Here is a 57,671-nt window from a genome sequence, read left to right as displayed (position 1 = left end):
CGGCCAGTGCCAGGAAGACGCTGCCCCACCAGAAGTTCTCCAGCAACCAGCCGCCGAGGATGGGCCCGCCGGCGACGCCGATTCCCGTGGTGGCTCCCCAGATTCCGATGGCTTTGGCTTTGTCCGTTCGTTCGGTGAACACGTTCGACAGGATCGACAGGGTCGTGGTGTAGACGAACGCTGCGCCGAGTCCCATGACGGCCTGCCAGGTGATCAGTTGCGCGGAATTGTCGGCGAACGACGCACCGACTGCGCCGCCCCCGAAGATGGCGAGACCGAGCAGCAGCGCACCCTTGCGTCCGTATCGGTCGCTGAGGCTGCCGAAGGCGAGGACGAAGGTCGCGAAGACGAGGTTGTAGGCATCGACGATCCACTGCAGTTCGCGGTTGTCGGCCCGCAGGTCGAGGGCGAGGGAGGGTAGGGCGACGTTGATCGCCGTCGTCGCGAGGCTGATGGCCAGCGTGGCGGAACACAGGACGATGAGGACCGGGATGCGGGTGGATGTGCGGCGTTGCAGTGTCGAGATCACTACTTGAATATTTCAAGCATATGGTTGTGTTTGTCAAGCGTAAGATGGAACGGTGAAGTCGTACGGGGAGTTCTGCGCGCTCGCTCGCGGGCTGGACGTGATCGGTGACCGGTGGACGATGCTGGTGGTCCGTGAGCTCCTGATCGGTCCCAGCCGGTACGCCGACCTGCATCGTTCGCTACCGGGGATCGCGACCAACCTGCTGGCTCAGCGGCTGCGGAGCCTGGAGGAGGCCGGTGTCGTGCGGTGCGAGGAGCTGGCGGCGCCGGTATCGGCGCGGGTGTACTCGCTGACGGACTGGGGCCGCGGTCTGCAGGCGCCGCTGGTGGAGATCGCGCGGTGGGCGGTGCCGATGATGCACACCGGTGCAGGGAAGGATCACCATCAGGGCCGGTGGATGGTCTTCGCGATCATGGCACTGTTCCCGGAGCCCGAGATGTTGCGCGCGGGAGAGCAATTCCCGATCGTGACGGTACGTGTCGACGTCGACGGTGCGAGTCTACTGGTGACGTCGGACGCTTCCGGGGTCACCGCGACGGTGACGTCCGCCGACACCACCGCCGGGGTCACCGTGACAGGCACGTCCGACGAAGTGTTCGCGGTGCTGTCGCGGCGCGACGGGGACACGTCGACTGCGCGCGTCACCGGTTCGCCGACCGATATTCGTCGGTTCCGGCAGTTGACGGAACTGGCGCTCACGGCACCCGCCCGCTGACGGTGTCATGGCAGGTACGCGGTGCGTCACCACGTCGGAGACGGTCGGTCGGCTGGGGCAGACTCCGTCCCTCCGAAGCGTTGTCACGCTGGTTCTGCTCTCTGCGTCGGTGCGTCATTCGCGACCGCGAAACTCGACCCACCGTCGATCCCCATCCGAGGCTTCCCACATGGGCGTCGACACCGTCGGCCTCGGCGACGAGGTCACGGACCTCGGTCTCGGTCCGACGCCCGGATCGTGCAGGCACAGGCCCAGCAGGTCGTCCTCGGTGTCGTGGTCGTCGGTGGCGGCCGGGTCGAGAACGTCGGTGACGGGGACGATCTGCGCGCCGACGCCGCCACTGTACGAGCGTCGTCGTCCGGGTGGGCACCGATCAGGTCGACGGCGATCGTGAGGTCGACAGGGGACTCGGCCGGGGTGTCGACGCATCGCACCGCGTTGCGCCGTTCGGCGGCGACACCGGCGTGGTTGCGGCCGTTGCGGTCGGGGAGTCCGATGAGCGTGACCTCGAGGTCGGAACGAACCCTGGCGAGAGCGTCGGCGTAGACGCCCGCCCCGACGCCGGGCGTCCGGCAGTGCGGGCGCGCGAAGGTTGCACTCGAGGATCGGGACACGCATCTCGAATCGGTCGGGGAGACGAGCGCCATGAACAGGGTGACCGTGGAGTTGGTGACGTCGGTACGAGTGTCGAGAGCCCCGATGTGTCTTTGTCTGTGCCGCACCGGAAGGCAAACCGGAAGGGTTCGTCGGTGTTCCGCCGGTTGTCCGCGCGGTCATGGGAACGTCGAGGTCGCCTGTGGTCGCGCACCGACCGGTTCGGTCGATGAAACTGCGCCCCGTATTCCGTCGCCGACGGCTGAGAGGTGGGCGGCGAGCAGCCTGTCGATCGTCTGCTGATCGGCTCTGAGGTCGCCCGGTCTCCAGGCAAGTGACAACAGGCCGTTGAATGCAGCCCACAGGGTGGTGGCGAGATCGTCAGGATTCAGATCGCCCCGCACCTCCCCGGACCGGGCGCCCTCCCGAAGTACACCGGCGAGGCGGGCGTTCTGAGCACGTGTGAGCGCTGCGATTCTGTCGATGGCATCGGATTCGTTCGGCGGTTCGACGAGAATCCGAAACTCGTGGGGACGTTCTCGCGCGAATTGCGCGTAGGCGGCGGCGACGAGCAGAAGGCGTTCCTCGACAGTTCCCTCTGCCTCGTACGCAGCGTCCATGTACGAGCGGCTTTCGTCGAGGGCTTCCTCCGCCACCGCCGCGAGCAGGGCCGCCCGGCCACCGACACGGTTGTAGATGGTCTGCACCGCTACGTCTGCCTGCTCGGCCACCACCTCGAGAGTGAGAGCCTCGGCGCCGCGCGCGGCAATGATGCTGCGTGCCGCATCCAAGACCGCCCTGCGGCTGGCGGCTGCACGCCGTTGGGTGCGCGTCGTCGCTGTCGTATCCGGTCCGGCCGTCATCGGACAACCGTATCGCGACCGTTTTGTGTAACACCTTCCATGGTTGGAATGAATTACATATGCTGGCGGTATGACACGCAACGACATCCGGTTCCCGTCCGGGGACGGCCAGTGCGCCGCCTGGTTGTACACACCGACACACGATCGGGAATCGACCGGAGGAGGTCGCCCGGTCATCGTGATGGGACATGGCCTCGGCGGCATCAAGGAAATGGGTCTCGACGCCTTCGCCCGACGATTCGTGGCGGTGGGTTACCTGTGTCTGGTCTTCGACTACCGCCATTTCGGTGACAGCTCGGGAGAACCCCGTCAACTTCTCGACATCGGCACCCAACTGAGTGACTGGGCCGCGGCGATCGCCCACGCGCGGTCCCTCGACGCCGTCGATCCTGACCGTGTCGTGGTGTGGGGTACCTCTTTCGGCGGTGGTCACGCCGTCATCGCAGCAGCTCGAGACTCACGTGTCGCCGCAGCGATCAGTCAGTGCCCGTTCACCGACGGTCTCGCCTCCGCGCGGGCCATCCCTCTGCCGACCGCGGCGCGTGTCACCGGCCGCGCCGTGCGCGACGCCATCGGTGCGAAACTCGGCCGGCCTCCGGTCATGATCGACACCTACGGCCCGCCAGGGTCCACCTCGCTCATGTCCAGTCCGGACAGCGTCGCGGGCATCACCGCGCTCATCCCCCCGGGAGTCGAGTTGCGTCGAGACGTCGCAGCGCGATTCGGACTCGACATCGTGCGCCACTTCCCGGGACGCCGTGCGCGCGCCGTGCGGTGTCCGATCTTCTACGCCATCTGCGAGCGCGACAGCGTCGCACCACCGACCCCGACCCAGCGATACGCCGCACGGTCACCACGCGCAGAGATCAAGATGTACGACGCCGGTCATTTCGACATCTACGTCGGTGCAGATTTCGAGCGCAACATCGCCGACCAGCTCGATTTCCTCGGCCGGCATGTTCCCGTCGACGAGGTCTCGTCGCCTCCGCTGACCTCGGGCACCGAATCGACAGGACAACGATCGTGACGAAATACAACCTCGCCGGGCGCACTGTCGTCATCACGGGATCCACCGGTGGACTCGGGTCCTCGTTGGCAGTGGCACTGCGCTCCCGCGGCGCCAATCTGGCGTTGCTCGACCTCGACGGTGACGCGGCAGACTCCCAAGCACGGCGCCTCGGTCCGGCGGCCGTCGCACGTGGCTGGGCTGTCGACGTGACCGACCTCGACAGCGTCGAGTCGGCGGTCGGCGCGGCGGCCCACCACTTCGGGCGCGTCGACGTCGTGATCGCCAGTGCGGGTATCGCCGCTGTTCAGCCGCTCGAGACGATGCACCCGGACCTGTGGGAGCGCATCATCGACGTCAACCTCAGTGGAGTTTGGCGCACGTTCAAAGCGTCGCTGCCTCATGTCGTCGAGCGGCGCGGGTATCTGCTGGCGGTCTCCTCCATGGCTGCCTTCGTCCACTCACCGCTCAACGGTCCCTATGTGGCGAGCAAGGCGGGTGTCTGGGCGCTCTGCGACGCGACGAGACTCGAAGTGCGCCACCACGGCGTCGGCGTCGGGAGCATGCACCCGACGTTCTTTCAGACACCCATGATGGACGCTGTGCAGTCCGACCCCGTCGCGACAACACTGTGGAGAGGCAATCGTTCGGGGCTGTTCAAGATGGTCCCGCTGAACACCGTCGTGGACGCTGCGGTGGTGGGCATCGAGAAGCGGTCCGACATCATCGTCCCGTCTTACTCCAACGCTGTGGCCGCCCGCGTGCCAGGGCTCATTCGACCCCTCATCGACCGCATCGGCTTTCGCGACAACGTGATCCCCCAAGCAATCGAACTCGCATCGCAGGTGTGACGGCTATGAGCCCCAATCGGAAGCGCGGGCACCGATCACCCAGCATGCGGCATCGAAGCGCACATCGGTTTCGTGGACGAACGGCGCGAAGGCAGCACGGACGGTCTCCATGACACGAGCACGAGTCTGCTCGTCCTCGTCCCGAAGTGCCGAGGCGAGGGCTACTCCGAATCCGTCGATCACGAACTCCGCGAGCACGGCGTCCGGATGCTGCTCGTCGAACCGGCCTACACGAGCACCGGCTTCGAAGCGAGCAGCCTGCCGCCGGACTCGCCGCTTCCGGTCTACGCCGTGCAGCGGGAGATCGCCCGTGAGGTACTGGCCGCGGCTCTGCGCGATGCCGATGATCCGAGTGTCGTGGCGAAGATCGTCGTCAAGGCCGCCACCGATACCCAGCCCACGCTGCGGTACACCGCGGGCTCGATGGCCAAGCGTGTCAGCATCCTTCGTCGATTCGCGCCTGCGCGCATCTTCGACAGGCAGATCCGCAAACTCAACCAATTGACAGCGCATCCTGCGGAACCTCCGGTTGCTTCCCAAACCCTCATGGCGCGCCGCGGAGGCACCGAACCGAGCGCCGGCAAGTCTCGTTCGACGACAACGCCGAAGGGCTGATACGCATGACGTTCGACCACGTCACCTACGGCCTGCCACACGGCACCTTTCATGCGTTGGAAGGCGGCGACCCCGGTGGCATACCGACTCTTTTCGTTCACGGCTTCCCGGATCACCCGTCGACCGCCGAGCCCTTCCTCGCGGAGCTCGGCCGCCGAGGACGTCACGTCATCGCACCGTGGCTTCGTGGGTACGCGCCCTCCCCGCCCTCAGGACCGTTCGATTTCGCTTCAGTCACCGGCGACATCCTCGCGCTGCTCGACCGCTGGTCCCCCGAGCGAGCCGTCGAATTGATCGGCCATGACTGGGGTGCTCTGATCACTTACGATGCGTGCGTCACTGCGCCGGATCGTATCCAGCGTGCGGTCGCGTTGGCAGTTCCGCACCCACTGACGTTCCTGACCCGGCCGAGCCTCGCTCAGCTTCGCCGGAGCTGGTACATGGGGTTCTTCCAACTACCGGGGAGTGGGGCGGTTGCAGCGGCTCGCGACCTCGCTCTCATCGACCGCCTCTGGCATCAGTGGTCGCCCTCCCTCGAGCTCGATCCTGCCCTGCACGCGGAGTTGCACGAGCACCTCCGCGCGAGTATGCCCGCACCCATCAAGTACTACCGGGCGATGGTGCGACCCAGCATGATCGGGGCGACGCGACGCCTCGCCCGCCCGATCACGGTGCCCATGCTGCAGCTCCATGGTGCCGAAGACGGGTGCTTCCTCCCTCCTCGTGTCGACGACCGGCATCGGTTCGCCGCACCACGCACGCGTGAGATCGTTCCCGGTGTCGGTCACTTTCTGCACATCGAAGCCCCGAAGGTCATAGCGGAACGGATCACCGCCCGGGCCTGACTCTATCCGGCGGTGCCTCACCTGACAGCGATGATCATGTGACCGATCATCGAACAACGGTCTCGTCGAGTCGCCCCTGTCCGACGTCGGCCGGCGCGGCGAACTCACCGGCATGCTCGACCGCGCCATCCCGGTGGAACGACTCACCCGATCGGGAACGACGTCGCCGTGCGGCGTCGAGGATCACAGGGAGGCCCGTCATTCCGCCTGACCCGGAGGTGGCGGTTCGGACGGAAGTCGCAGGTCGGTGACAGGTGCGGGGCGCCCGAGGTGGAACCCCTGCAGGAGATGGGCGCCGAGCTCGCGGACTGTACCCAGTTCGGTTTCCGTTTCGATGCCCTCCACCACGACGGTCATGTCGAACTGGCCGGCGAGTGCGATGGCGGCGGCGGCGATCGCGGCGCGGAACGGGTCGGAGTCGATACCGCGGGTGACGAACGCATCGAGTTTGACGATGTCCGGTCGCACGGTGATGACCTGCCGCAACCCCGAACGCCCGGCGCCCACGTCGTCGAGCGCGAGGATCACGCCCGCAGCTCGCAGGCCGTTCAAAGTCTCGAGGGTGTTCTCGACCTCGTCGACGGTGGAATGCTCGGAGACTTCGAGGACGATGGGGCGGTGCCGGGCGGCGTGACGCAGCGGCTCGGCCAAGCTCTCGTCCGCGGCGAGCGCAGCGGGGGAGAGGTTGACGGCGAGGAACAGCTCCGGTGCGAGCGCGTCAGCGTGGTCCAGGGCGTGCAACAGCGCGGCGCCTTCGAGTGCCCCGGCCAAGGCGCATTGCGTTGCCGCGGCGAACCACTGCTCGGGTCCGGGTGTGTCGGCGGGGAACCTGGCGAGGGCCTCGTATCCGACGACGTGCAGATCAGTGGCGTCGACGACAGGTTGGAACACCATCCACGGCCCACCCCGACGAAGTACGTCGACGATGTCCTCGGGTGTGATCGCACCGGGTGTGACGCCGCCGCTCCTCTCCGAGGACATGTTCCGACCGTACAGCGGAATCCCCTTCGACAGTGCGGCCGCGCGGCTACGACCGTTGCTCTGACCGTCGGCGATGGTGGCGTCGACTGACGGGCACGGCGCCTCGCGTGCGGCCGTCGGCGGCCGGTGCCGATGATGGATGACCGCTCCACGCGGTGGCGCGGCGGCAACCCTGGACGCGCCGCGCGGCGGGGTTGCTCAGGTGCGGCACATCGAGAACCTGAAAGCAGTCTTCGTATCAGTGGGGGCCGTTGTCGGCGGCGCCGGCTACTGTGCTGGTGCGTCCACACCGTCGAACTGCGCTCACCCCGGTCCACCGGCCGGGACGAGTTCGCGTCGGCCCTATGGACAAGTTGCAACTCTGCCGGAGCGTTGCGGTGGCGGTCGCTCCTCCCCGAACTGATGAGTGGGGTGCACGTCGGTGGTCAGCTACGCCCCCGGACGGGCATCGCATCGTGCTTGACGAGCCCGCGTGCCCGTGTGCAGCGAAGCGCGGCGGGGTATTCCTTCTTCATGACCGCAGCAGAACAACATTTCGACCTCATCGTCATCGGTGCAGGGTCGGGAAACATGATCGTCGACTCGAAATTCGACGATCGTCGCGTGGCCGTCATCGAGAAGGGTCGTTTCGGCGGCACGTGCCTCAACGTCGGATGCATCCCGTCGAAGATGCTCGCGTACACGGCCGACGTCCTCGACACCATCGGCGGCGCTGCGTCCTTCGACATCGACACCGAGCCCGCTACTGCCCGGTGGACCGACATCCGGTCCCGCATCTTCGACCGACTCGACGCCGACGAGGCCAGCGCGCGCGAATATCGAAAGAAGTCGTCGAACGTGACCGTGTTGGCCGGCACCGCGGTTTTCACCGGGCCGCGAACGCTTCGAGTCACCGACGAGGACGGGTCCCTCCTCGGCACCGTCACCGCCGACAGAATCGTTCTCGCTGCCGGCGGGAGACCCGTCATACCCGACGCCGTGGCGAACGTCCCTCACCACACCTCCGACACCATCATGCGTATCGACGCCCCACCGGCCCGTCTGCTCGTCCTGGGCGGCGGGTACATCGCGGCCGAACTGGCGCACGTGTTCTCGGCCCTGGGAAGCATCATCACCATCATCGACTCCGCCGACCGACTCCTGGACGGACACGACACCGACGTCACACGCACCTTCACCGACCTGTCGGCGACGCGGTGGGACCTACGCCTGGGCAGCACGGTGACCGACGCCCGCACGGACGGCACGGACATCGTTCTGACACTGGACAGCGGGGACGAGGTCACCGGCGACACGCTGCTCATCGCGGCGGGACGCCAACCCAACTCCGACGTACTGGACTGTGCTGCTGCGGGAATCGAGCTCGACGACAAGGGACGGGTGGTGGTGAACGGCGAGCAACGCACCAACATCGACGGGGTCTTCGCGCTGGGAGACATCTGCAACACCGTCCCGCTCAAGCACGTCGCCAACCGAGAGGCGCAGACCGTGGCGCACAACCTCCTCCACGACGAGCCGATGACGACGCAACTCGACCTGGTGCCGTCGGCGGTGTTCGGATCACCGCAGATCGCGAGCATCGGACGCACCGAACAGCAACTCGACGACGACGGAGCGAGCTACGTCTCGGGTATCGCGCGATACTCGGACGTCGCGTACGGGTGGGCGATGGAAGACGAGTCCGGCTTCTGCAAGGTCCTCGCGGATCCGTCGACCGGCCGCATTCTGGGCGCACACATCGTCGGACCGCAAGCATCGACGATGATCCATCTGTTCGTCGTGGCGATGACCTTCGACATCGACGCGCACCGTTTGGCCACCGAGCCCTACTGGACTCATCCGGCGCTGCCGGAACTGGTCGAGAATGCGTTACTCGCACTGGACCTCGACGAACACTGAGTCGCGCCTGTCCGCCTACTCGCGCAGGTCGCGCTCGGGCAGATCCCCGAGCGCGGCGAACGCAGGCAGGTAGTAGTCGACGCTTCCCGCCGCGGTCCACTCCCGAAGGTGGTGTGCGGACCGCCTCCAGATCAGGGCCTCGCAAGATCGAATCCGGCGTGGCCCGCCGGAGCGAGGACAAGAAATGGTGGCGCCTGTCCTGTCGTGGTGTCAGATGGGTGCGTCGGTGTTCCCGGTGGTGGTGGTGGTGGTGGTGGTGGTGCGGGTTCCGACGACGTCGGCGGCGACGGTGACGAGTCGGCGGTTGTCTTCCTGGGAGATGCGGGCGAGGAGCTCGAACGCTGCTGCGGCGTCGACGTCGTAGCGTTCCATGAGTATTCCTTTGGCTTGGCCGATGAGGTCGCGGCTGGCCAGGGCGGTGCGCATCGAGGTGTCCTCCCCGAGCGCGAGCGCGGCGAGGGCGACGTGGGTGGCGATGGCGGCGCCGGTGGCCGCGGCGTCGTCGTCGAAGGTGTCGGCGGTGTCGGCGTAGGCGGTGAGCACACCGACCGATCGTTCCCCGACGAAGAGGGGCAGCGTCATCATCGCCGTGACACCGGCGCGGGCGGCGGTGTCGGTGAGGGCGCCGTGGGCGGGGTCGGTGAGGTCGGTGACGGTGACGTCGCGGACCGTTCGCGGTATCGGGTGCAGTCCGAGCTCGAGCTGGACGCGGGCCAGGTCCGCCGCGACGGTGTCGGTGGCGTGGCGCAGGTCGCCCTCGCTGGTGCCGCGGTGCTCGACCGGGACGACGATGACCGAGGCGTGGTCGACCCCGGGCACGAGGGCGACGGTCTGAGCGGCGGCGGCGGCGGCGACGGCGGAGAACGACCGTGTTCCGCTCTCGTCCACTCCGCGTAGTGCGCGGGCCATGTCGGCGATGCGGGTGATCAGTCGGTCCGGGTGCGGCGCGCCCGTGTCGCCGCCGTGATCGTTGGTGATCAAGGTGGTGGTGTCCTCGTGGGGTACGGGGCCAGACGGCCCGGCATCGGAAGAACCGATCCCGGAGCGTGGGCTCCACCCGCGGAATCGGTCACTCAGCGTACCGGGTCCCGCGCGTGTTCCTCCGGGTCGCCTCATGGGGATCGAGGGTGCTCGGCAGGTTTGGCGGCCGGGTGGTGGTGGCACAGACAGAGCGGTGCCCCGCTGCACCCCGACCGGTGCCCGTCGTTGAAACCGCCAGCGTCAGGCATCGGCCCGGAGGAACATTCTCGCGAGTTCGGCCGTGTCACGCGGACGGCAGAGGAACGGGGTTCGGTGTCCGATCAGGCGGCCGAGGGCGGCGGTGAGCACGACGACCGGTCGATGGTGGCGGAGTGGGTGAGTGTCTGCGCTGGCGTGGTCGGCGCCGCCGGGGGCGCGGTGATCGTGGGCGCGATCGCCGGTGCGGAGCAGGCCCATCGGGTCGTGCACGTCACCGACGCGGTCGCCGACCGCGTCGCCGATCTGTTCTACATCCACGGTTGGCACCTCGAGTCCGGCGACCCGGACGCGCCGGTGTCGATCGTTGCGGTCGGCGATCCCTCACACTGCCGTCGGTGGCCGCTCCTGACGTCCGACCTCGAGGCGATGGGTGTGCATTCGGTGGACGTGGCCCCGATGGCCCCCGGTGGGTCCTCGGTGGGAGTGCTGGTGCTGTATCGAACCGTCGCGCCCTCTCGGCGACACACCGAGACGGCCGGGTTGATCGGCCCGTCGGCCACCCTGATCGGGCATCTCGTGCTCGGACTCGATTCGGTCGGTGTGGGCGGGGCCGGAGGGTCCGACCTGCGCAGCGTGGCGGTCGGGGTGCTGATGGCGCGACACGACATCGACGCGCGGTCGGCGTCGGCGCGGTTGCGCGCCGCCGCGTACGCGCGCGGCACGTCGACTCTGACCGAGGCGTGTCGGATCGTCGACTCGACCACCCCGAACGCCTGACACCACTGCGTCCCGTATCGAATAGTCCCCCGTGTCGATAGGCGAGATCACGGGCCGGGGGAACGCACCGTGGATATGGTCGCCGGGTGTCCAGTGAGGGACACGGTCCACCCGACGGCGGCGCCGACGAGACCGACCGAAATTCATTTCACCACAAAGTAATGCAAGTTGATTCGAGCCCTACAGATCAGCGTGGGCCAGCCGGGGTGGGTCAGGCGTGGCCCGTGAAAGGGGTGCGTCGACACGTCAGGAGACGGTCGGTCGGCTGGGGCCTCCTCCGTCGCTTCAGAGCGTGTTCTACGGAGCACACTTCAGGCGAGGTGCCCACGGCTCTAGGAACGGTGCGTTGACAGGCGCACTCACGCCACCTCATTCGGTAGAGACGACCGTTCAACGCTGGTAGTTTCACGGCGCGCAAGCTTCGGGCGGCCGCGTGAGCTCGAGGTTCGCTTCGGCTGCAGCTCGCCTCGACGAAAGGGGTCAGACGCGGCTGGGAGCTGCGGCGAGTACTCCGCCGAGACCGATGAGTGCGGTACCGGCGACGCGGTCGGTGACGGTGCGGGCGTGCGTGCCGCCCATGATCGACCGCAGTTGGTGTACCCCCAGGACGAACACCGCCCACCACACGACGCCGAGGGCTATGTCGAGCAGACCCAGCCCGATGATCTGGGCAGCGACCGGGCCGCCGGGAGTGACGAACTGGGGCAGGACCGCGACGAAGAAAAGGGCCGCTTTCGGATTGAGGACGTTCGCGGTGAACGCTCGCCGCCATACCTGAACGAGCGTGGACGAGGGGCGTCCGGCGGCATCGGGTCTGTCGCCTGCGTCTCGTCCGACTGTGTCTCGCCGAGAGGCGAGCAGTGCGCGCACACCGAGGTACACCAGATATCCCGCGCCGAGCCACTTCAGGACCGTGAACGCGGTCGCGCTCCGCCACGATCACCGCCGCCACTCCGACGGCGGCTGAGCTCATGTGCACCAGCAGCCCGCATTGAACCCCGATTGCTGCGATCCATCCGGTCCGGCGGGAGGTGACGGCGGCGGGCATGACCACGAACCAGTCCGGGCCCGGAGTGATGTAGGCGAGGAGCGCGACACCGCAGAACGCGAACACTGTCTCGATCGGCACGGGCACCAGCGAACGCGTAAACCGCGGGTCCGTCAAGGGGGCTGTGTCGGACGGGCCATGGCCGGACAGCGGCTCATCGTCAGCGAATGTCGTACGGGGCGTTGCTGAGGCCGCGCCCGCGGCCTTCGGATACCACTCGCAGGGTCAACAGGAAGTTCTCGCTTGTCGCTGCCGAGGCCCACGGCCAGTGGCTACCGAACTTGTACATCGAGCACTTGTTGCGGATCGCCTGCCAGGGGTCCTCGTGCGCGGGGCTGGCGTCGTCCCAGATCGTAAGCATCCCGGCGAGCTCGGTGTCGACGGCCTGGCGGTGCCCGTCACTGAACGATGTCGTCGACCCCAGTCGCTGGTAGAACTCGACGATCGCGTCCCGCTGGCCTTCCGAGTCCACCGCCCTGGCCTCCCACGAGTTGACACGTGTCGGTCGCTGGCGCCGCCGCGACACTGGGACGGAGCCTAGCGAGGACTCCACCGCCTGCCACGAGGTCCATGTGCCGACGCTCGGCGCAATGTGGATGCGGGCCCCGGCGGTAGCCCGGCTGGGTGGACACGACGACCGAGATCAAGTCTCAGCCCGACGCCGCGGTGCACTGCATATTTCTTGTCGGTGATGATGCCCCCGCGCAGATGCGAGCAGATGAGTCGCGTGGACTCTCGCGGCCCCCGTCACGGTGTCGGCGACAGCTGAACGTCGGCCGGCGCCACGGTCCGGCATAACTCGCGGACGACGGCGACGTCGTGATTCGGTCGCAGTGAGTGTTTCGTGAACGACGGTGGGCAGTCTGCCGCCATCGCTGTGTATGCACTGTGTGCGGTGTATATCCCGAACTGTGGGGGGTGGGCGCTGTGCAGTCCGTTCGAGGGGCGGTTGATCGGCGCCGCTATGGAGGATGTGCTGCCATCGTGATCGTGCTTCCTCGACCGCGCTGTGGTCGGTGGGGTTCGGCGTCGTGCTCTGGGCAAGCAGGGTGAGGGCACGTGAGGTGGAGATCAGCCCGACCTTGTGGCGGTGGGAGAACGCGGTGAGTTCTGTGAACGCTTGCTCGGGTGTGTACCCGCACAGCCCGACGAGGATTCCGACGCCGATGTCGATCTGGGTGCGGTCTTCAGTCGTGTGGTCGGACATGGCCGGCGCCCTCTCTGGTGCTGGGTGGTGCTCGCGTGAAGGTGATCGTCCCTCGGTGCGAGCCCCGTTGCCCACCATTGGGATCGGCGCGATCCGTGCCTCGTCGGTGCGCTACGCCGGGTCGTCACGCGGACGCGGCGCGCTCGGGCCCTCGTAGTCGGCGGTCGGCTCCCTTGGGGGACCGAGGGACCGTCTGCTCACCGGAGAGCGTTGCGAGGTAACGACGTACGACTCGATCGGCGAGCTCGCTGCCCTCGGCGTCCGGGGTCACCGTGTCTTCTGTGTGTGTTCGCCACTGTGCGAGTCGGTTCGCCAAGTCCTCTTCGATGTTGGCGAACTGCGGAAGGCCGGCCAAATTGGTCGTCTCGCCGGGGTCGGCGGTCAGGTCGTACAACTCCCGTGCCGGTCGAGGGGCCAGATGATCGCGGCCCAGTGCGCGCCCGGATAAGCTGTCCGCGATGTCGAGAGGAAGTTCGAGCATGCGCCGCGGCGCGAAATTCTCGAGATAGCTCCAGTTCTCGGTGCGTACGGCCCGAATCGGGTCGTAGGAGTCGTGGTAGTTCTTCTGCGTGTACACCTCGTCGCGGACCGGAACGCCGGACTCACCCGCGAGGATCTTGGCGTGCGAGACACCCTCGACGTCTGCGGGGATCGGCAGACCGAGGACGTCGAGCAGGGTGGGCACCAGATCGACGCCACTGAACAGGCCCTCGTGCACGGCGGGTGCGACTGCGCGGCGTCGCGGCGGACGCACGATGAACGCGATTCCGGTTCCGCGGGCGTACAGCGTGGATTTGGCTCCGGGGAAGGCTTCGCCGTGATCGGTGAAGAACACCACCCAGGTGTCGTCGGCGAAGTCGGCGGCGTCGAGTGCGTCCAGTAGGCGGCCCACGGCGGCGTCGGCGACCGTGATCGATCCGTGGAACGCGGCCAGATCCTCACGCACTTCGGCGGTGTCGGGAAGGTAGGACGGAACGACGATGGTGTGGGGATCGGGACGCGGATACCGCTCGACGGGATAGGGCCGGTGCACCTCGAAGAAGCCGGCGTTCAGCAGGAACGGACCGTCCTGGCCGCGAGTGGACTCGAGGTACGCAGTGGCCTGATCGACCACGTGGTCGCAATCGGAATCGCCGACGTCGAATGTGCTGTAGCCCAAGCGTTCCGGGGTGGCCGACTCGTGTTGCATGCCGAACAGGGCGCTGCGGTAACCGTGCTCGCCGAGTATCTGGGGGAGGGTGCGGACTGAGTCCTTGTACTCCCAGCCGTGGTGGGCGAGGCCGACGATGCCGTTGCTGTGCGGGTACCGGCCTGTGAGCAGGCTGCCCCGCGACGGCGAACACAGCGGGGCGGTGGCGTGCGCGCGAGTGAACAGCACACCCTCGGACGCCAGACGATCGAGCGCGGGAGATGTGGCACCGGTGGCGCCGTACAGCTCGAGGTGTCGACCGAGATCGTGCCAGTGGACCAGCAGAACGTTCTCGTCGGTGCCGCCCGGCTGCGTCGTCATACGGCTATCCATCTTGTTGGTACGACTCCCGTTCCAGTGGTGCTCGATCAGCCGACGGTAGTGCCCGCCGGGCTCGGCGTCAGCAATTGGGCTCAGCGTGATGGGAAGTGCCCACGCCGGAGTCGGTCATGGATCCGCAGGGCCAAATTACTCGAAACCCGGTGTGACCACTTGAGGTGTCGGGTGTGGACCCCGACCGGGCCGAGACGCGGTACCGACGGCAGTAGCTCGCGTGGCACAGGTACGACCCGCCGCGGGTCACTGCCTTGGTGTCCCCGTGGGCGTCGTCGAATCTGCCGGCCGTCCATTCCCAGACGTTTCCGGTCATCTCGTGGAGGCCGAAGGCGTTGGGTGCGTAGGACCGGACGGGGGCGGTACCGGCGTACCCGTCGGCGGCGGTGTCGGACCGGGGAAAGTCGCCCTGCCACACGTTCATCCGGTGTGTGCCGCCCGGTTCGAGGTCGGATCCCCAGGGAAACGGCTGCTGCTCGAGGCCACCGCGCGCGGCGTACTCCCATTGGGCCTCGGTGGGTAGTGCGGTGTCGGACCACGCGCAGAACGCCTCGGCGTCGCGGCGGGAGACATGGGTGACGGGATGGGCCGCTCGATCCCGTGTCGCGTCGACGTCGACGTCGGGTCCGGACGGGTGCCGCCAGGTGGCCCCCTCGACCACGTGCCACCATGGTGTCGCGGCCACTGTCGGCCATCGGTGCGCCGCGGGTCCGAGTTCTCCGACGAACACCAGCGAGTCCCCGAACGCTTCGGCATCCGTCCGGAACCCTGTTGCACGCACGAAATTCGGCGAATTGGGCGACCGTCACGGTTGTCACCGTGATGTCGAACGCGGCGACGGTGACCGGGCGGACCGGGCCTTCGAGGTCGGCGGCGTACGACCACGCGTCGTCGGCCCCCATGAGGAAGGTTCCGCCGGGCAGCGACACGCAGTCGAGGTCGGGAAGCACCCTGCTCGGCACAGCTGCCGGTGCGCGGTTGCTCGTCGGCTCGACCGGGCGTCGATCCGGGGTGCAGCACGACGAGGAGGACACCTGGCTCAGGTTACGGGGCCGCGGCCGGGATGATGTCCCGTTCCATGAGCACGCGCAGGACCTGCTCCACGAGATCGTCCAGGTCCGCTCCGGTGGTGTCGACCACCAGGTCCGGGTTCTCCGGAGGTTCGTACGGGGCGTCGATACCGGTCAGTCCCTGCAGTTCGCCCGCGCGTGCACGCGCGTACAGGCGTTTGGGGTCGCGTCGTTCGCACTCGGCGAGTGGGGTGGCGACGTGGATCTCGACGAACGGTAGGTCGGCTGCCGCGTTGAGTACTCGCGCGATCTCGCGATCGGAGGCGAGCGGGGACACCAACGATGCGATCGCGATGGTCCCCGAATCGGCGAACAGGCGCGTCAGGTGCCCCACACGACGCACGTTCTCGGCGCGGTCGCCGGCCGAGAAGCCGAGGTCGTCGGACAGCCCGTGACGGACGTTGTCTCCGTCCAGCAGGTATGCGACGCGACCGGACTCCACCAGCGCCCGTTCCACTGCGACGGCGAGCGTCGACTTGCCCGACGCGGGAAGCCCGGTGAGCCAGACGGTGGCGCCGCGCTGTCCGACGGCCGACCACCGATGTCCCCGTTCGAGCGACGACGGGTGCCACTTGACGTCGTTGCGTATCCGACCGGCCGGCTTGGCTGCTCGCGCGAGGGTGACGGTTCCGGCGCCTACCGTGTCGTTGGTGTTCTCGTCGATGAGAACGAAGGCACCGCCGTCGCGGATGTCGGCATATGGGTCGGCGAGGACGGGGGAGCTGGTCCGCAGGGTGACCGCACCGATGTCGTTTATGGTCAGGGCGATCGGGTTGCGTTCCTCGTCGAGGGTCTCGGGGTCGAGTCGGCCGTGTAGCTCGGAGATCGTCGCGCGCACGGTACGGCTGGTGTGTTTGAGGGCGAGGCGGTCTCCGGCGCGCAGCGGGGTGTCGGCGAACCAGCACACCGTCGCGTCGATCTCGCGCGCCACGACCGGGTGCTGCCCGTCCTCCCGGCCGGAGACCAGGACGTCGCCGCGGGCCACGTCGATGTCGTCCGCGAGTTCGATGGCCACCGACAGTGGCGCCACGGCGACCGTGCGCGCTGCATCGAGGGTGTCCAGCGCGGTGACGGTGCTGCGCGATCCCGACGGCAGGACCAGGATCTGGTCGCCGACCTGCAGGGTGCCGGCGGCGAGACGGCCCGTGTAGCGGCGACGCTCGGTCGGATCGGTCGGACGCGACACCCACTGCACCGGGAGGCGGAGCTTGTCCGGGGTGGGTGCCGGGGCCTCGAGTTCGACGGACTCGAGGAACCCGAGCAGGGTGGGGCCGTCGTACCAAGGTGTGTTGCCCGAGCGGGTGACGACGTTGTCCCCGCTCAACGCCGCGATCGGGACCACCGTCGGTTCGGCGACGCCCAACCGGTCGGTCAGCAGGCGGATCTCGGCGACCACCTCGGCGAAACGATCTTCGCCGAACCCCACCAGATCGATCTTGTCCACGACGGCCACCAGATGTTCCACGCCTAGTAGCGAGGCGATGCGGGCGTGGCGGCGCGTCTGTCGGAGTACGCCCGCCCTGGCGTCGACCAGCAGCAGTGCCACGTGGGCGTTGGAGGCGCCGGTGAACATGTTGCGGGTGTACCGCTCGTGGCCGGGGGTGTCGGCGAGGATGTAGTTGCGGTGGGCGGTCGAGAAGAACCGGTACGCCACGTCGATCGTGATGCCTTGTTCGCGTTCGGCTCTGAGCCCGTCGGAGAGCGCAGCGAGGTCGGGGACGCCGTCGTCGCCCCGTACGGCGTCGAGGTGATCGAGTGGCAGGCTGTCGGTGTCGTGGAGCAGGCGGCCTATGAGGGTGGATTTGCCGTCGTCGACGGAGCCGGCGGTCGCGATGCGGAGCAGCTGACGGGTGCGGGTGGAACCGGCGTCCACGTCGTCGACGCTGCCGGGCGCGGTGGTGGTCATCAGAAGTAGCCCTCTCGCTTGCGGTCTTCCATGGCTGCGACCGAGGTACGGTCGTCGGCTCTCGTCTCGCCGCGCTCGGAGACGGTGGCCGCCGAGATCTCGGCGATGACGCCGTCGACGTCGGTGGCGGACGATCGCACCGCGCCGGTGATCGTGAGATCGCCGACGGTGCGGTAGCGGACCTGCTCCACCGTGGCCCGCTCGTGGGCGCTGGGACGGACGAATCCGCTGGTGGAGAGCAGGATTCCGTCCCGCTCGAACACCTCGCGCTGGTGCGCGAAGTAGATCGGCGGGAGTTCGAGACCTTCGAGGGCGATGTAGCGCCAGATGTCGAGTTCGGTCCAGTTGCTCAGGGGGAAGACGCGGACCTGCTCGCCGCGTTTGATGCGGCCGTTGTAGAGCGACCACGGTTCCGGTCGTTGAGCACGTGGGTCCCACTGGCCGAACTCGTCGCGGAAGCTCAGGACGCGTTCTTTTGCTCTGGCTCGTTCCTCGTCGCGTCGGGCACCGCCGAACGCCGCGTCGAAACCGCCGGCCTCCAGCGCGTCGAGCAGAGTCCTGGTCTGGAGTCGGTTGCGGGAGGAGTCCGGGCCTCCGACCTCCATGACGCGGCCGGAGTCGATGGTCTCCTGCACCGACGCGACGATCAGCCGGTGCCCGCCCTCGGTGAGGCGCCTGTCGCGGAAATCGATCACCTCCGGGAAGTTGTGACCGGTATCGACGTGCAGGACCGGGAACGGGATGCGCGAGGCCACGTCGGGCGGCTGCGACGGCGGTCGGAACGCTTTCTCCGCCAATCGGAGCAGAACGATGGAGTCCTTGCCGGCTGAGAACAGCAGAACGGGCCGCTCCAGCTCGGCGGCGACCTCGCGGATGATGTGGACCGCTTCGGCTTCGAGCGCGCGGAGTTCGTCGACGTGCGTCACGTCGAGACTGGTGACGGTCATGAGGGGAGTCCCCTCTGGGCGGCGTCGGCCCGATAGCGCGCGATCCAGTCGTCCGATCGAGCGTCGGATTGTTTGCGCAGCGCGGGTTCCGGGGCGAGCGACGGGTCGAGCCCGAGGTGATCGAGTACGGAGGCCGTCACTGCGGCGGTGTCCGTGGTCAGCTCGTCGAAATCGACCTCGAACGGGGTGATGCCGGTGGCATCGAACCACGAACGCCATCCCTTCTCCTGGCCTTGGAGGATGCTCAGCAGATGGGCGATGCCGGCCGGGTGGTACTGCGCCGCAGCATCGACGGCGGGATCGGCGCGTCCTCTCCATACCCTGGTCTGCACCGCTCGCCAGAACGACACGGCTTGGGGAACCAGGTCACGTCGGGTGACCTTGACGAAGGCGACGTCTCCGAGCACGTCGTCGACGGCAGCACGCAGGGCGTCGCCGCCGGGTGGTGTCCGGCCGGGGAGGGAGTCGGCTCGGCGGATCAACAACGGTGTCTGGTTCCACATGAGCTTGCCCGCCCACACCCCGTTCGGGGTGCGTCCCTCGCGCAGGATGCGGAAGCGCCATTCCTCCGCGCTCTCCGACCACGGCGCCCCGGACTCGAGCGGTGCGAGCAACGACGTCACCGTGGTGTCGGACACCGAGTCGAACCACTCGCGGGGTTGCGGGGGGAGCGAGGTGTCCGGCAGGTACTGGAAGAACTCCTGCGGTTCGCCGGCCTGGCGAGTCGCACGGAGGGTTTCCACGAGCAGGGTGCTGCCACTGCGTTGCGAGGCCAGCACCAGATACGAACGGGGCGAGGTCACTGGGGCCTTTCGACGGTAGTTCTCATGGGCGCGGCGGGGAGCTTGGGTCAGGACGCGACGGGCTGCTTCTCCGTGGCCACGCGAGCATGTGCGGCGATGGCATCCGCCGATTCGGCCTGTCGGTCTTTCGACCACTCCCGTAGCGACCAGCCGAAAGCGCCGGCCCAGACAGCGATCACCACCACATACCCCACCGCAGCCGCGGCCCCGGAAATCTCCAACCAGTCACTGCGAAAAAGGGTGCGCACGTTGGTGAAGACGATGAGGCCGCCCACCGCAGAACCCAACAGCCGCGGCGGTATGTGCCGCACGAGCCATGCGGCGATGGGTGCAGCGATCAGTCCCCCGAGCAGAATGGCGACGACCCACCCGAACTCGATGCCCGCGGTCCCGAGTCCCACGAGAAATCCCAGGCTGGCAGCGACAGCGATGACGAATTCACTGGTGTCGATGGACCCGATCACCTTGCGGGGTTCGAGGCGACCACTGGCGAGGATGGCGGGCGTGCCCACCGGACCCCATCCGCCGCCTCCGGTCGCATCGACGAAGCCGCCCACGAAGCCCAGCGGCCCGAGAAACCGGCGCCGCAACGGCTGGCCGAGTCGATCACGAGGGACGCCGCGAACGGTGAAACGGACCAGAACGTACAACCCGAGGATCAGCAGGACGGTGGACATCACCGGCGCGGCGACCTCGGTCGACAACGAAGAGAGTACCGTGGCGCCGAGGAAGGCGCCGAGCGCTCCGGGTAACGCGATACGACGCACCACCTGCCACTCGACGTTGCCGAACTTCCAATGCGACACCCCGGACATCAGGGTGGTGCCGATCTCGGCCAGGTGAACCGTCGCCGAGGCGGCGGCGGGATTGGTTCCGACCGCAAGCAACAACGTCGTGGTGGTCACGCCATAGGCCATGCCCAGGCTGCCATCGACGAGCTGGGCTGCGAACCCCACCAAGCCGAGCAAAACCAACGTTCTCATACGGCTCCCCGATCGACGGACACGACAATGGTCCCATCACAACGCTTGACGAAGAATCGGTCACTGATTCGAATCGACGAGATCACAATCGACCCGCATGGGCTCGGCGATGAGAAGTGATGACATTCCCGAACCCGAGCGATCGCCGGCGCATCAGAGATCGAACAGTATTCGAGACCCACGGTGTCTGCGGATCTCGTCGTCGCGGGCCGAGCCGTACCGATCCATTCGGGACACACGACGACGCCTCGACATCGCCCACCGCGATGCGACCTGCTCTCATCGGAACAGCGAGCACCGATCGTCGTCAACGCACGCAGTGGGCTGTTGCCCCGAGCGCCCTGGCGGCGCGCACACCGCGCCGCGGGCACGTGAATGAGGAACTATCACGGCGGCACAACGTCATTCGAGAGCCGGTCGACCTCACCCGCATCGCATGCGGGCGTGAATCGAGGAGCGGTTTCGCGGTCTGCTCGATCTGACAGCTGAGGGAAACCGCTGGCTTCACCGGTTGCCTGCACCCGTGGACGTTGTCCGGTCAGTTCTCGCGGGCTGCGCTCTTGACGGCGTGGCCGATTTCCGCTCGCAGTGCCGCGTATTCGGAGGTCCCGCGTAGTTCGTCGGGGTCGATGCCGGTCCTGGGCAGGTCCGAGGAGATGTCGAGGGCGACGCGGCCGGGGCGGGCGGACAGCACGACGATGCGGGAGCCGAGGAAGGCTGCTTCGTCGGCGCTGTGGGTGACGAAGATGGCTGTGCGCCCGCTCTCGTGACTGACCCGCCGGACGTCTTCCTGCAACCGTTCGCGGGTGAGGGCGTCGAGTGCCGCGAACGGCTCGTCGAGCAGGAGCAGGTTGTTCTCTGCAGCTAGCGCCCGGGCGATGGCGACCCGTTGTTGCTGTCCGCCGGAGATCTCCCAGATCTTGCGGTCCTCGGTTCCGGTGAGCCCGACCCGTTCGAGCAACGCCTCACGGGCGATGCGGCGTTCGGACTTTCTCGTGCCGGCATAGGTGAGGGCCAGGTCGATGTTCCCGCCGACCGTCTTCCATGGGAACAGCCGTGGCTGCTGGAAGACCACGCCGGCGCCGGCGCCGGGTGTGGGCGGTCGCCCGGAGACGTGCACGGTGCCGTCGGTGGGTTGCTCGAATCCCGCGACCAACCGCAGCAGGGTGCTCTTGCCGCACCCCGATGCGCCGACCAGCACCAGGAACTCTCCGGCAGCGATGTCGAGGCTGACGGGGCCGAGGGCGACGACGGAGTCGCGGCCGGACCCGTAGACGTGGGTGACGGCGTCGATGGTCACCGACCCGTCGACGCGGGTGTCACCCGTGACGTCAGTCGTCGAGGACATCGGGCAGTCCCTTCGTGTAGATCGCGGACTCGAACACCGACAGGTCGGGGGCGGCGGGGATCTGCTGCTGTTCGGCGAGGAATTGCGCTGCGCTGTGCAGGTTCTGGGCCAGGTTGCCCGGTTGTCCGTCGGTGCCCAGCCACTCGCTCGAGGTCAGCTCGGCGGGGGTCAGGAACACTCCTTGGGAGAGCTGGTTCGCCGCGTCCTGTTCGGTGGTGCCGATCTCCGACGCCACGGCCTTCGCAGCGGCGGCGGGGTCGTCGGCGATGACTCCGAGCGCGCGCGCCTCGGCCTTGCGCCAGGCGTCGACGACCTCGGGCTTTGACTGGGCCACCTCGCTCGACACGACACCCAGGTCGAGGGTGGGCTTGCCTGCGGTCGCGAGCTCGCGGCTCGCGATCAACGTCTTCCCGCTGGCGCGTAGTTGGTCGAGTGTCGGCAGCCAGGTGTAGACGGCGTCGACGTCGCCGCGCTCCCACGCTGCCAGCGATGCCTGAGGTTGCAGGTCGATCAACTGCACGTCCGACGCGCCGAGCCCGGCCTGGTTCAGCGCGGCGAGCAGGCTGTAGTGCGCGGTCGAGGCGAACGCCGTGGCCACCCGCTTACCGCGCAGGTCCGCCACCGACTCGATGCCCGTGCCGTTCCGCGCGACCAGCGCTTCGTTGTCCCCGGCGACGTCGAGGACGAAAGCCACCTGGTATGGAATGTTCAGTGGTGCGGACAGACCACGGGCCACCGGGCTCGACCCGATCGCCCCGAAATCGATCTCGCCGGCGACGAACGCGGTGTTGATGTCGGCGCCGGAGTCGAACTTGGTCCACTCGACGTTGTAGTCCGGAAGCGCCTCTTCGAGCCACCCGTTGTTCTTGACCACGAGGTCACCGCTGGGGAAGGACTGGTAGGCGAAGCGCAGCGTGGGTTTGCTGCTGTCGGGGGCGTTCTCCCCGCCGACGGCGCACCCGGTCGCGACGAGCGCTGCTGCGGCCGCGACGGCCACCGATCGAATCACACGGCGTGAGATGGTCATATCTTTCCCCTCCACGGAACCGCGCGACGCTCCGCCGCGCGTAGTAGTGCATCGATGAGCAGACCCGAGATCCCGATGGCGAAGATGCCGACGAGAACGACGGGGGTGTTGTTGTAGTTGCTGGCGTCCTTGACCATTCCGCCGATACCGGGCAGGCCGTTGAACAGCTCAGCCGCGACCACGGACGAGTAGGCCATCCCCACGGCCAGACGGATACCGGTGAAGGTCTCCGGCAGCGCCGACGGAACCACCACATCAGTGATGACCTGGCGGCGGCTCGCACCGAGCGCACGGGCGGCCTCGACGAGACCCGACGGAGCGGCCAGCACCGCTGCGGTGGCGGCGACCGCGGTCGGGGGCAATGCGGCCAGCGCCAGCAGGGTCACCTTGGGTGCTTCGTCGATGCCGAGCCAGATGACCAGCAGGAAGAAGTACGCCAGAGGCGGCAGCGCGCGCAGGAACGTCAGCCACGGTTCGAGGACTCGGCGGACCCACTGCACAGTCCCCATCGTCAGGCCCAGGACGAGTCCCAGCGCGACGCCGACCACTACGCCGGCGAGGACTCGCCGTAGCGTCATGTACAGGTGCTCCCACAGCAGGAAACCTTGGTAGCCGCGGGTGCCGTCGTGCGTGGTGGAGACGGTGACGAAGGCGTCCCACACGGTGGACGGGTAGGGAACGAACGTCTGATTCCAGATGCCGGACGACGCGGCGATCTGCCACACGGCCAGGAAGAACACCAGCGACAGTGCGGGCAGCGCCACCGCCGACACCGGGAATCGGGACGGCCTGCGCGATGTGCGTTCGGGTGCGGACAGGGGAAGATCGACAGAAGAGGTCACGGGAGACTTTCGGATGCTGGGGACATGCGGCACGACGAGGCGATGACACGTCAGTGACAACAGCGGGTGCGCATGCCGGAAGTATCACCCCCGGAGCGGGGATGGCGCAAATCGGTTACGCCGCAACCGATCACAGGAACACGTGTCCAGAATTTCGCTCATCGTGATTTCAAGGTTCGTCTATGAGCGGCGTGCGCCGACACCGCCGCGGCAGCCCCGACTACGGGTGTGGTCGCGACGTGCGCCGGCCGGCGTCGGCGCTGAACGAGGTTCTCGTGAATCAGCGAGCGGGAGCGGTGATCCCGCGCCGATCGAGGATCGGCCGCACACCCTCGGCGAAGTGGTACGCCTCCTCGAGGTGCGGATACCCGGACAGGATGAACTCGTCGAACCCGGCGTCGTGGTACTCGCCGATGAGGTTCGCGACCTCCTCGTGCGACCCGACCAGTGCGGTGCCGGCGCCGCCGCGGATCAATCCGACACCCGCCCACAGGTTCGGGTAGATCTCCAGCGAGTCCTTGCTCCCGCCGTGCAGCGCGGCCATTCGTCGCTGACCCTCGGACTGCGACGACGCGTGGAGGCGGTGCGCGTTCTCCACCGCGTCGTCAGGCAGCTCGTCGAGCAGGCGCTGCGCCACGGCCCATGCCTCTTCGGAGGTGTCCCTGCTGATGGTGTGCAGACGGATACCGTAGGTGAGCTTGCGGCCCTTTGCATCGGCGAGAGACCGGACCCGGTCGATTTTCGCGCGGGCATTGGCGGGCGGCTCACCCCACGTCAGGTACGTCTGTACGCGCTTGGCGGCAACCGCCAGCGCCGGATCGGAGGATCCGCCGAACCAGAACTCCGGCACCGGGTCCGGCGCCTCGGACACGCGGGCGTCCTCGACTCGGTAGAACTCGCCGTCGTGATCGACGGACTCCTCGGTCCAGATGCGGTGCACCACGTCCAGGAACTCGTCGGTGCGGGCGTACCGACGGTCGTGGTCCACCCAGTCGCCGAACCGGCGCTGCTCGGCGTCGTCGCCACCGGTGACGATGTTGAACAGCACGCGGCCTTCCGAGAAGCGTTGCAGGGTCGCCGCTTGCTGCGCCGCCAACGTCGGCGGGGTCAGACCCGGGCGGAACGCGACCAGAAACTTCAGCCGCCGAGTCGCCTGCAGCAGTGCTGCCGTGGTCAGCCAGGCGTCCTCGCACCACGTTCCCGTCGGGGTGAGCACCCCCTCGTAATCGAGACGATCGGCGGCCTGCGCGACCTCGGTGAGATATCGCAAGGACGGGCGACGGAAGCCGGCGGGCTCGACGCGGTGCGCCGAGGCGTGCGATGCCCCGACGATGGATCGGCCGTCACCTGCGGTGGGTAGGAACCAGAAGATGCGTGCGGTCACGAGTGGGGTGCTCCTGCGATCAGTTGGTGGCGACGGTCGCGTCGGCGATCGCGTCGTTGTAGCGGGTGTCGACGAAGTCCGCGACCGGGTTGCCCGCGGGGATGGCGCCACTATCGGCGAACACGTCGAACAACGTCTGCTCGGACTCGATCACGCTGTTGTCCAACGCGATCGCCGGACGCTGACTGCGGCCCTGCGCCAGCTCACCGGCTTTCGGATCGATGCCGACGGCGGCGGAGTACGCGCCCGCCCACTCGGCGGGGTTGGCGTCGGCCCACGCGGATGCCTTCGCCAGGCGCACCACGAAGTCCTGCAACGCGGTGTTGGTCGCCGGGTCGTCCAAGGCCTGCTGCGAGGCGATACCGAACCCGTAGCCGTTGGCGGTTCCTTCGGCGGTGGTCAGGGTCTTCGAGCCGTTCTGCACCTGCGCGATGGCGGTGTACGGATCCCAGATGGCCCACGCGTCGACGTTCCCCGACGCGAATGCCGTCGAGGCGTCGGCCGGCTGGAGGAAGACGAGCTCGACGTCGTCCTCGGTGAGCCCGGCCTTCTGCAGTTGCAGCAGGACGTGCCCGTGCGCGGAAGAGCCCTTGCCGACGGCGATCTTCTTCCCGCGCAGGTCCGCGAACGTCGTCGCGGTCGAGGCGGGCGGGACCAGGATCTGGTCGCCGCTCGCGTCGTTGGCGTAGGCCGAGACGATCTTGATGCGAGCGTTCGCCGCCACACCGAACAGCGGTGGGGTGTTGCCGGTGACCGCGAAATCGATCTGGCCGGCGGTTGCAGCCTCCACCTGTGGTGGTCCGGAGGTGAAGGTGGAGAACGCAACGTCGTAGGGCGTGCCCTCGAGCTCACCGGACGCGCGCAGGAGCGCCTCGGTGCCGCCCTTCTGGTCGCCGACGTCGAGGGTGACGGCGGCGAGGTCGTCGGTGGAGACCAGCGCGGGTGCCTCCGACGACGAGGAGGAGCTCTCCCGTGACACACACGCAGTGAGACCGGCAGCCCCGACAGTGAGAACGGCGAGAGCCGCGACGACTCGCGCGACGACGGAGCGATGGGACGAGGACATGAGGGAAGCCACTTTCCGATGCGAGGGGATCAGTGGACGCCGAGGGCGCCCAGGAGGTGGGCGCGGAGACGGGAGAATTCCGAGGTGCCCCGGTCCCGTGGGCGCGGGAGTGGGACGGTGACCGAATCGATCACGGCGCCGTCCTCGAGGACGAGCACCCGGTCGGCGAGCGCGACGGCTTCGTCGACGTCGTGGGTGACCAGCAGGATGCCGAAGCCGTGGCGGGACCAGAGGTCGAGCAGCAGTGATTGCATGGACAGTCGCGTCAGCGCGTCGAGGGCGCCGAAGGGCTCGTCGAGCAGCAGCAGTTCGGGTTCACCGACCAGAGCGCGCGCGAGTGCTGCTCGCTGCGCCTGCCCGCCGGACAGTGTCAGTGGCCACGCATCGCGTCTGTCTCCGAGGCCCACCTCGGCCAACGTCGCATCCGCCGCGGCCAATGCGGGCTCTCCGGTGACGCCGGCCGTGTTCAGACCGTAGGAGACGTTCTGACGCAGCGTCTTCCACGGAAACAGGCGAGGTTCCTGGAAGGCGACCGCCGGGTGGCCCGCCACCTCGCGTCGGCCGGTGTGGTCGGTCGACAGGCCCGCCAGTACGCGCAGGATCGTGGACTTGCCGGAGCCGGACCGTCCTACCAGGGCGACGATCTCGCCTCGATCGACGGTCAGATCCACCGACCGCAGGACGTGGGCGTCGCCGTACCACTTGTCGACGCCGGACAGTGCCGCGACAGCCGTGGTGGTCTCGGTCATGCTGACGCCTCCGACCGGTACCGGAGGGAGCGCTTCTCGAGGATCCGGACGGCGCCGTCGGTGATGATTCCCATCAGTGCGTAGACGACCAGGCCGAAGATGATGGTGTCCACCCGGAGGAAGTCGCGGGCGTTGTTGATGATGTAGCCGAGACCGGACTCGGCGTTGATCTGCTCCGCGACGATCAGCGACAGCCATGCGATCGCGAGGGACTGCCGCAGGCCCACGAGCAATTGTGGGGCGATACTGGGCGCGATGATGACGCTGAACCGTTGGCACCACGAAAAGCCAAGAACCACAGCGGTGTCGAGGAACTTGCGGTCGATCTGTCGGATCGCCGAGAACGTGTTGAGATACAGCGGGAACGCCACTCCCAACGCCACCAGCAGAATCTTCGGGGTCTCACCAATACCGAACCACAGGATGAACAGCGGAATCAATCCGAGGTGCGGCAACGCGCGGAGCATTTGCAGGGGCGGATCCACCGTCGCCTCGGCCAGGCGGGACAAGCCGACGAGCGAGCCGAACAGCACGCCGATAACCCCACCCAACACCAACCCCTGGATCACGCGGGTCCCGGACACCAGAAGAGCGTCCGCGAGTTCCCCGTTGCGTGCCAATTCGACTCCGGCGTCCAGGATCAACGACGGTGCAGGCAGGACCCGCTCGGACAGGACGCCCGCTGCGCTCGCGATCTGCCACAGAACAAGGATCGCCACGGGAGAAAGCGCGCGGACCACTGTCCATCGGTGACGCTGCCACCACGACTGTGCGCGCACCGACGCCACCGACGCGACCGCCCTCTCGTCCCTCGCGACGTTTCTAGCGGGAACCGCATAGGACTGGACAACCATGGAACGCGCCTTCCGATCGACCGAGTGCAGCTACAAGCAATCACTGTCGGCGCTCGTGCGGCACTGCGCCACAGTTGAACTCACCGCGAATCAATTGGCCCGTGGCAGAGGGCGCTTTCTGCCACCCCGCGATGGGTCGCACTATCTTCCGGACGCGCAACGAAAGAGGCGACCACCGAAGGACAACCCCGGCGGTGTTCGACATACACGACGGGCGCAACCGGGTACTCGTCACCGCCGAACATCGGGCAGTCATGCCACCGGCACATTCTTCGTCAACTGCGATAGCTTCCAGGCGCGAGGAACAACGGCCACCCAAGTTTGCCCACTGAACACCGAGAAGTCCTCAGGCCTCTCACGCCGGTGCGTCAGCACGTACTGGACTGCGATGAGTTTGGGTGGGCGGCCGTCGGTCAGGGGGCCGGTGTCGGTGCGAGGTTCTCGCCGGGTCCGGTGGTGGCGCCGTTGCCGGGGGTGGGGGTGCCGGCGAAGCGGTCGGTCAGGAATTGCGCGGCTTGTGCTCGGAACGGCGGGAACGCCTGCCCGTGACTGAGTCCGGTGTACTGGGCGTAGGTGACGTCGACTGCCGGATTGCGGCGAGCGCGCCGACCTGGCGGCGGCGGGCAGCATCGATCTCCTCGGCGTCGGTCCCGGACGCTCGTTACAGGACCCGGTCACCGAATGGACGATCCGATCCCCAGGCCCCCGTCCACATCGAGGACGATCCCGCTGACGTAGCCGGCTGCCGGGGAGCACAGGTAGGCAGCGGCCTCGGCAATGTCTTCGGGAACTCCCGTTCTACGTTGCGGCACCTTGGATATGAGCTTCTCGCGCGCAGGCCCGTTCATCGACGCGAGCATGGGCGTCTCGATGAGCCCCGGTGCGATCGCGTTGGCGGTGATGCCGTGCCGGGCCGTCTCGAGTGCGATGGTGCGGTTAGTCATTTTCGCACTGCGGACGCGATCACCCGCGCCACCCGCAGCAATGACCGGACGATGATGCGGGCGATGATCGAAGCCCGCGCTGGCGTCACCTATCCTGCTGCGCCCGCACCGTGAGGAACCGGCCGCGCACGGGGTGCCGGGACGGCGCGGATCGCCGCGCCGCCGACACGCGTGTCGATCCTGCGTAGCTGTCGATGTTCTGACCCCGCCCGAGCTGGCGTGCCGCAGGTTTGACACCCTCGTCGCTGATCGCAAATTAGTGCTTTTTAAGCCGGACGTACTGGTCCAGGTCGCGCTGCCCGCCGTGCTCGATTGACGCAGCGCGCCACGAGGTCGATGGCCGGCCGTTCGCTGAGCGGTGTGATCCGCAGTGGCTCCCGAGCCCATAAGTCGATGTGCGATGCGGTGCCCAGGCCGCTTCTTGACTCACGCACCGACGCAGGTGCAGGAGGCACCCGACGCGCTGACACCACACACCCCTACGTCTGAAACCGGATAGTAGACAATGTGATTCAGTTCGCTGGTGAACCACCTGTCTAACAAGGCCGGTGTTCAAGGCTGGTGACGGAGCGGCGTCGGTGAGATCGGTGATGCTCATCTGCGACCGTGGGTGAGAAGCGAATTCTGCGCAGTGCTGTCCTACATCACCGTCGCCGAGATCCCCGCGGCAATACCCCACCGCCGAAGCGCCGGACATCCTGTTCCGTCACTTGCTGCGCGACATCACCGCCCGGGGCCTGATCGACCCGGCCGCCCGGGACCGTTCCGGAACTTGACGACCGTCGATACCAGTCGTTTCGCACCGAGACACCGACACCCCAGGTCGGCATGTGTCGACGACACGAACAGCGGAGGCCATCAGCCGCGTCGCGGCGCGGCGGGTTGAGCGGGGATCAGTGAGTGCGGTCGTGGTGTCCGTGGGGGAGTTCATGCTGTCGCGGTGCGCACCAGAACGCTGGTCGGACCGCCCCTCCCGCACGAGTTGGCCGCCGACATCAGCCGCGTTATCGTCCTGGCCGATCTCACCGAACACGCCACCCCGAAGCAGGGTGGAGCTCAACGCGGCGACGAACCACAGGCCGCGACCATGACCACGCGGCGTCACGGGCAGCAGACGATGCCTGCTGCGGCGGTGACGAAAGCTGCACTCGTCCTGCAAGACCGGGTCGACGTCCTCCTCGACGGACCGACTGACCGATCGTGTCCTCGGTACGCCGAGACCGGGATCGGACCGCTGGTTGAACGACTTCCGTCACCCGTCTGCCACGCCGCAGGAGCGTGCGCGTGTCCGGTCGGCGATCCTGAACTCCGCCGGATTCCCCACCCAGAACCGATATCGGCTCGCGGCGACGGTGCGGCGGCGGCGACCCCGCTCAGCTCACGATGTTCTGACGAGCCACCTTGATCCCGCCCTTGCGTGCAGCTCGACGTGGCGAGTATGCCGTCACAGCGTTATAGCGCTGGATAGCTAGCGTTTGACATGGCACCAGCTGCGACGCTCGGAGCTGGTTCGATGGGGCGGTTCTGCCATGCACCCCAGTCCGAAGATGTCTGTTCGGCGGCTGTCAGAAGCAGCGGCAGGTAGTCGGAGGTGAGAGTCTCGACGGGGGTCTCGGCCGCGTGGACGGTGATGTTCATGGCGGCCCGTGCGACTCCTCGCCCGTCGCGTACCGGCACTGCGATGGAACGAACTCCGGGTGCCAGGTCTTGGTCGGCCAGTGCCCATCCCCGCCGGGCGGTCTGGTCGAGGATCTGGTCGATCTGTTCGGTCGTGTACGACTTCGCCGGAAGGCCGGATCTGCTCGGTTCGGCAAGTCGGTCGTGCACGGCAGCGCGGTCCATGGCCGAGAGCAGTGCCCGGCCCTGTGAGGTGACCATGGCGGGGAAGCGTGTGCCGATGTCGACCCGCAGTGAGATGAGTTTCGGGACGGCCACGCGTGCGACGTAGACGATGTCGGATCCGTCGAGTTGGGCCATCGACGACGATTCGCCGGTGACCGCGACCAACCCTTCGAGGTGTGGTCGGGCCATGTCCCACAGGTTGAGCGCGCCGATGTAGGCCATGCCGAGCTCGAGGACACGCGGGGTAAGGACGTATCCGGCGTGGCCGGAGCGGACGTACCCGAGTTCTTCGAGGGTGAGCAGGATCCGCCGCGCAGTCGGGCGGGCGAGGTCGGTCTGCGTCGCCACCTCGGTCAAGGTCATGACCGGTCGGTCGACGGAGAAGCTTCGCAGGACGTGCAGTCCCCGTGCCAGAGCTTCGATGAAGTCCGGTCCCTGCCCGCGCTCGGCCACGTCGATGCTTCCTTCCCATTCGTCCGACATCGATTGTCGACTGTTCGAGTGTGCACCCTGCGTAGGAGTCGTCTCGCACGTGCCGCCACCCACACCGATGTTCGGCTATGACACTTGACACACGATCACTCGACCGGGCACAGTGGAATCACTGTAACGGACCAATGTCCGTCTGACGGACATTAGCGTATCTAGCAGCTCGAATACGCATCAGATAAATACCCAGCCGACAGAAGCTCGGTGCAGACCTACCCACTGCAGGCGCCACGCACCTGCGGCGGCAGGACAGAACTTCGAAAGGACCATCAGCGATGAAGAACTACGACGTCGTAGTCATCGGCTTCGGACCCGTGGGGCAGATGCTCAGCGCCCAGCTCGGGCAGGCAGGGCATTCCGTGGCCGCGTTCGAGGCTTACGAGACGCTCTACGGACTCTCCCGTGCCGGCCACATGGACGACGAGATCGTGCGAACGCTGCAGAAGATCGGCATCGACGACGAGTTCAAGTCCGATGCGGTGCCGTGGGACATGTACGACATGCGCACCAAGGCCTTCGACGGTGACCTGCTGCTGCGTATGGACTGGTCGCAGGTCGGCCCGCACGGTCACCGCGGGCACTGGATCTTCTACCAGAACTACCTCGAGCTCGCGATGCACCGTGCCGTCACCGAGACCGGCAACGTCGACATCACGATGGGCACGAAGGCGGTGGACTTCGAGCAGGACGACGACGGTGTCACCATCACCCTCGAGCACCGCAAGAGCGGTGAGCGCACCCAGGTCCGCGCGAAGTACCTCGTCGCCGCGGACGGCGCCAACAGCTCCATCCGCCAGTCCCTGGGCATCAAGACGTGGATCGGCAACTGCGACTACAACCAGCTCGTGGTCGACTGCCGCGAGAAGCACAAGCTGAACTTCGAGTTCGACAACGGCCAGTTCGCCGACCCGGCCCGACCGGGATGCCTGTTCCAGCTCGGCGCCCACCACCACCGCTGGGAGTGGACGCTGCTGCCGGGGGAGAAGCCCGAGGACTTCACCGAGGAACGCGTGTGGGAGCTGCTGAAGCCGTGGGTGGGCCCCGACGACGTGGAGATCCTGCGCCGACCGGTCTACAACTTCCGTGAAGTCGTCGCCGAGCACTGGCAGGACGGGCGGGTATTCCTCGCCGGCGACTCGGCCCACGTGTTGTGGCCCTTCGCCGGTGAGGGAATGTGCAACGGCATCCGCGACGCGTCCTCCCTCGCGTGGCGGCTGAACCTGGTCCTGCGCGGACAGGCGTCGACGCAGATCCTCGACAGCTACACCGCTGATCGCAAGCCGATCTTCGTCGCCTGGATGAACCTCTCCCGTGAGATCGGCCTGCCGTGTGTCATCACCGATCCGGAAATCGCCGCGATGCGAGATCAGGGCCTCAAGGCCGCGCTCGCCGATCCGTCGCTGATGCCTCCGATGCCTCAGATTCCCGGACCGACCGCGTTCGTGCGGCCCGGTGATCCCACCGGCGGCACCGTCGGTGTGCAGGGCAATGTCGAGGTCGACGGCACCACCGGACTCTTCGACGACCTCGTCGGGACCGGCTGGGTGCTGCTCAGCACCGACGCCGAGGCCCAGACCTCACTGTCGGCGCAGCAGAAGGATCTGATGGACCGCGTCGGCATCGTGTTCGCGCATGTCGGAGCTCCGGGGTCCGGCGCACCGGTCGTCGACGTCGACGGCACCTACGGACAGTGGCTCACCGACCTCGGCCGTTCCACCGTCCTCGTGCGTCCCGATTTCTGGCTGTTCGGATCCACCGAGCACGCCTCCGACGCCGGCACTCTGCTCGACTCTCTCGCCGACGGCTTCGCCGGTCGTTTCCCCACCCCCGCTCGGGTGCCGCAGCCGGACGAGATCGCCGCCGAGAGCGACGCCACCCCGGCAGGTGTCTGAGGTGGCGGAGTCCGACCCGCGCTCGACCGAGGGCGACCCGTGGGCAGCGGAGGTCGCCGCCCACAAGCGGGCCATGCCGATGCAACGATTGATCGGCAACGGCTTGGACTATGCGGACGTCGTCGAGCTGTACGCCCTCGCCGACTCCGGCGTGCCCTGGGCCGACGCCGGCGCACGGCTCGGTGACGAGATCGCCGCCTCCGCCGACGAATCGCTGGCGCAGGGACACCGCATCACTGCCCGCAGCAACTATCTGCGGGCGAGCGCCTGCTACCGGACCGGACAGGTACCGCTGCCCGACTCGGACCCACGCAAGAAGCCGATGTACCACAAGCTCATCGAATTCTACGGGGCTGCAGGGAAACTGAGCGACCCCCCGGTCGAGCACGTCGAGATCCCCTACCGGGGCGGCAATCTGTGCGGCTGGCTGCTGCGGCCCGCCGCGGACGAACCCCCACCGGTGGTGATCCTGATGGGCGGGTTCGACGGGTGGCGCGAGGAGTACCACGTGGGGGCGACGTATCTGCTCGCCCGCGGCGTGGCGGTATTCCTCGTCGACGGTCCCGGCCAGGGGGAGAGCCGAATCCTGCAGGGCCTACACCTCGATTCCGAGGTGCCTGCGGCGTTCTCGGCGATGATCGATCACCTCTGTGCCGACGACCGCCTCGCCGACCGGGTGGGCATCTGGGGCAACAGCATGGGCGGGTTCCTCGCCGCGCTCGTCGCCTCCACCGACTCGCGCATCGCGGCGTGCGCGGTCAACGGCGGCACCGTGCGCCCGGCGGAGATCCTGGACCACTTCAAGCGGTTCGTCACCAAAGTGCAAGCGCTGCTGGGTATCGACGATCCCGACGAGGCGACCGCGGTGATGAACACCTTCGTGCTCACCGACGAAACCCTGTCGACCCTGACATGCCCCCTGCACGTCATGCACGGAACGCCGGACCAGATCTTCCTCATCGAGAATGCGCGCGCACTTTTCGACGGCGCAGCCTCGCAGGACAAGACCTTCAGTGAATTCCCCGACGGGGACCACTGCATCTACAACCACTCGCACGACAAGCACACCCGGCTCGGCGACTGGTTCGCCGACCGCCTGGGTGCCGAAGGAGAGCACCGATGAGCAGCACGCAGACCGTCCCCGAAGGCCGCATCCTCATCCGCGGCGCGCACCTTCTCACCCAGGACGACGCACTCGGCGACCTCGTCGGCGACGTCCTGATCGACGGCGGCAAGATCGTCGAGGTCGGACCCGATCTCGACGCCACCGGCGCCACCGTCATCGACGGCACCCACCGCGCCGTCCTGCCGGGCTTCGTCGACACCCACCGCCACACCTGGCAGGGCGCGATCCGTCAGGTCGGCACCGGATGGGACTTCCCGAAGTACCGCCAGCACATCCAGCTCACCTGGGGCCCCGAGTTCACCCCCGACGACGTCTACATCGGTAACCTGACCGGCGCACTCGGCGCCCTCGATGCCGGCATCACCACCCTGCGCGACGAGTCGCACATCCAGAACAGCCCCGACCACACCGATTCCGCGATCGCTGCGCTCCGCGACTCGGGTATCCGCGGCGTCTTCGCCTTCGGGTGGCCCTCGATCGACTCCAACAAGTGGATGCTGCGCGGCGAAGCGACCCACCCCGAGGACATCCGCCGTGTCCGCTCCGACGTCCTCGCCGACGACGATGCCCTGGTCACCCTCCAGGCGATGCTCCGCGGACCGGAACTGTCCACCCTTGACGTCACCAGCAAGGACCTCGCGATGGCACGCGAGCTCGGGGTGCGCTCGTCGATGCACGTCGGCAACGGACCCTGGGGCCCGGAGTTCCGCGGCATCGGCTCCCTCGGCGACGCCGGCCTGCTCGCCGAGGACCTGCTGTTCATCCACTGCTGCACCAGCGACGACGACGAGCTGAAGATGCTCGCCGACTCCGGCGCCCACGCCTCGGTGTCCGCGGCCGTGGAGGCGGTCCTGCCCGGGCTCGGCGCCCCCGCCACCGGCCGACTGCTCGCCGCCGGCATCCGCCCCAGCCTGAGCATCGACACCGAGGCCTCCGTCGCGGGCGACATGTTCAACGTCATGCGCGCCGCCCTCACCGCCCAGAACGTCGGCATCAGCATCGACCCCGACACCTACGGAGCGTTGCCCGCGTTCACCCCCTCGGACCTGGTGGCGATGGCGACCATCGAAGGGGCGCGCGCGTCGGGGCTGGACCACAAGACCGGATCGATCACCCCCGGCAAGGACGCCGACCTGATCATCATCCGGCTCGACGACGCGAATCTGTTGCCCGCCAACGACGTCGCCGCCAGCATCGTCGGCGCCGGCCACCCCGGAAACATCGACACCGTCCTTGTCGCCGGGCAGGTCCGCAAGTACGGCGGCCGCCTCGTCGGATGCGACATCGACGACATCCGCGCCCGCGCCGAAGCCTCGCGCGACCGCCTGTTCGCCTTCGACCTCGTCGAGGGCTGAGTTCGGCCCCCACCGGACCGACCCACCCTCGCCAGGAAAGGACTTGACCTCGTGGATTCCACAGGCACCCCCATTGCACGCCCACTCGACGGGATCGTCGTTGCGGACCTCTCACGCGTCCTCGCCGGCCCCTACGCCACCATGCTGCTCGCCGACATGGGCGCCGACGTGATCAAGGTCGAGAGCCCCGGCGGCGACGACACCCGCTCCTGGGTGCCGCCCGTGCGCGAGGACGGCGTCTCGACGTACTACGCGGCGATCAACCGCAACAAGAAGTCCATCGTGCTCGACTTCAAGAACGACGACGACCTCGCCGTCGCGAAGGCCCTCACCGGACGCGCCGACGTCGTGGTCGAGAACTTCAAACCCGGCGGGCTGCGCCGCTTCGGGCTCGACTTCGACAGCGTCCGCGACCGCAACGACACCGTCATCTACTGCTCCATCAGCGGATTCGGCTCCAAGGAGGGCGCGTCACTGCCCGGGTACGACCTGATCGTGCAGGCGATGTCGGGACTGATGAGCCTGACGGGCGACCCGGACGGACCCGCCTACCGCGCCGGCATCAGCGTTTTCGACGTCATGGCCGGACTGCACTCGACGATCGGCATCCTCGCAGCTCTGCGGCACCGATCCGAGACCGGAACCGGGCAGCACATCGAGACCTCCCTGCTCGCGTCTGCGATGAGCGGTCTGGTCAACCAGACCTCCGCCTACGTCGCCGGCGGGGTCACCCCGCACCGGATGGGCAACGCGCACCCGAGTCTGTTCCCGTACGAGCCGCTGCCCACCGCCGACAACGATCTGATCATCACCGCCGGCAACGACGCCCAGTTCCGCAAACTCGTCGATGTGCTCGGCGTCCCGGAACTGGCCGACGATCCCCGCTTCGCCAAGAACGAGGACCGCACCGAGCGCCGCGAGGAGCTGCGCCCACTACTGGTCGAACGCCTCGAGACGCAGTCCGCGACGCACTGGTTCGACAGACTCAACGAGGTCGGCGTGCCGAACGGGCCGATCAACACCATCGCCCAAGGGGTCCAGTACGCCGACAAACTCGGCCTCGAACCGGTCGTCCAGGTCGGTCCGCCCGGAGACACCGTCCCCGGGGTGCGCAACCCGATCACCTTCAGCGGCTTCGCACCGCGCTACGACCTCGCACCACCGACGTTGGGGCAGGACAACGACGAGGTGCGCGCGTGGCTCTCGGCCACCACCGCAGGCACCCCCACCACCGCACAGGGAGAACGATGACCGAGCACACCGGGCGAGAAGTCCGCACCGAGTTCCCCACCTCGCTGGGTACCTCCTCGGCCACCGAGATCAAGCTGCTCGGCCAGGATCTGGCCGGTGACCTCATGGGCAAGGTCGGGTTCGGCGAACTCGCCTTCTGGATGGTCGCCATGCGCCGACCCACCCCCGGCGAGGTGCGCGTGTTCGAAGCGGTCCTCGTCGCTCTCACCGACCACGGCTTCACCCCCACAGCCATCGCCGCGCGGGTGACCTACCTCAGCGCCCCCGACTCCCTGCAGGGTGCACTGGCGGCCGGGCTGCTCGGCGGCGGATCGCGGTTCCTCGGTGTCACCGAGGACAGCGGACAGTTCCTCGCCGCCGCACTGGCTGCGCACACCGCCGACGGAGCATCCCTCCCCGACACCGATGAGGGGTGGGACGAGCTCGCCCTCGACGCCATCGCCCGGCAACGCGCCAGCGGCAAGCACGTGCCCGGCCTCGGTCACCCCAACCACAAGGACGGCGACCCCCGCACCCCGGTGCTGATCGGCATCGCCGCCGAGGAAGGGGTACGCGGACCGCACCTGCAGCTGTTCGAAGCGATCGGGCGGATGAGCGAACGCGGCGTCGGACGCCATCTCCCGCTCAACGGCGCCGGCGTGTGCGGGGCGGCCCTGGCCGATCTCGGTCTGCCGACGGAGATGCTGCGCGGATTCGCCCTGCTCGCCCGCTGCGCCGGGTTGATCGGGCAGCTCGCCGAGGAGCGGCGCACCCCGATCGCCAACGACATCTACATGAACGTCGACCGGGGCGCGTACTACGTCGATCCCGCCGACGCGGACTCCACCACGTCCTGACAGCTCGACCACCCACGAGATCCGCTACACCGAGGAGACTCTTTTAATGGCGACACTGGCGGCAGTGCTCGGCACTACCCATCACCCGTTCTATTACAAGGCCACCACCGGCCCGGAGGAGGAGCGGCCTCCGTTCGCGGCGGAGTGGAAGCGCAAGGTCGAGGCGTACCGCGAGACGCTGACCGCCGCGAAGCCCGACATCCTGGTCATGGTCGGAGCCGACCACTTCCATCAGTTCTTCCTCGACAATTACCCGACGTTCCTGATCGGGAAGGCGCCGCGCTACGACGCCACGTTCTACAACGAAGAACGCGAGTTCGGCATCCCGAAGTACGTCCTGGAGGGCCACGAGGAGCTCTCCGGCTACATGCTCCAGGGACTGATGGACCGCGGCTTCGACTTCTCCTTCAGCAACGAACTCAAGATCGACCACTCGATCATCTGCCCGATCATCACCACCCGCCCCGAGGCGGATCTGCCGGTGGTGCCGATCTACACCAACATCTTCGCCCCGCCGCTGCCGTCGCCGAAGCGGTTCTGGGACCTCGGCCGTGCCATCCGCGAGGTCATCGACGAATTCCCCTCCGACAAGCGCATCGCCGCCATCGGCAGTGGGCACCTCTCCCTCGAACTCGGTGGACCCCGCCAGTTCGGCGAGCACGGCCCCGACCCGGAATTCGACGCGAACGCCATCCGCTGGCTCTCCGAGGGCAACATCGAGGCCATCCTCGACAACGTCACCCTCGAAACGCTCGCCGGTCACGGCAACGCCACCCACGGGTTCATGGACCTGATCCTGATGATGGGCATCGCCGGACCCGAAAAAGCCGCCTACGTAGACAATTTCGATCTTTACCACACGATGGAGGCCTACTTCACCTGGTACCCGAACGGAGACGCGGCATGAGCAAGTACTACGTCAACAAGTTCCTGTTCACCGTCGACCGCGACCCCGAGTACCTCGACGCCTACGCCAAGGACCCCAAGGAGTTCGTGGGCCGGTGGGAGGACGAGATCGGTCCGAAACTCTCCGACAGTGAGCGCACCACCGTCAACGAGCTCACCGACGACGAGCGCGAGGCCCTCATCAACCACGACTACGTGGCGCTGTTCGAGATGGGCGCGCACTTCTTCCTCAACCTGACCCTGTTCATCGCCGTCTACGACGAAACCTGGGCACTCGAGAAGGGGCCGTTGGCGTTCCAGCGCGAATTCGGCGCGCAGCTCCAGCACTGGCTCGGCAAGCCGTACCCGTCCGTCGCCACCTGACCCACCACTCGTCCACTCGCCTCTGTCGGGCCGGGTGGATCAGTCGGATCCCGGGTGTTCGTGCGCGCGTGCCACCCGGGATCCGGCGCCCATCCCACGCACCCATCCCACCGTCGAGGCCGTCGACACCACCGGCGCCCGTGTTCGCGCCGCGCCACACACCCGCCAGCACCGCAGGAGCATCGGCACATGCAGGCCTTCACCACCACGACCGGCACCGCAGTTCCGCTGCGCCGCAGCAGAGTCGACACCGACCAGATCTGCCCGTCGGCGTACATGAAGCGGGTCACCCGCACCGGCTACGAGGACGCCCTGTTCTCGACCTGGCGCACCGACCCGGACTTCGTACTCAACCGCCCCCCGTTCGATCACGGCACGATCCTGGTCACCGGACCCGACTTCGGTATCGGATCCTCCCGTGAACACGCGGTCTGGGCACTGATGGACTTCGGGTTCCGGGTCGTCGTGTGCTCACAGTTCGCCGACATCTTCCGCTCGAACGCGGGCAAGTCCGGCCTGCTGGCCGCCCAGGTCGAGCAGGCCGACATCGAGCTGCTGTGGATGCACATCGAGAACCACCCCACCGACCCCGTCACGGTCGACCTGCACACCCGCATCATCATCACCGCCGGCCCGCTGACCGTCTCGTTCCACGTCGACGACGACACCCGCAACAAACTCCTCGACGGTCTCGACGACATCGACATCGCCCTGCAGCACGACGACGAGATCAGCGCGTTCGAGAGCAGAAGACCGCCGTGGATGCCGCGCACGGTGCTCTGAGCAACGACACCGGACAGGCGCGGCGCAGCAGCGGCCGCGGCGGTGACGCCGCGTGAGCGATTCGACCGCCGTGGTGTGGCTGCGCAACCTCACCCCCACCGACCCGGCGACCCCACCGCCCGCCAGCACCGCCGCAACCATCGCCGACGCCGCCGAACGTATCGGATCCGGACCCGTCGCCTGGGCCTGCGAGGTCGGGCTCGACATGGCCACCACGATCGTCGAGCAGATCACCGAGATAGGCGGCGGCGCAGAACAACTGAACACCCTGCGGATGGGCACGGAATCCTCCGCCATCCGCGCGTTGATCCGCGTCGCCGGTCTCGACGACGACCTCCCGGCGATCACCGAGGAAGCCCTGCGCGGTGACCGCGAGTTCGTGCGCCGCGGTGTCGCCCTGGACCGGGTCCTGCGCGGTGTCCGGCTCGGTCACGCCCGCATGGCGAGTGCGTTCCTGGGCGCGTGCGCCGCGCATGTCGTCCCCGACGACCGTGCACCTCAGATGCAACAGATCTCCGAGTTGCTCTTCGACTACATCGACGAGTTCGCCGGGGCGATGGCCGCCGAGTACGTCGCCGAGCGCGACCGGTGGATGGCCAGCGCCGCGGCCGCCCGCGCCGAGACCGTGCGCGCGATCCTCGCCGGCGAGTTCGGGGACTCCAGCGCCGCCACTGCGGCACTGGACTACGACCTCAGCCGCGACCACGTCGCGATGACGTTCTTCTACGACCCTCCGCGGCGGCGGTCCGACACCACCGACCTGCTCGTCGCCGCCCACCAGGCACTGACCTCCGCCGGCGCCACCCAACGATTGGTACTGCCGATCGGAGCGGGAAACGTGTGGGCCTGGGGCGGACGGCACCGCTTCCCGGCGCGGATCGTGCTCACCGACCATCGACCCACCGCTGTCGACATCCGGGTCGCCACCGGCGATCCCGGAGCCGGGGTGACGGGTTTTCGGCAATCGCATCGAGAAGCGCTCGCGGCCGAACGGTCCGCGCGGATGGCGCGCCGACCCGCACCGGTCACCCACTACGCGGACGTGGCCGTCCCCGCCCTTCTCGTCGAAAACCTCGACGCTGCCCGCGCGTTCGTCGGCCGCGAACTCGGACCTCTCGCCGAACGCACACACCAGGCGGAGGACCTGCGGGCCACCCTCCTGCAGTACTTCGACGACGAATCGAGCCCGTATGCCGCCGCGCAGGTTCTGCACGTCTCCCGCAACACCGTCGCCTACCGGGTCAAGCGGGCGTCGGAGTTGCTCGGGTACGACGTGGCCACCCGCCGCTACGACCTGCACGCCGCGCTGAGGCTCGTCGACACCTACGGCGACGCCGTCCTCTGACCGAGACCTCGTAGCCTGCGCCGGACAGCACTGTGGGGCCGGTGCGTCACCGGCCCCACAGGGGTGTGCTTCGCGGCCTCGGCCGCGTCAGATGAGCGGGGTGACCTGCTCGGTGACGCCCAGCATCGCGCGGCCGTACGCCTCGGCGGCGATGGCGGGGTTGACCACAGCGTGCCGCGAACCGGTCTCGAGGTCGCGCCACATGCGCTGCAGCGGCGAGACTTCGGCGAAGCTACCCGCACCCTGCACCGTCAACAGCAGGTCCATCGCCTCACGGGCGCGGGTGGCGACGACGCCGACGTCCATACGCACCCGGGCCCGTGAGTCGAAGGCCATGTAGTCGGTCGAGCGTGCGGCTGCGTCGATGTCCTCGGCCGCCCGGAAGCAGTGCAGCATCGCGGTGTCGACCAATGACGCCGCGTGGGCCATGTTGATCTGCGTGGACCCGGAGTCGATCGACTTGTCGTAGAACGTGTACGAGATGCCGCGGCCCTTCGCCAGCGATCCCTTCACCACCTCCAGGGCGCCCTGGGCGAGTCCGAGCTGCGGGCCGACCAAGACCAGCGCGAGCACCGGGACGAACGCCGAGCGGTAGAGCGCCTCCTCCTTGTGCTCGGTGGGGTAGGAGCCCTCGATCGCGGCGGTGACGGACAGGATGCGGTGCGCCGGCACGAACACGTCCTCGGCGACGATGGTGTTGCTTCCGGTGCCGCGCATACCTGCGACGTACCAGGTGTCCTCGATCGTCAACTCGCTCATCGGAATCAGCGCCATACCCTGATCGATCTGCGTTCCACTCTCGTCGACCACCGGCACACCCAGCATCGCCCACTGCGAATGCAGCGACCCCGACGCGAATCCCCACTTGCCCGTCACGCGCAACCCGCCGTCGACAGCGACCGCGGTCGAGTTCGGGGCGACCACTCCGCAGACCCGGGCCTCCGGATCGGCGTCGAAGACATCGCGCTGCGCCTGATCGGGGTAGAGGCCGATCAACCATCCGCACACGTTCATCAACGTCGCAGCCCACGCGGTCGACCCGCACGCCCGGCCCAGCGTGGAGGTCACCTCGAGGAACGTCCGGAAGTCCGCCTCATGGCCACCCAGACGCTTCGGAACCGAGATCTTGAACAGTCCGGCGGCGGCGAGTGCGTCGATGTTCTCCTGCGCGACCCGGCGATCGGCCTCGGTACGGGATGCATTCGAGCGCAACAGATCCAGCAGCTCCTCCGCTCGTCGAGGCAGCTCGACCGACGGATCGAGCAGTGCGTCGGTGGTGGGGCGGTCCGCGGTGATGGTCATGAGATGTGGTCCTTCCGAGAGTTCGTACCCGAATGGGGCGTGGCTCACATAGTCACGGCTGTCACCGCGCGAATTCTCGTGCAGAACCGCCAATCCGGGCCGCTGGGACCGTGCAGAACGCACAGTGTCGACCCATGGGCGTGCAGCGAGCCCAACGTGACGGCGATCACTACACCTGTCCGCGCGAGAAAGCGCAGTTAGCGTCGCGGTTCACTTCTCAGAAACCAGGCCCTGCCCAACGAAGGAACCCGACATGACAGCTCCCTCCACCACCCGACCTGCACTGGACCCGTCACGGCTGCGGCGCGCTCTGGGCCGCGTGCCGACGTCGGTGGCCGTGGTGACCGGGGTGGTCGACGGTGAACGCGTCGGCATGACGGTGGGGTCGCTGACGTCGGTGTCCTCGGACCCACCCCTCATCGGGTTCTTCGCTGCCGCCCGATCGCACACCTTTTCGCAGCTCCGGCGGTCCTCCGACCTGTGCGTCAGCGTGCTGTCCGAGGCGCAGGGCGCGGTCTGCTACGGATTCGCCTCCCGCGACGGCGCCAAGTTCGACTGCGGCGAGTGGGACTTCGAGTCCGGACCCGCCCCCCGCTTGATGACGGCGAGCGCTCGGATCGAGTGCACGCCGAGCACGATCTTCGACGCCGGCGATCACGTGGGGATGTTCGCCGCGGTCACCGACGTCGACTACTCCGATCAACGCCCCTTGGTGTTCTACCGCGGCAAGCTCGCCCGGCTGCACCCGAGCGTGACCCACCACCCCGCGACGTCGCGGCTCGACTGGTGGTCGCTGTGAGCGCATTGCGCCCCGCAGACCTGCGCCACGAGGTCGACAACCTCCTCGGTCGGTACGCCGAATGTGCCGACGCCCGCGACGCCTGGTCGGTGGCGGAACTCCTGGCCCGCGCAGACTTACATTTCACCGGGACGACCATCGCCGGCCGCGACTCGATAGAGCGGCACTACAGACTCTTGTTCGAGACTCCGCCGGCCAGTCGGCATCTGATCACCAACGTCATCGTCGACGCACAGCAAGACCACGCCGACTTCCGGTGCCGATACAGCCGATGGCAGATCGATCCCGGAGCGCAACTTCTCGCCATTGGCGGCTACGCCGGAACCTGCCGCACCGATGAATCCGGCTTCTTCCTTGCCTCATTCGCAGTCACACGATCCTGGCAAACCGAGTCGTGAGAGAGGACGTGGATGGTCGAAGGCGCATACGAGCAGTTGGCGTTGTATCGAACCTTCGATGACCCCTTCTAGAAGACGCTGAACTGGGGATTTGCCAGACATCTTGGGTAAACTTCTTCCCGTCAATCGGCCGGTGTTGCGTTGAATCCCGTGTTGCACATCGATATTTGATCCGTAGAGCGGATTCGACGTTACGAACACGACTGTCCCGGCGCCACGTATCAATGCCGATGTCAAGAAGCTGGGCAACATCCCGACCGGCGGAGGGTGGCGCTTCGTGGGCCGCTCTCAGGGCGGAAAGAACCGCGCAGCGACCCCGGAGCACGCCGCAATGCTTACCGCGGCATGTTGCTCGGTCACTCGTTCATGCACACCGTCATCGTCAACCACTCCCGTGTCGCCTACGCCGAGATGCACGACGACGTGACCGCCGCAACAGCTATCGGTGTTTTGCGCCGGGCGTGAGCTGGTTCGCCAGCCGCGGGTCACCGTCGAGCGCGTCATGTCCGGCAACGGCGGATGCCCCAAGTCCCATACATGGCGAGATGCGTGCACTGAGCTGCAGATACGACACAAGCGGACCCGCCCGTACCGGCCGCAGACCAACGGCAAAGATCGAGCGGTTTCACCGCACGAGCCCGGCGAGTGCGCGTTCGCGCGGCGTAGCCGAGCGAATCCGTACACCGATCGGCATTATCGACCCGGCTGCACACCTACAATCATTGCCGGCATTACTCCGCTAAAGGCAAAGCTGCGCCCATCTCCCAATTGACCAACCGCTCCGGGCAGTACAACTAAAGCAGCTTCCGCCGCCACCGCATCATGCACAGTCTGCGGCCCTAGTCGCCGCGAACGGGAACACTGTCCGGTGTTCCTCCTGATCCGGGCAGTTCGCGAACCTCGACGGGATCTGACCGCCGACCCGATACCTCAGATCGCGGGTCGCAAAACAGGTGTCGCGGTGGGTCCCGCGCTCGTGATCGTGTCACGGTGGTCGAGCGTGCGGTCCGGATGGTCCGGGCAAGCGACGACTGCCGTGACCTGTCGGCCGCACTCTCGGTGCTGTACCTGCCATGACCCCGTGCCGTCCGCGGTGCGGTGCCGGTCGCCCCACTGGAGCATCGCGATCAGAATGGGGAAGAGGTCCAGACCGGATTCGGTGAGTCGGTACTTCCGTCGTGTGCGTTGACCGGGATCGCGGTACTCGATCGATTCCACCAGCTGCGCATCCTGTAATTCGCTGAGGCGGCGGGCGAGTACCGCTTCGCTGATCCCCATGTGCTCCCGAATCTCGTCGAAACGATGAACGCCGTTGAACAACTCACGCACGATAAGAAGTGACCACTTGGCGCCGACGACGTCCAGGGCGGCTCGTACCGAGCAGTTCTCGGTATCCACATCCAACCATCGCATGTCGCCAGACTACGTCTCGCGCGCGGTCGATCCGAGTGGGACCGGACGGTCGAGCGGTCCGTCGTCGACGTGCCCCGGACGCAGGAGATCGGCGACGATGCGCCGCAGTGCGCCGAGGTGCAGGTTTCCGACGTCACGCGGCGTACATCGGTGGGTCAGACACAACGAGGCCGCCGCGGCTGCTGCGACGGCGTGGTGGGCTCCGTTTCCCATGAACTTGGTGACCGACCCAGCGACGTGCGTGACGCTGATGTGTTTCCCGGCCATCAGGACGTTGTCGAGGTCCGCGGAGTACAAGCAGCGCAGCGGTATCTCGAACGGGCGGCCGTCCCGCGTGTCCCACTTCCAGTCGGCGAGCCGGAAATCGTACTTCTCGTCGATCGGGTAGTGCAGGCAGAACGGGCCCGAGTTCATCACCACGGCATCGTCGAACCGTCGATGCTCACGAATGTCGTTCTCGGTCAGAACATGGTCGCCGAGGTAACGCCGGAACTCGCCCTGCGCGCACACGAAGGCCACCCAGTCCAGGGCGAGGTTCGCGTACTCGTCCGGCTCGAGCGTCTTGACGTTGGCGAACGTTCCGTAGATCGCGCGCAGTAGGTGGTCCCGGATGTGCTCGCCCTGCGTGTACGGGTCCAACCACTGCCCGTACTCCCAGAAGTGTGACGCCGGGACGAGCATCCGCCGGCGCGTTGCCGGGTCGGGGTGTCGGAACGCTCCTGCCACGGGCCCGGATCCGTTGTCCAGCCCCGGTCTCACGAGTTGGCCGTTCAGGTTCGCGTAGTCCTTGGAGACTTCGGTGGCCCACGGAACTTCGGGGAAGACAGTGGGCTCCGAACGCTCGTGCGTGCGGAAGAACAGGGTGTGTCCGTGGTGCTGCTCGAGTCGATGCTCCGGTGCCGTCGGCTCGTCGTACTCGGAGGCCGCCTCGTTGCCGAACAACGTGCGGGCACCGGCCAGGATGCCGATGAGAGCAGTTCCACTGCAATCGATCACGATCGGCGCGCGGAACCGACGTTCGAGTCCCGAGCGTTCGTCACGGGCGTCGACCGCGGTGACCCGGCGGCCCTCGGTGACGACACCGAAAACTCGGTGCTCCAGGAAGATCGACGCAGTGAGCTCCGCTTCCACCAGCGACCGAGCCCGCAGATCACCATCGGGGAGACGCTCGGACAAGTCGTCGACGAACGAACCCGTCTCCCCTCGCGGGGTGATCCCGATCTCGACGCTGGCGTTCCCACCCAGAACGGGCCGGTCGTGCACGAGAGCGACTCGCAGTCCCAATCGTGCTGCCGCAAGGGCCCCCGCGCTCCCGGAGAACCCGCCGCCGACGACGATGACGTCGAAGTCGCCGCCGTCCACCGGATCGTCGGGGAGGCCGCGGACACGGCGCCTCCAAGCCCGCAGTTCGGTGTCGTCGTCCGGGGGTGGTGTGTCGCCGGTGCTGAGAAACACTGCGTCACATCGGGCATCGAACCCGGTGAGGTCGTGCAGGACGACGTCGTGGTCGCCCGGTGCCAACTCGACAGTGCCCGCGTACTCCCACGCCCATCCACGCCCATTCGCTCCGAGCGTCACCGGGAGCGCATGCCGACCGACAGCGACGGTGAAGCGGCCAGGGTGGTGGGCCGGCACCCAGTCCTTCGTTCTGACCCACACGCGATACGAGCCGTGGGCCCCCACAGAGGCACTGGCGCGGGCGTCCCGAACCGGGCTTCCCAGGCCGTGCGCCAACAGGTAGGGGGCGCCCATCTCGTGCTCGAACTGAGAATCGAAGACCCACCCACCGCGGCGGTCGAAATCCGCCGCCTGTACCAGGATGGAGTGCTCGGCCTCATCGTGACCGCGGGTCACCGCGTCCTCGCCATGATCTCGGACAGCGGGGATACGGCGTGGACGAGTCGGGGCAGGGTGACCTCCAGCGCGGCTCGGTGAACGGACGGGCTCGAGCCGATGCAGAAATCGCTCACCACGGTGGTGTGCAGACCCGATTCGGTCGCGTCCCTGGCGGTCGAGTCCACTTCGATGTCTGTTCGCTCACCCGCGATGAGGACCCGGTCCACGTGCTTGTCGGTGAGAACTCCCGACAATGCCGGACTCGAGAAGGCGGACAAGCCGGGAAAGGGGTCGAGAACGGTCACACCGTCGTCGGTCGCGCGCGGGACCCTCGGCCTTTCACCCGGGCCCGGTGGGTGCGATGCGTTGTCGGAGAACGGTGTGCGCGGAGCCAGGAAGACGGCGATGCCGGACCTGCGTGCCCAGGTGATCAACCGTGCGGCGGGGAGGCGATCGTCGAGGTCGACCGACCCACCGGTCGTCACCAGCACGACGGCAGTGTCGGACGCGCCGTAGAGGTTCTGCGATGACATGCGGCGGCCCACCAGGGTGCGCATGGTTCGGACGACCGACGCCGTGAACAGGCTCACGAGACGAAGTCCGCGGTGGTCGGCATGTCGTGCACGACGAGGGGCAGCGAGCCCTGCACCGCTGCCTCGTGGTCGGCCGAGGTCCAGGCCGCGACCGCGTCCCTAGGCACACTCACGTGATATCCGAGGTCGACTCCATGGCGGGCGGTGGACTCGATGAACGTATCGGTGAGCAGACCGCAGATCACGATGCTGTCGATCCCGATCGACTGCAGATGTTCGTGGAGATCCGTTCCCCCGAAACCGCTCGACACGCTGTGTGGGGTCGCGACGAACTCACCGGGGTCGGGTGTCAGGTCCTTGTGGAACCGCCCGCCGAAACCCGAGAAGAAGCGACTCAGGCGAACGAGATCCTGGTTCGGAGTCGGGAAACGATGGGTCGGCCGACCGGAGTGGGGCGAGTGGGGTGCGAACACGACGGGAATGCTTCGCACTCGTGCCGCGTCCATGGCTCTGCGCATGTTACGCGTGAGACCGATGCTCCCCGAGACGGTTCGGAGCAGCGGGTATCCCTTGCCTCGGCGCGAGATGAAGTCGTTCAACGGGTCGACGACCACCAGTGCTGTCGGCATGCAAGATTCCCCTGTCGGTGAGAACGCGACCACCTCGGTCGGGATGACTGTCACATCAGAAGCTAGGTCCGCTCGGCGCGCATGTCAATGTCGGAGCGGCGTCGGCACCGTCTCGGTCATCGGTCATCGGTTGTCGTCCGAGGCCCCGGTGTGATGAATTCCAACTGATGCCACCGTCGACGGTGGCGCGTGTGTTCTGGATTGTCGGTGCTGTGCCGGTGTACTACCGTCCCGGCAGTACACCGATCGGTGTCGTGGCGATGCCCCGGCCGTGCATCGTCCGAAGGTGTTGCCGCATGCAGCGCGGGACCGGGCGCGCAGGCGGCGGAGAGGATTCTCGATGAATGGACGAACCAAACGGCCGGGACAAGCGCAGGAGGCTGCGAGTGGCCCTCTGACGGGCCTGCGTGTGCTGGATTTCGGTCAGTACATCGCCGGGCCGATGGCGGCGGTGTTCCTCGCGGATCAGGGCGCGGACGTGATAGCCGTCGACCCACCCGGTGGTCCGAGATGGGACCACCCTGCTGCCGCGGGCCTGGCGCGGGGCAAGCGCAGAATCGAACTCGACCTCACCACGGCGGATGGTCTCGCGACTGCGCATCGCCTCGTGGACGGCGCGGACATCGTCGTCGAGAATTTCCGCCCCGGGGTCATGGCACGGCTCGGCCTGGGCTACGACGCCCTCTCGCAACGCAATCCCGGTGTGATCCTCGTGTCCATGCCAGGCTTCGGCAGATACGACGAACGTAGTTACATGCCCGGTTGGGACGGTGTGATCGGTGCGGCTTGTGGCCTTTTCACGAACCTGTCGACGGTGGGGTCGGTACTAGGGCTTCCCCCTGTCTTCACCGCACTGCCCATTCCGTCCGTGTACGCCGCCGTGCACGGGGCCATCGCCGCGGTGGCCGGAGTCCACGGCCGCGACCGCAACGGTCACGGCGACTGGATCGAGGTGCCACTGCTCGATGCGGCGATGTCCGCTGCTGCGGGGTATCTGCTCCGTGTCACCGATCAGCCCGCGAGGTACAACGAGCCACCCTTGCCGTCCGCCCTCCTCGATCGGCTCGACCTGCACCGCCTCCCGCGCTGGTTGTCGCGCGCTCTCGAGGTGCGCGCCCGTGCCCTGTTCCCGCCCTTCTTCCGGAACTACCGAACGAACGACGGCCGGCACCTCTTTCTCTGCGCGATCGACCACGAGAGGCACATCGACAGAACGTTGACCGCCCTCGACCTCGGTGAGCGATCGCGCGCACTGGGTTTCGTCCGGGGTGACGCATTGGATATCCCTGCCACGAAGACCAACATCTACGCATACCGCTCGCATCCTCGGTGGAACCGGTTGAGCGCCGCGATCCAGCGACGTCTGGGCAAGAGGTCCGCACTCGAGGCCGAGGACGTCCTCGGTTCGTGCGGCGTGCCGGTGGGAATGCAGCGCACCACGAGTGAGTGGACCGCCATGCCGGAGATGCGCCGCACCGGCGTGGTCATCGCGACCGAGGACGGGGTGCAACCCGGCCTGCAGATCGATGTCGTCGGCCGCGTCGAGACCGGTGCGGACGTGGTGGCGACCGAGTCGCCGTCGAGCGGGTCCGCCGCGGTCGACGATGTCTCTTGGGACAGTCCCGCGCAGCCGTTCGCCATGAAGTCCGGCAGCGTGTCCCAGCAGGCGACCGCGCCGTTGGCGGGGACAACGGTGCTGGACATGGCGAATGTGATCGCAGGTCCGGTTGCTGCACGCACCCTCGCCGAACTCGGCGCGACCGTCACCCATGTCGACCCGGTGAGTCCCACCATGGGACCTCGACTGCTTCTTCACATCGGCATCGAGGTGAACCAGGGAAAGCGGAGCGTCGCGATGGACCCGACCGAACCCGACGGCCGTGAGGTTCTCGAAAGCTTGATCAGGTCGTCGGATGTGGTGGTGTACAACAAGACCGAGCAGCAGGCCCGACGCCTGGGCGTGTCGCCGGAGGACGTGCACCGCCTCAATGATCGTGCCGTCGTCTGTGCGATCACCGCATGGGGCGGCTCGTCGCCGGGGGAGTGGGACGAACGGCCGGGCTACGACCCGGTCGTCCAAGCGGTGAGCGGCGTGATGTCACGGTTCGGCGGCCCGGAGCACCCGGCGGTGCACGGCGTCGCCGCCACGATCGACTACTTCACGGGGTTCTCGGGAGCGTACGCCGCGATCGTCGGGCTGTTGGCCAGGCGCAGAGGCGGACGCGATCTCACGGTGCGGACATCGTTGGTCCGGAGCGCAGGGTGGGTCCAACTGCCCTTCGTCACCGGTCGCGATGTTCCCGAGCCATCCGGCCACGCGACCCTCGGCTGGCACGCCGCCGACCGGATGTACAAGACCCGCGACGGATGGATCCATGTGTCGGCGCTGCCGAGCGCGTGGCCGCAGATCCGGGACGGGCTGCGTAGCCATGTCGCGAACGCCACCGACGTGACCTGGTCCGACGCCGACCGCACCCTCGAGCGGTTGTTCGCGCAGCACCCGACCAGCCGATCACTCGCTATCGCACTCGGCGCAGGGTTCGCCGCGCACGACGTCGTCAACGCTCGGGCCATGACGCGGGGTGCTCATTCCGGACGCTTCGACGGGACGGTGGTCACCCCGGAACTTGCATCGGGCCGAGTGGTGTCGGCGCAACACCCCAGTGGTACGTCGGTCGTTCTTCCGGACAGCACCTGGAACCGACCGCTGCGGTCTCCGCGGCGGCGTCTGACGCCGGCACCGTCTCCCGGTGCGGACACCGCGGACATCGTCCGGGCGGCGGCGCCGGGTCGTGACCACACCGGATCGTCTGCGTTCTCAAAGGCCTGGTTCAACCCCGCGGAGGGGTATCTGCCGACGTGAGATGGTGGTCGAGGAGAACGGTCAGGTGGGTCTCGACGTCGTCGAGCGCACTCACCGATCGTTGAGCGACGCACATCATCACGGCACCCTCGACGGCCGCCAGAACAGTGGTCGCCAGCGAACCGGCCGTCTCCTCGCGTATGCCGTGCTCGACCATCGACGTCGTGAGAGTGCCGCGCCACCGAGTGAACTCGGCACCGGCGAGGTCGGCGACGGCGGGCGTGGTGGAACGCGACATCGCGGCTGCGGCCACGGGACATCCTGCGTCGAAGTCGCTGTCCGAGACGACCTTCTTCCAGTCCGCGATGAACGCGGCGAGGGCATCACGCGGTGTCGCACCGGACGTTGCAGCGATCATCTGTGCCTCGATGTAGGCGCCGGCGAGCCGGGTGGCCTCGGCGACGAGTCCCGACTTCCCGTCGGGGTAGTGCAGGTAGATGGATCGCCGTGAGACCGCGCCGTGCTCGAGTATTTCCGCAACGCCTGCTCCCGCCACGCCCTTGCGACGCATCAGGTCGATGGTGCTCAGCAGCAGCCTGTCTCGCGCGCCAACGGTCTTTTTTCCGGTCGCCACTGTTGCCACTATACCGATCGTTGCACTAGCGTTTCGTTAGACCGATCGGTGTAACAGGGTGCCGACGCTCTCGAGGGGGAACATCATGGAGGAGTCCACAGCGGGGTCGCACGCGTGGGACGCGATTGTCATCGGTTCGGGACTGGGGGGTATGTCCGCAGCCGCCTACCTCGCGGCTGCGGGCCGGAGCGTGCTGGTGCTCGAGCGGTACACCACCCTCGGTGGTTCGTCGCACGTGTTCGGCCGCCGTGGTCGGTGGGAGTTCGATTGCGGGGTGCATTACATGAGCCATTGCGCGCCGGGCGGCATCGTTCACGACATGATGCGCGGCCTCGGCCTCGACGACCGCATCTCGTGGCTCCCGATGGATCAGAGCGGCTTCGATCGCATCGTCGCCCCCGGGTTCGAACTGGCGACTCCCGTGGGGTGGGACGCATACCTGTCGAGCCTGCTCGACACCTTCCCGGACGAGCGACGGGCCGTCCGGCGTTTCCACGGCATCATGCGTCGTATCGGCGAAGCTCACGACCGTAACGACATGGATACCGCGGGAGGAGTTGCACGGTGGGCGGCGCGAGCGGGTCGGGCCGCGCCGTTCATGGCGCTGCCGTATGCGGCGACGCTGGCGGCCTGTCGGCTCGGTCCCCGCACGACCCTGGCCCTGTCGGTGCAGTGCGGCGCCCTGGGAAGCAGTTCGTCGGTGCTTCCCACCGCGGCCATGGCCGGCTTCTTCCAGGACTACGTCGGGACCGGCTCGTTCTATCCCAAGGGCGGTGGCCAGATACTGGCCGCCGGGTACGCCGAGGTGATCACCGCACACGGAGGGACGATTCGAACCAACAGCGAGGTCGAGGAGATCACCGTCGTCGACGGCGCAGCCACCGGAGTGCGCCTGACAGGTGGCGAGCAGATCTCCGCGTCGGTGGTGGTGTCCGACGCAGACATGATCAAGACCTTCACCGACCTGGTGGGACTCGACCGGTTACCGCGTCGCTTCGCGAAGCGGGTTCGAGGGTGGCGCATGTCGCGGCCGCTGATCAACGGGTTCTTCGGAGTCGAGATCGATCTGTCCGACCGCCCGAACAGCAACTATTTCGCCATTCCCAATTTCGACGACGCCACCTCGCTGCGATCCCTCGTGGCGTTCGACCGCGATGTCATGAGTGCGAAAGGCGCGGAGTCGGGAGACCGGTGGGCGCGGCAGGTGGCCGCGCGCCAGCCGATGTTCGTCCAGTCGTCGTCGCAGCGTGATCCGTCCAATCACCGTGCCGCACCGGCCGGGCATGCCACCATCGAGGTCCAGACCATCACACCCGCGTCCTCGCGTCTGTGGGGTGTGACGGGGTACGGGGTCGAGTCGGGGGAGTATCGGGAGTCCGCCGAATATGGAGAGGTCAAGAAGATCATCCTCGACGGCATGCTCGAACGCATGGAACAGGCGTACCCAGGGTCGTCGTCGAAGGTGAAGCTCGCGGAGCTGGGGTCGCCGCAGACGCAGACCCGGTACGTCAACAACACCGCAGGTGCAGCGTTCGGTCTTCAGACGAGTCTCACCCAGGTGGGGCCGATGCGTCCCGGCGACACCACGCCGATCGACGGGCTCTACACCGTCGGTACGAGCACTGCGTGGGGCCCGGGGACGGTCGGGTCGATGCTCAGTGGTGTCCATGCCGCCGGCACCATTGTCGGGCGCGATCTGGTCGCCGAGATCCGTTCCGGCGCAGTGCTGTCGACGTCTGCACTGCCGCACTGGGGCGAGGACTTCGACCCGTTCTCCGTGACCCGAGCGCTGCACGACCGGTGATGCGCAGCCCGCGAGTGCAGTCCATGTCGTCCCTACGAAACGAAGGTGCCCATGACCACGATTCCTGACCTCGACCGTCCTCTGGCGAATCGAGTGGCATCCGCGGAACTTCTCGCGCGCACGCCCGGGTCCGAGAACTACCTCGATCCGGTGTCCATCGACTACGAGGCGTGGAACCATGTCGGCGATCCGCTGTGCGAGGACCTCCTGGCGATCATGCGCGAGAGAAAGCTGATGGGAGGAGACATCTACAGCGCCGCACGCGATCTCGAGTCGTCCGGCGTCGAGGAAGCGGTTCGGTTCTTCGCCGACGTGGAGGCTGTGCCATCGTGGCTGGACGTCGACTCCTTGCGTATCGGTGCCAGGGCGGGGAAGCGGTACCCGCTGGGAATAATGTACGGAATCCACGGCGCTCTCCCCCTGACCTACCTGGACCCTGCCACCGCGGACGTGATGGGATCGACGGGGCGACTCGCCAGCGGCGGTGACTTCCGCCGACGCTTCTGGGAGACCGCGACAGGCTTCGTCGGTGCGCTCGATGTCGACGGAATGCTGCCCCGTGGTGACAGATGGGTCCAATGGGTGAGAATTCGGCTGCTGCACACGATGATTCGGATGGGGATTCACCGCGGTGGTCGTTGGCCACGGTATGGCACGGGGACGCCCATCAGCCAGCTCGCCACCGCGGGTACCACTTATATCTTCGGCGATTATCGCGTCAACATCCTCGAGTACTTCGGCGGGAAGGTCAGTGCCGAGGAGCGTGACGGGTTCGCTCTGATGTGGCGGTGGGTCTCGAGGATCGAAGGTGCCAACAATCAACTGCTCGGCCGAACACATGCCGAGGAGCGGGAGATCCAGAAGCGCACGCACGAGGCGCTGTTCGGCTACAACGAGAAGGCGCAGGATTTGATGGAGGCTGTGGTGGCCGGTACGTCGTCGATGTCGTCGTTCGGTCGTTCGAGGCGGCTCAATCACGCCGTGGCGCGGGAGGTTTTGGCGCCTCGGATGATCGACACCGTGAACGACCGAGACGTGAGGGAGACACTCGGCCTCGCGCCGCGCACACGGGACGAACGGGTGCTGCGGGCCGCGGCTCGCGTCATGAGGGGCGTCAACTCGGTCACCCGAATTCCGGCGGTGAGCCGTTTCGTCGAGGCGCGAGGGCAGAAATTGCTCGACGATGCTGTGGCGCGCGGACTCGGGGGAGTGGCCGCCGACTTCCGCGGGACGGCGGTGGCCGGCCGCCCTACCGACAGCTGACCATCCTGCGCCTGCCGGCCGTGACCGGGGGCTCAGATCTGAGCGGGCTTCCAGTCCGGCGCGTGCTCGAGAATCACCTGCCGCAACAGGTGGGCCGCCTTGCCGACGCCTTCCGAGGCGTTGACCAGCGCGTCCTCGTGCTCGATGTTCAATGTGCCGTCGTAGCCGACCGCTTTGAGGTTGTAGACGAAGTCCGCCCAGAAGGTGGCGCCGCCCGGATGTCCGAGGCCGAGGGTGACGTAGTTCCACGCACGGTCCTGAGGCCGGGTGATGGGCACGACGTCGAGCAGTCCGTCCGCGCCGGCGATGCGGTGGTTGATCCTGACGTCCTTGGCGTGGACGTGAAAGATCTTCGCGTTCAGTTCCGCGATGACGGACGGGATGTCGGCGCCCATCCACATGAGGTGGGACGGATCGAGGTTGGCGCCCACCACAGACGGGTCGGTTGCATCCGACAGTCGGCGCAGGGTGGTCGTGTTGTGGACCAGCTGAGCGCCGCACGCCTCCACGGCAAGACGCACGCCGTGGCGTTTCGCGTGCGCGGCCAGCGAGGTCCAGTACGGGAGGGCCACGTCGTTCCACTGGTAATCGAGGACTGCGATGTTCTCCGGGGGCCACGAGGTGGTGACCCAGTTCGACGTGGTGTCGTCCCGGCTACCGCCGGGAAGGCCGGACATCAGAACCACGGTGGGAACACCGAGTTCTCCTGCGACCATGATGGTGTCGCGGACGACCTGATCGTGTTGCGGCCCGGTCACGGGGTGCAGTTGATTCCCGTTCGCGTTGAGTGCGCTGATGGTCAGACCGCGTTCGGTGACCGTGTTCACGAGGTCCGCTCTGGCGGTGTCGGACGAGACGAGTGAGCCCAGATCGGCGTGCGGACTCGTCGACCAGTTTCCGGTGGCGATCTCCACCGAGGACACCCCGGCTCGAGCGGCGGCATCCAGTGTGTCCGTGAAGGACAAGTGACTCAGTGAGTCCGTGATCAGGCCGATCTTCATCTGTGGTCCCTCGCACCATACGTACGTCGACGACTACCGATCAGAACCCGAGCGCCGGTAGATTTGTGAAGACATTACGTCTTGTGCTGGTGACCCACAACACTCCTACGGATCTTCGAAACGTCTCCCGGATCACTGGCAACAGCCCCGCGAGGGCGATCCTGCCGGTAGGAAGCGCTGGCGGATCGGCCCGTCTGGTTGTTCTCGAGCGGCCCGGTGGACCAGGGCGTCGACTGGTCGGAACAACCCGGACACGGGGATAGCGACGTGGGCCTGGAGGGCGCGGATCTCACGTTCGGTGGGCACCTTGATCCGACCACGCTCGGTCCGGTGGAGCGGATGGTGACCCGGATGATCCGCTCGTAGGACTGCGTCGAGTGGCATCGAGGAAAGGACGCGGTCGATCAGTAAGCACCTGACGGTGGTCTCGAACGGTCGACGGCCCGGCCGCGCGGGCTGACGTGGTGCACCGTTCCATCGACCAGCTGTTATCACTCGTAGGGTACTTGAATATGCATTTGCGCGACGCCTTCGTCAACCGCGCCCACGTCGAATAAGTCGGATTTCGACCCGACGCCATGAGGGGCGTGCATCCGGGAGTCGTGCTCGGTGCTCCGGTATTCGCTCGATCTCTGCACTCGGAGGGTTGCGCACCCAGCTCGCCTGGTGACCGAACTGTTCACACCGGGACGGCGGAACGTCGGATCGCTCCGTTCCGACTTCGATGATCTCAGTCGACAACCGAGTAGGAGATGGAACGGGCGTGCAGCAGACACTGATGACCGACGCGGTAGCGCATCCCGTGTGGTCCGAGTAGCAGGCGCATGGCAACGCGCGGGCGGAACAGGCGATCTCGGTGTCACGAGAGTGTCACAAGTCGGGGCGGACGGAGGTGGACCGGGGCGAACGCTGATGGACGAATGTGCAGCTCAGGCCGGGTTGGCTGAGTCCAGGTGAATCCACCTGATCGGGTCGTCGAAGACTTGTAAGCGAAAGGTCGTCAGTTCAATCCTGACAGGAGGCTCTCGATATGCCTCTGAACTGGACAAACGTCACGAAATAGCCCTATTGCGCTGCCCGCTTCGGGCCTGTCACTCCGCCCACCGACTCATCGCAGGGGGAGCACCAATGAGCGACAACACCGTGAGACCTGTACGAGCGTCCGATCGCGCGCTGCCGCATCCACCGCGGCGTTACCGGTGGTCGGCGACATCCTCGATTTGCACGTCACCGAGTCCAGCCAGTGGGCGAAGCGAGATGCGCAGGAGTACGGCTCGGCTTTCGGACGAAACGAATTCGGCACCCGCGTGACGTACGTGTCGGGACCCGTGGAGGTTGCGGCGGTGAACGACGAGACGACCTGGGCACAGTCGAAGGTACTGCCGATACCACCCGCGCGGGGTTCGGCCGATCGTGTGATCGTCCGCGCGTCAGCCCATCGACTCGGCAGATGCCGGGCCCCACGACGCCAACATCGGAAGTGCCCGAGCAGTGGACGACTCAGGCTCGACGGTGTAGACGATCAAGCGTTGCTCCGGATCGTGGGGCGACACAAGAGATTCGATGCCGAACGCGAGTCGGCCGACCACGGGGTGAGCGATCATCTTGTCGACGGACGTGCGATCCGCTACACCGTGATCATCCCACCACCGGTCGAAGTCTTCACTTGCCGAACGTAATTCGTCGATCAGAACCGTCAATCGGGCATCGTCGACATGACGACCGACCTCGTAACGCATCGCACCCACCGCGGCCGACGCGTAATCGGACCAGTTGACGATGCGTTCCCTTGCACGCGGGTCCAGGAAGAGCCAGCGCACCAGTACGACGCCCCTGTCGATCTCCTCGCCGAGGACTGCCCGCGCCAGTATGTTGCACGCCAGGATTTCCGAGCGGCGCCCGAGCACGAGCGCGGGAACGTGATCCATCGTGGTCAGCACCCGGAGCAGACCAGGATCGGGTCGTTGTGGAGACTCCCACATGCTCGAGCGTTTCCGGCGCATCGGAGCGGCGAGATTTCGCAGGTGTGCGTCCTCGATCTCGTCGAGGCGCAAGGCCCGGCTCAAGGCGTCGACGATGTCGTCGGTGACCGTGTGCTGGCGACCCTGCTCCAACCGGCTGTAGTGGTCGGGGCTCAGTCCCGCGAGCACCGCGAGCTCCTCCTTACGCAGGCCCGGAACGCGCCGCGGACCGGGAAATGGCGCAATCCCCGCTGTTGCCGGCGTGAGTGCGTCACGTCGGGACCGGAGGAACGCTCCGAGTGCGGATCTGTCTGCTGGCACCCTGCCGAGACTACGGAGACATCCCGGACACTGCCTGGTCACGGCGTGACCAGGCAGTGCTCCCCCTGGTGCGTCACGTGATCGCACTGTGGACTGGCCGTCATGAGCAACCCATCGAATCTGACCGCCCGCACCGCCGTCGTCACCGGCTCGACGAGCGGAATAGGCGCCGCTACCGCCCGCGAACTCGCGGCCCGTGGCGCGCGCGTCGTGATCACCGGGCGCGACGCCG

Annotated in this window: 52 protein-coding genes and 1 pseudogene (2 of these 53 cut by a window edge); 23 read left to right on the top strand and 30 right to left on the bottom strand. The window is 67.2% G+C overall.

Annotated elements, in window-relative coordinates; genetic code table 11:
* On the bottom strand, positions 1–529 hold the beginning of the coding sequence (locus tag QE397_RS16565) for an MFS transporter (protein ID WP_307096090.1). Its footprint begins 1,001 nt before the window's first position; only the first 529 of its 1,530 coding nucleotides appear in the window; the start codon lies at positions 527–529; its stop codon lies off the left edge, out of view.
* A 52-nt stretch (positions 530–581) separates the two neighbouring features.
* Between QE397_RS16565 and QE397_RS16560 the strand changes: the two genes are divergently transcribed.
* The gene (locus QE397_RS16560; protein WP_307096088.1) at positions 582–1,244 is read left to right on the top strand and encodes a helix-turn-helix domain-containing protein; all 663 of its coding nucleotides are present in this window, start codon (positions 582–584) and stop codon (positions 1,242–1,244) included.
* Between the two features lie 203 nt (positions 1,245–1,447).
* On the opposite strand, the gene QE397_RS16555 is transcribed toward QE397_RS16560, so the two are convergent.
* Positions 1,448–1,858: a hypothetical protein gene (locus QE397_RS16555; protein ID WP_307096086.1), complete on the bottom strand. Its 411-nt coding sequence runs from the start codon at positions 1,856–1,858 to the stop codon at positions 1,448–1,450.
* A 159-nt stretch (positions 1,859–2,017) separates the two neighbouring features.
* Positions 2,018–2,701, bottom strand: coding sequence for a TetR/AcrR family transcriptional regulator (locus QE397_RS16550; RefSeq protein WP_307096084.1), 684 nt, complete (start codon positions 2,699–2,701; stop codon positions 2,018–2,020).
* 70 nt (positions 2,702–2,771) lie between these two features.
* Between QE397_RS16550 and QE397_RS16545 the strand changes: the two genes are divergently transcribed.
* The 4 genes from QE397_RS16545 to QE397_RS16530 all read left to right on the top strand — a co-directional run bounded on the left by QE397_RS16545 (position 2,772) and on the right by QE397_RS16530 (position 6,018).
* Positions 2,772–3,728, top strand: coding sequence for an alpha/beta hydrolase (locus QE397_RS16545; protein WP_307096082.1), 957 nt, complete (start codon positions 2,772–2,774; stop codon positions 3,726–3,728).
* On the top strand, positions 3,725–4,558 hold the full coding sequence (locus QE397_RS16540; RefSeq protein WP_307096080.1) for an SDR family NAD(P)-dependent oxidoreductase: 834 nt from the start codon (positions 3,725–3,727) through the stop codon (positions 4,556–4,558). The genes QE397_RS16545 and QE397_RS16540 overlap by 4 nt, the downstream gene beginning before the upstream one ends.
* 207 nt (positions 4,559–4,765) lie before the next feature.
* On the top strand, positions 4,766–5,173 hold the full coding sequence (locus tag QE397_RS16535) for a hypothetical protein (RefSeq protein ID WP_307096078.1): 408 nt from the start codon (positions 4,766–4,768) through the stop codon (positions 5,171–5,173).
* A gap of 5 nt (positions 5,174–5,178) precedes the next feature.
* Positions 5,179–6,018 (top strand): alpha/beta fold hydrolase, encoded by an 840-nt coding sequence (locus QE397_RS16530; RefSeq protein WP_307096076.1) that lies wholly within the window; start codon positions 5,179–5,181, stop codon positions 6,016–6,018.
* Between the two features lie 198 nt (positions 6,019–6,216).
* Here QE397_RS16530 and QE397_RS16525 read toward each other — a convergent pair whose 3' ends face one another.
* Positions 6,217–6,999 (bottom strand): EAL domain-containing protein, encoded by a 783-nt coding sequence (locus QE397_RS16525; RefSeq protein ID WP_307096074.1) that lies wholly within the window; start codon positions 6,997–6,999, stop codon positions 6,217–6,219.
* A gap of 513 nt (positions 7,000–7,512) precedes the next feature.
* Between QE397_RS16525 and QE397_RS16520 the strand changes: the two genes are divergently transcribed.
* The gene (locus QE397_RS16520; protein WP_307096073.1) at positions 7,513–8,898 is read left to right on the top strand and encodes a mycothione reductase; all 1,386 of its coding nucleotides are present in this window, start codon (positions 7,513–7,515) and stop codon (positions 8,896–8,898) included.
* Positions 8,899–9,108: 210 nt separating this feature from the next.
* On the opposite strand, the gene QE397_RS16515 is transcribed toward QE397_RS16520, so the two are convergent.
* Complete coding sequence (locus QE397_RS16515; RefSeq protein ID WP_307096071.1) at positions 9,109–9,879, bottom strand: ANTAR domain-containing protein; 771 nt, start codon at positions 9,877–9,879, stop codon at positions 9,109–9,111.
* A gap of 312 nt (positions 9,880–10,191) precedes the next feature.
* Here QE397_RS16515 and QE397_RS16510 point away from each other — a divergent pair, with 312 nt between their 5' ends.
* Entirely contained in the window at positions 10,192–10,854 is a 663-nt protein-coding gene (locus QE397_RS16510; protein WP_307096069.1) for a hypothetical protein, read from the top strand.
* 480 nt (positions 10,855–11,334) lie between these two features.
* Here the strand turns inward: QE397_RS16510 and QE397_RS16505 are convergent, their stop codons facing one another.
* From QE397_RS16505 to QE397_RS16425, 17 genes are all read right to left on the bottom strand, one after another.
* Entirely contained in the window at positions 11,335–11,736 is a 402-nt protein-coding gene (locus QE397_RS16505) for a LysE family translocator (RefSeq protein ID WP_307096066.1), read from the bottom strand.
* Between the two features lie 326 nt (positions 11,737–12,062).
* Positions 12,063–12,374, bottom strand: coding sequence for a hypothetical protein (locus QE397_RS16500; RefSeq protein ID WP_307096064.1), 312 nt, complete (start codon positions 12,372–12,374; stop codon positions 12,063–12,065).
* An 859-nt stretch (positions 12,375–13,233) separates the two neighbouring features.
* Complete coding sequence (locus QE397_RS16495; protein WP_307096062.1) at positions 13,234–14,619, bottom strand: sulfatase; 1,386 nt, start codon at positions 14,617–14,619, stop codon at positions 13,234–13,236.
* Between the two features lie 79 nt (positions 14,620–14,698).
* Complete coding sequence (locus tag QE397_RS16490) at positions 14,699–15,361, bottom strand: SUMF1/EgtB/PvdO family nonheme iron enzyme (RefSeq protein ID WP_307096060.1); 663 nt, start codon at positions 15,359–15,361, stop codon at positions 14,699–14,701.
* Positions 15,362–15,675: 314 nt separating this feature from the next.
* Entirely contained in the window at positions 15,676–17,607 is a 1,932-nt protein-coding gene (gene cysC, locus QE397_RS16485) for an adenylyl-sulfate kinase (RefSeq protein ID WP_307096058.1), read from the bottom strand.
* On the bottom strand, positions 17,607–18,554 hold the full coding sequence (cysD, locus tag QE397_RS16480) for a sulfate adenylyltransferase subunit CysD (protein WP_307096056.1): 948 nt from the start codon (positions 18,552–18,554) through the stop codon (positions 17,607–17,609). The genes cysC and cysD overlap by 1 nt, the downstream gene beginning before the upstream one ends.
* The gene (locus tag QE397_RS16475) at positions 18,551–19,357 is read right to left on the bottom strand and encodes a Stf0 family sulfotransferase (RefSeq protein WP_307096054.1); all 807 of its coding nucleotides are present in this window, start codon (positions 19,355–19,357) and stop codon (positions 18,551–18,553) included. Before QE397_RS16475 ends, cysD begins: the two co-directional genes overlap by 4 nt.
* 47 nt (positions 19,358–19,404) lie before the next feature.
* Positions 19,405–20,340 (bottom strand): sulfite exporter TauE/SafE family protein, encoded by a 936-nt coding sequence (locus QE397_RS16470; RefSeq protein ID WP_307096053.1) that lies wholly within the window; start codon positions 20,338–20,340, stop codon positions 19,405–19,407.
* Positions 20,341–20,878: 538 nt separating this feature from the next.
* Positions 20,879–21,688, bottom strand: a complete 810-nt coding sequence (locus QE397_RS16465) for an ABC transporter ATP-binding protein (RefSeq protein ID WP_307096051.1) — start codon at positions 21,686–21,688, stop codon at positions 20,879–20,881.
* A complete protein-coding gene (locus QE397_RS16460) occupies positions 21,672–22,715 on the bottom strand; it encodes an ABC transporter substrate-binding protein (RefSeq protein WP_307096049.1) in 1,044 nt (347 codons plus the stop codon). The genes QE397_RS16465 and QE397_RS16460 overlap by 17 nt, the downstream gene beginning before the upstream one ends.
* The gene (locus tag QE397_RS16455; RefSeq protein ID WP_307097605.1) at positions 22,712–23,533 is read right to left on the bottom strand and encodes an ABC transporter permease; all 822 of its coding nucleotides are present in this window, start codon (positions 23,531–23,533) and stop codon (positions 22,712–22,714) included. The genes QE397_RS16460 and QE397_RS16455 overlap by 4 nt, the downstream gene beginning before the upstream one ends.
* Positions 23,534–23,837: 304 nt before the next feature.
* Positions 23,838–24,941 (bottom strand): LLM class flavin-dependent oxidoreductase, encoded by a 1,104-nt coding sequence (locus QE397_RS16450; protein WP_307096047.1) that lies wholly within the window; start codon positions 24,939–24,941, stop codon positions 23,838–23,840.
* Positions 24,942–24,960: 19 nt separating this feature from the next.
* Entirely contained in the window at positions 24,961–26,007 is a 1,047-nt protein-coding gene (locus QE397_RS16445) for an ABC transporter substrate-binding protein (RefSeq protein ID WP_307096045.1), read from the bottom strand.
* 29 nt (positions 26,008–26,036) lie between these two features.
* Positions 26,037–26,756: an ABC transporter ATP-binding protein gene (locus QE397_RS16440; RefSeq protein WP_307096043.1), complete on the bottom strand. Its 720-nt coding sequence runs from the start codon at positions 26,754–26,756 to the stop codon at positions 26,037–26,039.
* Positions 26,753–27,610 (bottom strand): ABC transporter permease, encoded by an 858-nt coding sequence (locus QE397_RS16435; RefSeq protein WP_307096041.1) that lies wholly within the window; start codon positions 27,608–27,610, stop codon positions 26,753–26,755. The genes QE397_RS16440 and QE397_RS16435 overlap by 4 nt, the downstream gene beginning before the upstream one ends.
* Before the next feature lie 674 nt (positions 27,611–28,284).
* Positions 28,285–28,554, bottom strand: a complete 270-nt coding sequence (locus tag QE397_RS16430) for an SDR family oxidoreductase (protein ID WP_307096040.1) — start codon at positions 28,552–28,554, stop codon at positions 28,285–28,287.
* 1,452 nt (positions 28,555–30,006) lie between these two features.
* Complete coding sequence (locus tag QE397_RS16425) at positions 30,007–30,879, bottom strand: IclR family transcriptional regulator C-terminal domain-containing protein (RefSeq protein WP_307096038.1); 873 nt, start codon at positions 30,877–30,879, stop codon at positions 30,007–30,009.
* 281 nt (positions 30,880–31,160) lie between these two features.
* Between QE397_RS16425 and QE397_RS16420 the strand changes: the two genes are divergently transcribed.
* The 9 genes from QE397_RS16420 to QE397_RS16380 all read left to right on the top strand — a co-directional run bounded on the left by QE397_RS16420 (position 31,161) and on the right by QE397_RS16380 (position 40,742).
* On the top strand, positions 31,161–32,777 hold the full coding sequence (locus QE397_RS16420) for a bifunctional 3-(3-hydroxy-phenyl)propionate/3-hydroxycinnamic acid hydroxylase (RefSeq protein WP_307096036.1): 1,617 nt from the start codon (positions 31,161–31,163) through the stop codon (positions 32,775–32,777).
* Position 32,778: 1 nt separating this feature from the next.
* Positions 32,779–33,900, top strand: coding sequence for a S9 family peptidase (locus QE397_RS16415; protein WP_307096034.1), 1,122 nt, complete (start codon positions 32,779–32,781; stop codon positions 33,898–33,900).
* The gene (locus QE397_RS16410; protein WP_307096032.1) at positions 33,897–35,258 is read left to right on the top strand and encodes an amidohydrolase family protein; all 1,362 of its coding nucleotides are present in this window, start codon (positions 33,897–33,899) and stop codon (positions 35,256–35,258) included. The genes QE397_RS16415 and QE397_RS16410 overlap by 4 nt, the downstream gene beginning before the upstream one ends.
* A 51-nt stretch (positions 35,259–35,309) precedes the next feature.
* The gene (locus QE397_RS16405; RefSeq protein WP_307096030.1) at positions 35,310–36,509 is read left to right on the top strand and encodes a CaiB/BaiF CoA-transferase family protein; all 1,200 of its coding nucleotides are present in this window, start codon (positions 35,310–35,312) and stop codon (positions 36,507–36,509) included.
* The gene (locus QE397_RS16400; protein ID WP_307096028.1) at positions 36,506–37,345 is read left to right on the top strand and encodes a citryl-CoA lyase; all 840 of its coding nucleotides are present in this window, start codon (positions 36,506–36,508) and stop codon (positions 37,343–37,345) included. The genes QE397_RS16405 and QE397_RS16400 overlap by 4 nt, the downstream gene beginning before the upstream one ends.
* 46 nt (positions 37,346–37,391) lie before the next feature.
* The gene (locus QE397_RS16395) at positions 37,392–38,252 is read left to right on the top strand and encodes a hypothetical protein (RefSeq protein ID WP_307096026.1); all 861 of its coding nucleotides are present in this window, start codon (positions 37,392–37,394) and stop codon (positions 38,250–38,252) included.
* Positions 38,249–38,614 carry a hypothetical protein gene (locus QE397_RS16390; protein ID WP_307096024.1) on the top strand — a complete coding sequence of 122 codons (366 nt, stop codon included), beginning with the start codon at positions 38,249–38,251 and terminating at the stop codon, positions 38,612–38,614. The genes QE397_RS16395 and QE397_RS16390 overlap by 4 nt, the downstream gene beginning before the upstream one ends.
* A gap of 189 nt (positions 38,615–38,803) precedes the next feature.
* Positions 38,804–39,397: a 3-isopropylmalate dehydratase small subunit gene (gene leuD / locus QE397_RS16385; RefSeq protein WP_307096022.1), complete on the top strand. Its 594-nt coding sequence runs from the start codon at positions 38,804–38,806 to the stop codon at positions 39,395–39,397.
* Between the two features lie 52 nt (positions 39,398–39,449).
* A complete protein-coding gene (locus QE397_RS16380) occupies positions 39,450–40,742 on the top strand; it encodes a CdaR family transcriptional regulator (protein WP_307096020.1) in 1,293 nt (430 codons plus the stop codon).
* 87 nt (positions 40,743–40,829) lie between these two features.
* Here QE397_RS16380 and QE397_RS16375 read toward each other — a convergent pair whose 3' ends face one another.
* The gene (locus QE397_RS16375) at positions 40,830–42,044 is read right to left on the bottom strand and encodes an acyl-CoA dehydrogenase family protein (RefSeq protein ID WP_307096018.1); all 1,215 of its coding nucleotides are present in this window, start codon (positions 42,042–42,044) and stop codon (positions 40,830–40,832) included.
* Positions 42,045–42,297: 253 nt separating this feature from the next.
* Between QE397_RS16375 and QE397_RS16370 the strand changes: the two genes are divergently transcribed.
* From QE397_RS16370 to QE397_RS16360, 3 genes and pseudogenes are all read left to right on the top strand, one after another.
* Complete coding sequence (locus QE397_RS16370; protein WP_307096016.1) at positions 42,298–42,843, top strand: flavin reductase family protein; 546 nt, start codon at positions 42,298–42,300, stop codon at positions 42,841–42,843.
* A complete protein-coding gene (locus QE397_RS16365) occupies positions 42,840–43,241 on the top strand; it encodes a nuclear transport factor 2 family protein (RefSeq protein ID WP_307096014.1) in 402 nt (133 codons plus the stop codon). Before QE397_RS16370 ends, QE397_RS16365 begins: the two co-directional genes overlap by 4 nt.
* Before the next feature lie 177 nt (positions 43,242–43,418).
* Positions 43,419–44,039 (top strand): annotated as a pseudogene (locus tag QE397_RS16360) (DDE-type integrase/transposase/recombinase); the annotation flags it as partial.
* Between the two features lie 132 nt (positions 44,040–44,171).
* On the opposite strand, the gene QE397_RS16355 reads toward QE397_RS16360, so the two are convergent.
* From QE397_RS16355 to QE397_RS16340, 4 genes are read right to left on the bottom strand one after another with little or no spacing between them, the layout of a single operon-like run.
* Positions 44,172–44,654, bottom strand: a complete 483-nt coding sequence (locus tag QE397_RS16355; RefSeq protein WP_307096012.1) for a helix-turn-helix domain-containing protein — start codon at positions 44,652–44,654, stop codon at positions 44,172–44,174.
* Between the two features lie 9 nt (positions 44,655–44,663).
* Positions 44,664–46,508 carry an FAD-dependent oxidoreductase gene (locus QE397_RS16350; protein WP_307096010.1) on the bottom strand — a complete coding sequence of 615 codons (1,845 nt, stop codon included), beginning with the start codon at positions 46,506–46,508 and terminating at the stop codon, positions 44,664–44,666.
* Entirely contained in the window at positions 46,505–47,080 is a 576-nt protein-coding gene (locus QE397_RS16345; RefSeq protein ID WP_307096008.1) for a cysteine hydrolase family protein, read from the bottom strand. Before QE397_RS16345 ends, QE397_RS16350 begins: the two co-directional genes overlap by 4 nt.
* Positions 47,077–47,652 carry an isochorismatase family cysteine hydrolase gene (locus QE397_RS16340; protein WP_307096006.1) on the bottom strand — a complete coding sequence of 192 codons (576 nt, stop codon included), beginning with the start codon at positions 47,650–47,652 and terminating at the stop codon, positions 47,077–47,079. The genes QE397_RS16345 and QE397_RS16340 overlap by 4 nt, the downstream gene beginning before the upstream one ends.
* Positions 47,653–47,992: 340 nt before the next feature.
* Between QE397_RS16340 and QE397_RS16335 the strand changes: the two genes are divergently transcribed.
* Positions 47,993–50,515 (top strand): CoA transferase, encoded by a 2,523-nt coding sequence (locus QE397_RS16335; RefSeq protein ID WP_307096004.1) that lies wholly within the window; start codon positions 47,993–47,995, stop codon positions 50,513–50,515.
* Here QE397_RS16335 and QE397_RS16330 read toward each other — a convergent pair.
* On the bottom strand, positions 50,484–51,089 hold the full coding sequence (locus QE397_RS16330) for a TetR/AcrR family transcriptional regulator (protein WP_307096002.1): 606 nt from the start codon (positions 51,087–51,089) through the stop codon (positions 50,484–50,486). The genes QE397_RS16335 and QE397_RS16330 overlap by 32 nt on opposite strands.
* A gap of 85 nt (positions 51,090–51,174) precedes the next feature.
* Between QE397_RS16330 and QE397_RS16325 the strand changes: the two genes are divergently transcribed.
* Positions 51,175–52,893, top strand: coding sequence for an NAD(P)/FAD-dependent oxidoreductase (locus tag QE397_RS16325; RefSeq protein WP_307096000.1), 1,719 nt, complete (start codon positions 51,175–51,177; stop codon positions 52,891–52,893).
* Between the two features lie 51 nt (positions 52,894–52,944).
* Positions 52,945–54,156: an oxygenase MpaB family protein gene (locus QE397_RS16320; RefSeq protein ID WP_307095999.1), complete on the top strand. Its 1,212-nt coding sequence runs from the start codon at positions 52,945–52,947 to the stop codon at positions 54,154–54,156.
* A 32-nt stretch (positions 54,157–54,188) separates the two neighbouring features.
* Here the strand turns inward: QE397_RS16320 and QE397_RS16315 are convergent, their stop codons facing one another.
* Together QE397_RS16315 and QE397_RS16310 are read right to left on the bottom strand one after the other, a co-directional pair.
* Positions 54,189–55,157 (bottom strand): sugar phosphate isomerase/epimerase, encoded by a 969-nt coding sequence (locus QE397_RS16315; protein WP_307095997.1) that lies wholly within the window; start codon positions 55,155–55,157, stop codon positions 54,189–54,191.
* A 1,430-nt stretch (positions 55,158–56,587) separates the two neighbouring features.
* Positions 56,588–57,439, bottom strand: a complete 852-nt coding sequence (locus tag QE397_RS16310) for a helix-turn-helix transcriptional regulator (protein ID WP_307095995.1) — start codon at positions 57,437–57,439, stop codon at positions 56,588–56,590.
* 102 nt (positions 57,440–57,541) lie between these two features.
* On the opposite strand from QE397_RS16310, the gene QE397_RS16305 reads away from it, so the two are divergent.
* Positions 57,542–57,671, top strand: partial view of an SDR family NAD(P)-dependent oxidoreductase gene (locus QE397_RS16305; RefSeq protein ID WP_307095991.1) — the start only. It continues 632 nt past the right edge of the window; 130 of the gene's 762 nt are visible here — the first part of the coding sequence; its start codon is at positions 57,542–57,544; its stop codon lies off the right edge, out of view.

The sequence above is a fragment of the Rhodococcus sp. SORGH_AS_0301 genome (genome assembly GCF_030818285.1).
Taxonomy (GTDB): Bacteria; Actinomycetota; Actinomycetes; order Mycobacteriales; family Mycobacteriaceae; genus Rhodococcoides.
The sequence above is the reverse complement of the archived record's forward strand: the minus strand, read 5'-3'. Positions and strand labels throughout refer to the sequence as shown.

What these genes read in the sequence shown, in the direction of transcription:
- QE397_RS16550 (WP_307096084.1), bottom strand. Translation starts at nt 2,701, where the DNA reads ATGACGGCCGGACCGGATACGACAGCGACGACGCGCACCCAACGGCGT.
- QE397_RS16545 (WP_307096082.1), top strand. Translation starts at nt 2,772, where the DNA reads ATGACACGCAACGACATCCGGTTCCCGTCCGGGGACGGCCAGTGCGCC.
- QE397_RS16535 (WP_307096078.1), top strand. Translation starts at nt 4,766, where the DNA reads ATGCTGCTCGTCGAACCGGCCTACACGAGCACCGGCTTCGAAGCGAGC.
- QE397_RS16530 (WP_307096076.1), top strand. Translation starts at nt 5,179, where the DNA reads ATGACGTTCGACCACGTCACCTACGGCCTGCCACACGGCACCTTTCAT.
- QE397_RS16525 (WP_307096074.1), bottom strand. Translation starts at nt 6,999, where the DNA reads ATGTCCTCGGAGAGGAGCGGCGGCGTCACACCCGGTGCGATCACACCC.
- QE397_RS16520 (WP_307096073.1), top strand. Translation starts at nt 7,513, where the DNA reads ATGACCGCAGCAGAACAACATTTCGACCTCATCGTCATCGGTGCAGGG.
- QE397_RS16495 (WP_307096062.1), bottom strand. Translation starts at nt 14,619, where the DNA reads ATGACGACGCAGCCGGGCGGCACCGACGAGAACGTTCTGCTGGTCCAC.
- cysC (WP_307096058.1), bottom strand. Translation starts at nt 17,607, where the DNA reads ATGACCACCACCGCGCCCGGCAGCGTCGACGACGTGGACGCCGGTTCC.
- cysD (WP_307096056.1), bottom strand. Translation starts at nt 18,554, where the DNA reads ATGACCGTCACCAGTCTCGACGTGACGCACGTCGACGAACTCCGCGCG.
- QE397_RS16470 (WP_307096053.1), bottom strand. Translation starts at nt 20,340, where the DNA reads ATGAGAACGTTGGTTTTGCTCGGCTTGGTGGGGTTCGCAGCCCAGCTC.
- QE397_RS16465 (WP_307096051.1), bottom strand. Translation starts at nt 21,688, where the DNA reads ATGTCCTCGACGACTGACGTCACGGGTGACACCCGCGTCGACGGGTCG.
- QE397_RS16460 (WP_307096049.1), bottom strand. Translation starts at nt 22,715, where the DNA reads ATGACCATCTCACGCCGTGTGATTCGATCGGTGGCCGTCGCGGCCGCA.
- QE397_RS16445 (WP_307096045.1), bottom strand. Translation starts at nt 26,007, where the DNA reads ATGTCCTCGTCCCATCGCTCCGTCGTCGCGCGAGTCGTCGCGGCTCTC.
- QE397_RS16440 (WP_307096043.1), bottom strand. Translation starts at nt 26,756, where the DNA reads ATGACCGAGACCACCACGGCTGTCGCGGCACTGTCCGGCGTCGACAAG.
- QE397_RS16435 (WP_307096041.1), bottom strand. Translation starts at nt 27,610, where the DNA reads ATGGTTGTCCAGTCCTATGCGGTTCCCGCTAGAAACGTCGCGAGGGAC.
- QE397_RS16430 (WP_307096040.1), bottom strand. Translation starts at nt 28,554, where the DNA reads ATGACTAACCGCACCATCGCACTCGAGACGGCCCGGCACGGCATCACC.
- QE397_RS16425 (WP_307096038.1), bottom strand. Translation starts at nt 30,879, where the DNA reads ATGTCGGACGAATGGGAAGGAAGCATCGACGTGGCCGAGCGCGGGCAG.
- QE397_RS16420 (WP_307096036.1), top strand. Translation starts at nt 31,161, where the DNA reads ATGAAGAACTACGACGTCGTAGTCATCGGCTTCGGACCCGTGGGGCAG.
- QE397_RS16410 (WP_307096032.1), top strand. Translation starts at nt 33,897, where the DNA reads ATGAGCAGCACGCAGACCGTCCCCGAAGGCCGCATCCTCATCCGCGGC.
- QE397_RS16400 (WP_307096028.1), top strand. Translation starts at nt 36,506, where the DNA reads ATGACCGAGCACACCGGGCGAGAAGTCCGCACCGAGTTCCCCACCTCG.
- QE397_RS16395 (WP_307096026.1), top strand. Translation starts at nt 37,392, where the DNA reads ATGGCGACACTGGCGGCAGTGCTCGGCACTACCCATCACCCGTTCTAT.
- QE397_RS16390 (WP_307096024.1), top strand. Translation starts at nt 38,249, where the DNA reads ATGAGCAAGTACTACGTCAACAAGTTCCTGTTCACCGTCGACCGCGAC.
- leuD (WP_307096022.1), top strand. Translation starts at nt 38,804, where the DNA reads ATGCAGGCCTTCACCACCACGACCGGCACCGCAGTTCCGCTGCGCCGC.
- QE397_RS16375 (WP_307096018.1), bottom strand. Translation starts at nt 42,044, where the DNA reads ATGACCATCACCGCGGACCGCCCCACCACCGACGCACTGCTCGATCCG.
- QE397_RS16370 (WP_307096016.1), top strand. Translation starts at nt 42,298, where the DNA reads ATGACAGCTCCCTCCACCACCCGACCTGCACTGGACCCGTCACGGCTG.
- QE397_RS16355 (WP_307096012.1), bottom strand. Translation starts at nt 44,654, where the DNA reads ATGCGATGGTTGGATGTGGATACCGAGAACTGCTCGGTACGAGCCGCC.
- QE397_RS16340 (WP_307096006.1), bottom strand. Translation starts at nt 47,652, where the DNA reads ATGCCGACAGCACTGGTGGTCGTCGACCCGTTGAACGACTTCATCTCG.
- QE397_RS16335 (WP_307096004.1), top strand. Translation starts at nt 47,993, where the DNA reads ATGAATGGACGAACCAAACGGCCGGGACAAGCGCAGGAGGCTGCGAGT.
- QE397_RS16325 (WP_307096000.1), top strand. Translation starts at nt 51,175, where the DNA reads ATGGAGGAGTCCACAGCGGGGTCGCACGCGTGGGACGCGATTGTCATC.
- QE397_RS16320 (WP_307095999.1), top strand. Translation starts at nt 52,945, where the DNA reads ATGACCACGATTCCTGACCTCGACCGTCCTCTGGCGAATCGAGTGGCA.
- QE397_RS16315 (WP_307095997.1), bottom strand. Translation starts at nt 55,157, where the DNA reads ATGAAGATCGGCCTGATCACGGACTCACTGAGTCACTTGTCCTTCACG.